The sequence below is a fragment of the Mesorhizobium salmacidum (SeqCode) genome (assembly GCF_037179605.1).
GTDB classification, from domain to species: Bacteria; Pseudomonadota; Alphaproteobacteria; order Rhizobiales; family Rhizobiaceae; genus Mesorhizobium; species Mesorhizobium salmacidum.
The window spans coordinates 56,623-113,426 of sequence record NZ_JAPYKS010000012.1 but is presented as its reverse complement, the minus strand read 5'-3'; the positions used below and the strand labels follow the sequence as shown (position 1 = coordinate 113,426).

Below are 56,804 nucleotides of genomic sequence, written 5' to 3'. Positions count from 1 at the left end.
CGCAGCGCTTCCCGGAGACCCACCAGCGCCAACAATTCGCTGACGCGCACGTCACGCGAGGCGCGGGTGCCGATCTTCTGCGCACGCAGCCCTTCGCCGATGATGCGGCCGACGGTCATGCGCGGGTTGAGTGAGCCGAACGGGTTCTGGAACACCATCTGCATGTCGCGGCGGCGCCGCTTCAGCTCTTCGCCTGTCGCGCCCGCATAGTCCCTGCCTTCGAACACGATGCTGCCGGCGCTTGGGCGCTCCAGGCCGAGCACGGCGCGGCCGGTCGTCGACTTGCCGCAGCCGCTTTCGCCGACCAGCGCCAGAGTCTCGCCGCGCATCACCTCGAAGCTGACGCCGTCGACCGCATGCACCGCGCCGACCTGCCGTCGCAGGACTCCGCGCCGGATCGGGAAATGCACTTTGAGGTCCGTCACGGTGAGCAGCGGTTCCTGCTTCGGTGCGGTCACGGCGGGCTCGCCCGCAGCGGCTGCGCTCATGCGCGGCACTCGCTCCACCTCCCGCCAGCGCCAGCACGCGGCGGTGTGGCCGGCGCCCACAACTTCCAGCGGCGGCTTCTGCTCGCGACAGCGCGCTTCGGCATAGTCGCAGCGCGGCGCGAAGGCACAGAAGGTCGGCGCCAGTGTGACATTGGGCGGCGCGCCCTTGATCGGCACCAGCCTGGTGTTTACCGCCGTCAGCGACGGGATCGAGTTGAGCAGGCCGATCGTATAGGGATGCCTGGTTGCCGAAAACAAATCGTCGACCGGGGCGCTTTCAACGATCGAGCCGGCATACATCACCGCGACGCGATCGACGAAGCCGGCGACCAGGCTGAGGTCGTGGCTGATCCAGATGATCGCCATACCGAGCTGCTTTTGCAGGCGCACGACCAGTTCGACAATCTGCGCCTGGATGGTGACGTCGAGCGCCGTGGTCGGCTCGTCGGCGATCAGCATCGACGGCTTGCACACCAGCGCCATGGCGATGCCGATGCGCTGCAACTGGCCGCCCGAGAACTGATGCGGAAAGGCGCGCATGCGCTGCGGCGCGTTGGCGATGCCGACCAGCGCCAGCATGTCGAGCGCCTGGCGTTCGGCCTCGGCCTCGCTCAGGCCCTGGTGCTCGCGCAGCGCCTCCGTCAGTTGCAGGCCGATGGTCAGCACCGGGTTCAGCGACGACATCGGATCCTGGAAGATCATGGCGATGTCGCGGCCGCGTACCTGGCGCAGGTCGCTGTCGGGCATGGCCAGCAGATCGCGGCCACGAAACAGCGCGCTGCCCGCGGTGACGCGGCCGGGCGGCTTGCGGATCAGGCCCATCAGCGTCTGCACGGTGACCGACTTGCCGGAGCCGCTCTCGCCGACGATCGCCAAAGACTCGCCCTCGGCAAGCTCGAAGGAGACGTCATTGACGGCATAGACGGAGTTGCCGCACGGGCCGAACTCGACGCTCAGCCCCTGCACGGAGAGTACCGCCTGCTGCCCGATCCCCTTCGCGGCCCTGTCGACGGCAAGCTTGTCGGCGCTCATCATTTGCCACCCATTATGTGCTGCGGATCGAGCGCATCGCGCAGGCCATCGCCGACGAAATTGATGCTGAGCACGGCCATGGCGATCATCGCGCCGGGCGGGATCCACATCCAGGGCTGGCTCTCCAGGATCGACAGCGTGCGCGCGTCGCGCAGCATGTTGCCCCAACTGGCGGCCGGCGCCTGCGCGCCAAGACCGAGGAAGGAGAGCGAAGCTTCGAGCAGGATGACGGTCGCGACGTCGAGGGTGATCGCCACCAGGATCGGGCTCAGCACGTTGGGCAGGATGTGTTCGAGGATGATGATCGAGGGCGAGGTGCCAAGCGAGCGCGCGGCCAGGATGAACTCCTGATTGCGCAAGGCCAGAATCTCGCCGCGTGTCAGGCGGGCTATGGAGGGCCAGCTCAGCAGTCCGATCACGACCATGGTGTTGAAGATGCTGGGCCCGACGACCGCGACGAAAGCGATGATGATGACCAGTCGCGGGAAGGTCAGCACCATGTCGACTAGGCCCATCAGCAAGAGGTCGACCTTGCCGCCGAAATAGCCGGCGACGCAGCCGATGAAGATGCCGATCGCGGCCGAGATCGCGACGGCGACGAAGCCGACCGTCAGTGAGATGCGGCCGCCATAGAGGATGCGGGCGAAGATGTCGCGGCCGGTGCCGTCCGTGCCCAGCCAGTGCATGCCGCCGGGCGGCTGGTTGCGCCCCCTGAGGTCGATGTCGTTGGGTCCGTAATGGGCGATCAGCGGCGCCAGCACACAGGCGAGCACGATGATGGCAAGCATGATCAGGCCGAACGTGGCCAGACGGTGGTTGAGGAAGCGGCGCGCCGCCTCGCCCCACAGGCCGCGCGAGGCGCCGGCAGCGATCGTCACATCGGCGGCGGTGGCGTCAGTCATAGCTCACCCTGGGGTCGAGCACGCTGTAGACGAGGTCGGTGGCGAGATTGGCCAGCATGACGATGATGGCGGTCATCAGCACATAGCCCATGATCACGGGGCTATCCCTGTTCACCACGGAATCGATGAACATCAGGCCGATGCCGGGCCACTGGAAGATGGTCTCGATCACCACCGAGCCACCGAACAGTGTCGGCAGTGCGAGGCCGAAGACGGTGATCAGCGGGATCAGCGCGTTGCGCAGGCCGTGACGCAGCGTGATGGTGCGGGGCTTGAGCCCCTTGGCCCTGGCGGTGCGCATATAGCTCTGGTTCAGCACTTCGAGCATGCCGGCGCGGGCATAGCGCATGAAGATCGCGGCGCGGAACAAGGCAAGTGCCGCCGCCGGCAAGATCAGGTGCCTGAGATTGTCGAGGAGCGAGAAGTTTTCACCAGCCGTGGAAATGCCCGACGACGGCAGCCAGCGCAGCTCCAGCGCAAAGACGTAAACGAGCAAAAGTCCCATGAAGAAGTCCGGGATCGAGACGCCGACAAAGCCGGCAAGCGTCAGCGAATAGTCGGTGAGCTTGTATTGCCTGAGTGCCGAGAGCACGCCCAGCGTGGTGCCGATGACGAAAGCGACGAGCAGTGCGACACCCATCAGCTCCAGCGTAATCGGCAACCGCTCGACGATGATGTCGCCGACACCGCGGCCATTGATGAAGGAGCGGCCGAGATTGCCGTGCAGGATCTGGCCGATCCAGTTGAGGTACTGGACATAGACCGGCTGGTCGAGGCCGAGTTCGCCGCGCCGCATGGCGATCAGCTCCTCGCTCGACGGCGCCTCCGCCGTGATCATCGCCAGCACCGCGTCGCCAGGCATGGCATGCGCGATGGCAAAGACGATCACGGTAACGCCGAACAGCACCGGGATGCTGAGCAAGAGTTTTCGCAGGAGATAGCTGAGCACCGGCCTCTCCTAGGGCTGAAGGCGGTTCTGAGACAATCGATCGTGAGGCTCACTCAGAGCCCCACGACCGGCAGGGATATCCGCGGCTATTTCGCCACCTCCCACTTCTCGACTTCGTTGTAGACCGGGTGATTGAAGATCACGAGCGGCTGTTCCTTGAAGTGCTGCGCCAGGCCGACGATCCGGTTGTTGAAGGCGAGCGGCCGCACCTCGTTCCAAAGCCAGGCCTTGGGCAGGTCCTGATTGAGGATCCGCGAGGCCTCCTGATAGCTCGCGGCGCGCGTGGCGCGGTCGTTGGATTCAAGCCCCTTGTTGAAGAGTTCGTCGACCTTGGGGTTGCAGTAGCCCATGGCGAGCGGCTTGGCGCCGCAGACGACCAGAGGCGAGCCGAGCGAGGGATCGAGGCCCATGCCTTGCGCGAAGAAGCCCATCTGGAAGCTGCCGTCGGCATAGATCTGGTTGATCGCCGCCGGATCGAGCAGGCGCGGCTGGATGTTGACGCCGACGGCGGCCAGATAACTCTGGATGGCGGTGACGGTGTCGACGTTCATCTGGTCGGAATAATAGTAGATGAAGTCGACCGGCTGGCTCGCATCCCAGCCCGCGTCGGTGAGCAGCTGCTTGGCCTTATCGGGATTGTAGTCGTAGGGTTCGAGGTCCTTGGCGCGCGCCCAGTCCTGCGGGAACAGCGTGTTCAGGACTTCACCGGCGCCCTGCTTGACGGTCTCGATGATCGCCTTGCGGTCGATGGCATAGAGCATCGCCTGGCGCACGCGCACATCGGCGAAGCGCTTGTTCTCCAGGTTGAATTGCAGATAGGTCGGCAGGCCGGCGGAGAATTTCGGCAGCACGGTCAGATAGTCGAGCTTCTGCAGGCGGGGCAGTTCGGCGATCGGCACGCCGCCGCCCTCATAGGACATGGCGTCGACCTCCTGCGTCTCCAGCGCGGCGATGATCGGCGGCACATCCTTGTAGATCTGGTAGATGATGCGGTCGAGCTTGGGCGCGCCAAGGAAATAGTCGGGATTGCGGTCGACCTCGACATACTGGTCGCTCTCATACTTCTTCCAGATGAATGGGCCGGTGCCGACCCGGTTGACCCAGAAGGCATTGCCCTTAATGTCGGCGGGCGCGACCTTGCCCAGAATGTGCTCGGGAAAGATGCTGATGGCGATCAGCTGCAGCTCGACCCAGAGCGGCTTGGCGCTGTCGAGTTCGATCTGCACGGTCGCGTCGTCCACCGCCTTCACCCCGGCAAGCGAGGTGGCCGAGCCATCCTGGAAGGCCTTGTAGCCGGCCACGGCGGAAAGCTTCTGCGACCAGGGCGAGCCGACCTTCGGGTTGGCGTAGAGGTTGAGGCTGAACACCACGTCCTTGGCGGTGAAGGGGGTGCCGTCATGCCATTTGACGCCATGGCGCAGGCTGAAGACATAGGTCTTGCCGCCGTCGGGCGTCTTCCAGCTTTCGGCCAGCATCGGCTGCACGCCGTCGCCCGTCCACTTTATGTGGACAAGGCCCTGCAGCACGGTCTCGTCGAGCCGATGGCCGCAGGTGGTGTGCAGCGTGCCCATCTCGATGCAGCCGGTGCGCATGGCCGAGCGGAACGTGCCGCCTTCTTCGGCCTTCGCAGCGCCTGCGGCAAGCATGAGCGCCAGGGCCGGCAAAAGGCTGATCAGAAATCGTCTCATGGAATTCTCCTCCCTTCGATTGTGTCGGTCGGTCGCGGCTGACGTCGGAGCGCGCGTTCTCGCGGTCGCCTGGTCGCGGTTTCGCGTCCAGGCGCTCATTGGCAAGTAGCGACCTCCTCCTACCCCTCGGTCGCACCGCGCCTCAGCGATCCACAGCTCCTTGCCTGTGCTCGCTTGCAGCGACTGGTCTAATAGCTTAAAAGGTGGACCATGCACAATATGCCGGTCCGAAAAAAATTATCCGACGAGGTCCGTCTCCGCCTGGAGGCGATGATCAGGGATGAAGTTTATCCGGTCGGCGCTTCGCTGCCGTCCGAGCGCGAACTGATGTCGATGTTCGATGTCGGGCGCCCCTCGGTACGCGAGGCGCTGTTTGCGCTGGAGAAGATGGGCCTTGTGCGCATCAACAGCGGCGAGCGGCCCAAGGTGACGCGGCCGACGCCGAAGAACATGCTGGAGCAGCTGACAGGCACCGCACATCTTTTGATGGACCAGCCCGACGGCATCGGCCATTTCGAACAACTGCGGCTGTTCCTCGAAGTCTCGATCGCGCGCCATGCCGCCGAGATGGCGACGCAAGCGCAGATCGGTGCTCTGGCCGCCGCGCTGGCCGAAAACGAACGCGCCATTTCACGCGCCCGCGCCTTCGCGGTCACCGACGTCGCGTTTCACCGCGTGCTGACCGCGATCCCCGGCAATCCGATTTTTCTCGCCGCGCACGAAGCGCTGGTGGAGTGGCTGATCAACCAGCGCATCCACATGGCCAACACCGAGCTCGAAAACCGCATCAGTTTCGCCGGGCACAAGGCAGTCTTCGAAGCCATCGAGCGGCACGATCCGGAAGCCGCCGGCCAGGCGATGCGCGAGCATCTGGAAAACGCCCGGCGCAAATTCAATCCCCGCCAGGCGAAACCAGATTAGCCCTCTCGTCGAACCTGTACACCGGACGAGATCTAAAGCGATGGTCCCATCTGGATCGGGCTGCCGTCGCTGAACCGGGATTGGCGAAACCTATGAAGGTTATGTCCGGTCTCGTTGCCCTGGATCAAGTCGGACAGGACGCGGCCCATGCCAGGGCCAATGCCAAAGCCGTGGCCGCTCATCCCCGTCGCGATGACGAGACCCGGAACCGCAGCAGTACGATCCACGACAGGCACGACATCCGGCATCGCATCGATCATGCCGGCCCAGCTTGCCCTGAGAGGTACCGCCTCGAATTGTGGGAAAAGCCCCCTGAACTCTCGATCGATGGCGCGAAGCGCCTTGGGCTCCGGGGCAGGATTGAGAACGCGCATCCGTTCGAACGGGCTTTCCTTGTCCGCCTCCCATTTGCGTGGGGTAGACCAGCTGTCCGGATATGCACGAGGCGCCGCCGGCAGGTAGCGCGTGCCGAAAGGATTTGCCTTCAGGGCGGGCAGGTATTTCGGTGCGTGACGCAATGCATCCGGCCCGACATAGAGCAGGTGGCTGCCTCCCGCCGCCAGCGTGTATCCGCCGTCCTTTCTACGCCGGAAGGCGATGCGTTCGTCCGCTGCGGCGCCCGCATGGATTTCCGGCATCGGCGCGGTCGCTGCGACGGTCGTGCGGACACTGAGCTGCGGGATCGAGACGCCGTGCGCGCGCAGGAACAGCGACGTCCAGGCGCCGCTGGCGACAAGCACGTTCGATGTGGCGATGCGGCCTTGTTCGGTCCAGACACCGCTGATGCGCCCCGCGGAGATATCGAGCATGCGTGCCGCACAGTTCTCGATGATGGTGACGCCCTGCCGAGCGGCCAGGCGGGCAAACGCCGGCACCGCGACCCAGGGCTCGGCACGCATGTCCGATGGCGTGGTCATGGCGCCCTTGAAGGGGCGCGACATGGCCGGGATCAGCCTGGCGGTCTCACCCCGGTCGAGGAGACGCGTGTCGACGCCATGGGCCTCGGCGATCTTCAGGAACTTGGCGAAATCGGCCATTTCCTTGTCGGTCCGCGCGAGATAGGTCACGCCGGTCTGCGTCAAGCCTATGTCCTCGCCGCACTCCTGGGCCAGTTGGCGCCAGAGACGCTGCGCTTCGATGACGATGGGCAGTTCGTCCGCGTCGCGGCCCTGCTGGAGGATCCAACCCCAATTGCGCGAGGACTGCTCGGCGGCGACACGTCCCTTCTCCAGCAAGGTCACCGGTATGTTGCGCCGGGCCAGGAACAAGGCCGCGGTCACGCCGATGATGCCACCGCCGACAATGACCACATCCGACGTCTTCGGCAGCGGCGCCTGAAACTGGATCGGGCTGGCTTCGGTGAAAGGGAAGATCGTCAATGGATTGTCCTTTTCCATAAACATGGCCCCGCGCCGATGGCTGGTTCGGGTGGCGCGAGGTCGCGCGCTTGTGTGGGAAACTGGCCAGGCGTGAAGTGCGTCGACGAGCACTACACGACCGGCCTTGAAAATTTGCGTGCCAGCTCAATGAAATTGTTGACCACCCGTCGAGGCCGCTTCTCGGCGCCGCAGCCAGCCCCTGGCCTCATCGACAATCGGGATAATTAGGCTCGCCGATGCCGGACAGGGTCAGCCTCGGTGGGACCTGTCGCGACATTCCAGCGGAAGATCGCAAACGATAGCTTGCCGCCCTAAGACTTCAGGCGAGCCCGAACCGCTCTACGGCACGCATGATGCCGCGCAATTCGGCGAGACCTTTCAGCCGGCCGATGAGGGAATAGCCGGGGTTGATCTTCTTCTTGCCGATGTCGTCGGCGAGCAGATGCCCATGATCCGGCCGCATCGGGATTTGCCAGTCGGCCCTGCCTTCCCCGCGACGGCGCTTCTCTTCCTGCATCAAAGCGAGGATGACATGCGCCATGTCGGTGCCCCCCTCCAGATGCTCCGCCTCATAGAACGAGCCGTCTTCCTCGATGGTGATGTTGCGCAGATGGACGAAATGGATGCGGTCAGCGAATTCCTTGACCATGGCGACGATGTCGTTGTCGGCGCGCGTGCCGTAGGAGCCGGTGCAGAACGTCAAGCCATTGGCCGGGCTGTCGACCGTCGTGAGGATGAAGCGCGCATCCTCCGCCGTGGAAACGACGCGCGGCAGGCCATAGAGCGAGAACGGCGGATCGTCGGGATGGATGCACATGCGCACACCCTCCTCTTCGGCCGCCGGGATGATCTCGCGCAGGAACCAGGCCAGGTTGTCGCGCAGTTCCTTCGGCCCGATCGCTTCGTATTCCGCCAGGGCCTCGCGAAAACTGTCCCTGTTATAGCTGCGCTCCGTCGCCGGCAGGCCGGCGATCAGGTTGCGCTCGATCTGGTCGATCTGCTCCGGCGTCAGCACCTTCAGCCGCTTCTCGGCTTCGGCGATACGCGCCGGCGTGTAGCTCCGCGCGCCATTCTTGCGCTGCAGGACAAAGAGATCATAGGCGGCAAAGTCGATAGCGTCGAAACGCAAGGCATAACCGGTCGTCGGCAGCCGGTAGGCCAGGTCGGTGCGGGTCCAGTCGACCACCGGCATGAAATTGTAGCAGATCGTCCGGATGCCGGCCCTGGCGAGCACGCGGATACTGTCGCGATAATAGCCGGCATAGCGCTCGCGCTCCGGCGTGCCGATCTTGAAGGAATTGTGGACCGGAATGCTCTCGACAACCGACCAGGTCAGCCCAGCCGCCTCGATGATGCGCTTGCGCTCAAGCACATCGGCCTCGGGCCAGTGCCTGCCGTCATAAATCTGGTGAAGCGCTGAAACCACGCCGGTGGCGCCGGCTTGTTTGACATGTTCAAGCGTCACCGGATCATCGGGACCGTACCAGCGCCAACACTGTTCCATTGCCACTTCCTTTTTGCGAGAGACCGGCAACCTATTGTTTGACCATGATGAGTGTCAAACTAAGAGCCGGTATCGATAACGAATGAAGGAGCTTCCGCGATGAAGGATTTTGACGGCAAGGTGGCATTGGTGACAGGGACGACCGGTATCGGCCTGGCAACTGCCAAACGCCTTGCGGCGGGGGGTGCCGCGATCGTCGCCTGCGGCGTCGATCGGGAAGCAAATGCCGCCATGCAGGAGAGCCTCGCCAAGGCCGGAGCGAGCGTTCTGGTGCGGACAGTGGACGTCTCGGTTTCCGACCAGGTGCGCGAGGCGGTCGCGGCCGGCGTGGCGAAATTCGGCGGCATCGATGTCATCGTCAATTCGGCGGCGGTGCATCCCTATGGAACGGCGACGACCACCGACTGGGAAACCTGGAACCGGGCGATGACGGTCAATGTCGGCTCGATCTATCTGACCGCCCATTTCGGCATCCCGGAAATGATCAAGCGGGGCGGCGGCGCCATCGTCAACGTCGCTTCGGTGCAGGGCTTCGCCTGCCAGCAAAACGTCGCCGCCTATGCCACGACCAAGGGCGCCATCCATACACTGACACGTTCGCTGGCGCTCGACTATGCCGCATCGGGCATAAGGGTCAATTCGGTCAGCCCAGGCTCGATCCGCACACCGATTCTCGAAAAGGCCGCGCGTGGCGACGGCGGCAGCGACGCAGATGTCGAAGAAGCCTACAGGCGGTTCGGCGCAGCCCATCCGCTCGGCCGTATCGGCGAGCCGGAGGAGGTGGCGGAGTTCATAGCGTTCCTGTGTTCGTCGAAGGCCGGCTTCTGCACCGGCGCGGACTATAAGATCGACGGCGGCCTCACCGCCGGCATCGGCGTGAAGTAGCGCCATGAAGGCCGGACTTGGGCTCTATCGGGGGTGGTGGCATTAACGCATCCAGTTCGGAACAATCTTTTTTGGCCGAAGTTTTACCCCTTGAAGGGACGAGCTCTCCGAAGGAGATTTCCTATGAAACATGTTCTCATTACCAGCATGCTTGCGATCGGGCTCGGCTGCGGGACGGCGATGGCGCAGTCGCAGCAGCCCGCCGACAGCCAATCAGGAGCGGACACAAATTGCGCTTCCGGCACGACCAACTGCCAGAAGGGCTCGAAGATGAAAGAGCGGGCACAGGGTACCAAGTCCCAGACTGATCAGCAGGCTCAGGGCAAGGCCAAGGTCAAGACCGACGAGCAGGCCCAGGGCAAGGCCGGCGCCACCACGGACCAGCAGGCTCAGGGCAAAGCCAAGGTCCAGACCGATCAGCAGGCCCAGGGCAAGGCCGGTACCAAGACGGACCAGCAGGCCCAGGACAAGACCAAGGTCCAGACCAATCAGCAGGCCCAGGGCAAGGCCGGCACCACGACCGACCAGCAGGCCCAGGACAAGACCAAGGTCCAGACCGATCAGCAGGCCCAGGGCAAGGCCGGCACTACGACGGACCAGCAGGCCCAGGGCAAAGCGTCCACGCAGGACAAGACTTCGACCGCTTCCATTAACAATGTGACGGTTGAACAGAAGACCCAGATCACTCAGGTAATCCGGGAAACCAAGGTCGAGCCGGTAGCCAGCGTCGACTTCGACGTCTCGGTCGGCATCGAAGTTCCGCGGCACAAGATCAGGCTGCATCGTTTGCCGGCCCGCATCGTCAAGCTCGTCCCGGCGTACGAGAGCTACGAGTATTTCGTCCTCGCCGACGGCCGGATCGTCATCGTCGATCCGGATACGTACAAGATCGTGCTGATACTGACCTAGAGCAATTCCCGGAAAGTGCGTAGCGGTTTTCCCGAGAAAAGCACGTAGCGCTTTCCCTAGGGAATTGCGTAAAAACAAAGAGGTAGAGTACGAGATCATTCAACCCGCCCCGCCGTACGCGGGTCGGGTTGAGCGCTATGGGCGAGATGATGCGGAAAGCTTCCTCGTGCGGGCCTCAGCGCATGCTCAGGGATTCCGAGGCCGCAATGTCCGCAAGGTAATCGAGTAGCGATGCTCTGCAAGCGGCGGGATGCTGTGCTCCCATTGCGACCGCGAAGGGCCCGTCATGAGATAGGCCGATCTCGGCTCGACCGTGATGGTCCGGCGGTCCCATCCAGACCCATTCTTGCGTCGAAGGCGAAAATCGCAGGGCGCCAGCAGCGAAACGCCCGCGACGTCTTCGAAATGAGGCTTGTCGCGGTGCCAGCCGATGCCGGCGCCGGGCCGGTATTCATTGATCAAGACCTGCGCGAAGGCTTCGGTGGGCCGGCGCGCAAAGGCCGCGACCTGCTCGCGCAAGGGCAACAGAAAATCAGGTATAGGCGGTGCCTCGACGACCTCGCGCCGGTCATAATCGTAGCGAAGGCCAAAACCGACGACACGCCGGTTTGCCAGATAGCCGTGGAAGTCGAAGGGTCTGAAGGGCAGTCCTTCAAGATGCCGGACGAGGTCGATCTCCTCTTGCGGTGTGATCAGTCCGGGCTGGTAGGCGAAACCCTCCGGTAGATCATCCTGAACGGCACCGAAGAGATCATACTGGGCCACACGGCCGGCTGTTTTCGGTTTGAGCGGCGACATTGTGCCTAGATGGTGAAGGCCAGACCGCAAGGCAATACAGGGAACCGCGCTTGCTTGCCTCGGAGACATCTCAACACCGGCGCAATGGAACGCTGGGACGGCGTGAAAGTTTAGGCAACGGCGGTTCCGTCGGAGGCCGCCGGACATGTTCCAGCCTTGGAGTGCCGGATGCCGCGCGTTGAAACCGGGGCCTGCTTTTGCGGGGCGATTGCCGCCGCCATGGACGGTGAGCCCTTCTGGATATGCTACGATCACGATGACGATTGCCGACGGGCGATCGGCAGTCCGCTCACCGTCTGGGTCGGATATCGGCCGAGCCAGTTCCGCCTTTTGAAGGGAACGCCAAAGGCTTTCTCCAGGACGCCGGGCGTTGTCCGCACTTTCTGTCCCGAATGCGGGAGCTCGATAGGCTATAGCGACGAAGGCCTGCCGGACGAGCTCTACCTGACAATCGGGTTCTTCGACAGACCCGAAGGGCTGCGGCCACAGGCCCATGCCTATTGGAACCTCAGACTGCCGTGGGTTGACTTTGCCGACAAGCTGCCGCGTATCGATCGATATTCGAGGAAGCGCGACAGGAAGTTCGGCAATCCCCGCGACAGGTAGCGAGGTCGGGTGGCGGAACGGAACCGCACCATGCCTGGCGGGTTTATGTGGCTGAGCCGTCAGGTGCCAGCATGCCGTCGACCGCGATCCGAAACACGCAATACGATCCCGCGACCAGGACGCTCTCCGTCTGGTTCGTGCCGAGCGGCAACCGCTATGACTATGAGGACGTCGCACCGGCAACCTACGCCGCGTTCATGAAGGCTTCCTCGAAGGGCCGCTTCTTCAATGAATTCATTCGGGACCGTTACAGATACCGTCGCGTGGCGTGATGCGGCGCCAGCGGCCCGTCATGCCTTCTTGTTCTGCTCGGCGGGCATCTGATCCGGCGCCGGCTCCCAACCAAAGACACTGCGGCCGCCAAGCAGATGCGACTGGTCGAATTCGCCGGCGACAATTTCCTTGAGGCTGGGACCGGTGACGTATCGCTCGACCTGCCGCGACTGATCGTCGAGCCGCCTCAATGCACCGATTTCCTCTTCGCGACCAAGCCTGGCCTTTTGCACAGCGGACTTCAGCACGCCGATCGTCTCGTCATAGACCTTGAGCGGAACAGGGAAGGGATGCCTGTCCTTGCCGCCATGCGCCAGCGAAAAACGGCCCGGGTCCGAAAACCGGCAAGGCGCGCCATGCACCACTTCGGCAACGAGGGCCAGCGCCCGCACCGTGCGGGCGCCCACACCAGGAACAAGGAGAAGCTCGGCGAAATCGGCGGGACCTCGCTCGGCCGCCGCGGCCATGTTGCCGTGAAGGCGATGCATCACGACATCGCTTTCGCGGACATCATGGTGAGCCGGCATGACCAGATGCGGCAACAATGGCTGCGCCGGAGCCGGTGCGGTGCCGGGTTCCAGGGCGGCGAGTTCTCGAAGGATGCGGTCCGGCCCAAGATCCTGGAGCAGGTCAAGCTGTCCCTGGCGCGAGGCCTCGGCGCGCCGGTCGGTCAAATTGACGATCTCGCCCTGGTTGGCGCCTTCGATGGCGGCATGCGGCTGGTCTACGAAACTCTTCAAACCTTCGGACAGCCAATGATAGCGCCGCGCCACCTTGCTGTCGGCGTTCATGCCTTGCTGCACCACCACCCAGTCGCCATCGTCGGTGACGATGAAGCCGTGCAAATAGAGGTCGAAACCATCCTGAACGGCGGCGCTGTCCACCTTGGCGACAAGCCGGCTGGCGGTTGCCAGGCGCGCACCGTCGAAGCCGATACGCTCGCCGATGGCGGCAAGCTCATGCGGGGTTTTGCGCGAATGCGCGCCACGGCCGCCGCAGACGTGAATGCCGAGTTCGCCCGACAGCGGCGTGAGACCGCGTTTCAAGGCGCCGACGACGCTGGTCGTGATGCCGGAAGAATGCCAGTCCATGCCCATGACGGCGCCGAAGGACTGGAACCAGAACGGATGCGCAAGGCGTCGCAGCAATTCATTGCGGCCATAATGATGGATGATCGCCTCGCACATGACGGCGCCGAGACGCGTCATGCGATCGCCCAGCCATTTCGGCACACGCCCGCCGTGAAGGGGAAGATCAGCACTGCCCGATCGTTGCGCCACGTTTGCCTGCTCCTATGTCCGCGAATCTCAGACAAATAGGTATCCTGGACCGGGCAAGGAAGCACTGAATGCTCGCACCCGGGTGGTCGATGAGCCAGACCGGGCTCGGTCCGGTCACGAGAGCAAAGGCGCTCTGCTATCTCACCACGCGCTTCTCGAGCTTGCGGGCAAGAGTGCGCCGGTGCAGGCCAAGCCGGCGAGCCGTTTCGGAGATGTTGAAGCCGGTTTCGACCAGCGTTTCGTGGATGCGCTCCCATTCCAGGTTCTTGATCGAGGTGGGCCGGCTGGAAAGCGGTACGGAAACATCGCCCTCGGCACGGCCGAAGGCGGCTTCGATGTCATCGGTGTTGGCGGGTTTCGCCAGGTAATGGCTCGCGCCGAGCTTGATTGCCTCGACAGCGGTGGCGATGCTGGCAAAGCCCGTCAGCACGACGATCCTGGTCGAAGCATCGCGGGCGCTGAGCAGCTTGACGCACTCCAGCCCGGAGCCGCCAGCCCCAAGCTTGAGATCGACGACGGCGTAAGCCGGAACAGCTGTTTCGAGGGCGCTGAGCAATGCATCCCGGTCGTGGCAGACGACCACGTCGTAGTCGCGCTTTTCGAAGGAGCGCTTCAGCGTTTTCGCGAAGGTCGCGTCGTCCTCGACGATAAACAGCGATCGATCAGGCCTCACGATCATCTCCATCGGTCAGCGCCGCCAGCGGCAGCGAAAGGGTAACACAGGCGCCCTGCTCCATGTTGCGCGCCGAAAAATCGCCGCCCAGGTTCCGGACCACGTTCATGACGAGGAAAAGACCAAGACCGCCGCCTGGCCGTCCCTTGCTCGACATATAGGGTTGACCAAGTGCTGCCAGAATACCCTCGTCGAAGCCCGGCCCGCGATCGCGCACGGAAATCACCAGCTTGTCGCCCTGCCGCTCGGCAGTGACGCCAACCCAATCCTGCGATGCTTCCTGAGCATTGTCGAACAGGTTGAAGATCACCTGCTTCAGCGCCGTGTCGGACACGATCTGCTCGTCCGGGTCGAAATCGTTCTTGTATTCCAGCTTGGATGGCTGGCGACTGGTGCGCCATTCCTCGACCAGATCGTCGAGGAAACCGCGAATCGTCGTGCGTATCGTTCCCTCGCCCCTCGCCTGGCCGGAAGACATCAGGATCCCGGACACGATGCGCTTGCAGCGCTCGATCTGCGCCTGCATTTCGGCCACATCGGCCGCCAGTTCGCGGTTGCGCGCAAGGGTGCGCATCTGGCGCCAGTCGGACAGGATGACGGATATCGTGGCAAGCGGCGTGCCGAGTTCGTGCGCGGCGCCCGAGGCCAGCAGGCCCATGCGCACGATGTGGTCCTCCTCGGCCGAGCGCTGGCGCAGATCGGCGAGATAGGCGTCGCGCTCGCGCAGATTGCGGTCGATGCGCGTCATGAAGATCACGATCAGTCCGGCCGCCAGCACGAAGCAGATGAACATGCCCCTGATATGCAGGGACAGGAGATCGCTGCCGCCATGATGCGGGATCGCGATCGGCTGGAAGAGGAAGATGAGGAAGACGAAGCAGGCCGAGGCAGCCGCCACGAGGATCCAGGTAAACCTTGGCGTCAGCAATGCCGCGCCGAGCGTGATCTGCAAGAGATAGAGCGATACGAACGGATTGGACGCGCCGCCGCTCAGGTAAAGCTGCGTCGTCAGTGCCGCCATGTCGAAGATAAGCGCGACGAAGAGTTGGGTGTTGCTGATAGGCCTGATACCGCGCAGGACCAGCAGGCTGAAGATGTTGAGGCCCACCAGGAAAAGCACCACGCCGGCCATCTCCGCCAGCGGCAGTGGGATATCGAACCAGTATTCCGTCGCCAGAACGGTGAGCACCTGACCCGCCACCGCCAGCCAACGCAGCTGGATAAGCAGGAACAGGTTCTTCCTGTTTGTCGCATCGGTATGCGATACTGCCCCGTTCTTGCCGGCAAGGGATGCCGCCACCAGGGATTTGTCATGGCGATGCGCTTGCGTGGGAACGCTCATCTCGCGGGTCCTTGCCGCCGGCGGCGGCCGATCATCGGCCTGGCCAGGGCAATGGCGAGCATCGCAGCGAGCGTGAACCAGGTCAAAGCATAGACCAGGTGGCTGTTGCGGAAAGTCACGACGGTCAGCCCGCCGCGCGGCCAGCCCTCTATGCCGGATGCTTCCGCATCGACGAAATAGGGAGCGACATTGGTCGTCAGGCTGCGCGCGGTTGCGATGGCTGCGACGTCTCGCGAATACCAGCGATTGCCCGTGGCGTCGTTCTTGCGCAGAAAGCCGCCGCCGGGTTCGCTCATGCGCAACAGCCCGTCAATGACGACCGGCGCGGTTAGGCGGCGCCTCTCCCGCTCGAACTGAGCCTTGCGCTCCTGGGGAATGAAGCCGCGGTTGACCAGCACCACGAAGCCACGGTCGGTTCGCATCGGCGTCAGGACCCAATAACCGCCGCCAAGCTCCGTCACCGCCTGCACCAGCGTGTTGGCGTCGCCCAGATAACGTCCCGCCAATCGCACATGACCATACTCGAAACCGGCAGCGGTGATGCCGTTCCAGTTCTCCGGGCCAGGCGCATCGACAATCGGGGCATGAATGCGTTTGTCGACACGGGCAATCAAGTCGAGCTTCCAGATCCGCCTTTCCAGCTGCCATATGCCGAGCCCGACAAACACCAGCACGCCGAGAAGTCCGAGCAGCACAAGGACAAGGCGCGACGCGGACGATCCGCCGGCGTCCTCTAGCGGGACGGGACGTCCGATCGCCTCGATAGTTGTCCTCCCAGGGCCCGCCGCCAGGCTCATGGCATCTCACGCATGTCGTGTAGCCCCGGCATCATGTTGGCGTTGAGATGGTACATCACCCAGAGCGAGCCGGTCAGCACGATGACGACCAGGATCAGTGTGAAGATCAGCGCCAGCATCGACCATCCGCCTTCCGAGCCGGTGTTCATATGCAGGAAGAAGATCATATGGACCACGATCTGCACGACCGCGAAGGCCATGATGACGATGGCCGTGGCCTGCTTGTTGTCGATGGCGCCCGTCATGACCAGCCAGAATGGAATGGCGGTCAGGATCGCCGACAGGACGAAGCCGGTCAGATAGCCCCGGAACGATCCGTGTGCTGCTCCACCGTGGGCGTGGCCGTGGCCCTCGGCATGATTATGAGCGCTCATCGCAACATCCCCATCAGGTACACGAAGGTGAAGACGCCGATCCAGACGACGTCGAGGAAGTGCCAGAACATGCTGAGGCACATCAGCCGGCGGCGGTTCGCCTCGATGAGGCCAAATCTCGCGACCTGTACCATCAGCGTCACCAGCCAGATGGTTCCGAAGGTGACGTGCAGGCCGTGCGTGCCGACCAGCGTGAAGAAGGACGACAGGAAGGCGCTGCGCTGCGGCGTGGCGCCTTCATGGATCATATGCGCGAATTCGTAGAGCTCGATCGACAGGAACGCCAGGCCGAACAGGCCGGTCACCGCAAGCCAGGCTTGCGTCGCCGCGACACGGCCCTTGTCCATGGTCAGCATGGCGAAGCCGTAGGTGATCGAGGAGAAGAGCAGCATGGCGGTGTTGACCGCCACCAGATCGAGGTCGAACAGGTCCTTGGGCGCCGGCCCGGCCGCGTAATTGCCGCCAAGCACGCCATAGGCGGCGAACAGCATCGCGAAGATCAGGCAGTCGCTCATCAGATAGAGCCAGAAGCCGAGCATGGTGGAGCCGCCTTCGGCGTGCGCATGCTCTTCTTCCAGGTGGAAGACCGGTTCGGTGCCGGCCGTGATTGCCGTCAATGTCATGCTCAAACCCTTAGCCTTGAGCGGCGAGGAGCGTCGTCCTCGCCTCTTCCGTCTGCGTGACTTCGGCCGCCGGAATGTGGAAGTCGCGGTGATAGTTGAAGGTGTGGCCGATCGCGGTGGCGATGAGGCAGACGAAGCTCAGCGCCGCCAGCCACCAGATGTACCAGATCAGGCCGAAGCCGAGCGCGACGCTGAAGGCGGCCAGGATGATGCCGGTGCCGATGTTGCTGGGCATATGGATCGGCTTGAAGCCGGCGAGCGGCCTGATGTAGCCGGCCTGCTTCATGTCATACCAGGCATCGTTGTCGCGAATGACCGGCGTGAAGGCGAAATTGTAGGCAGGCGGCGGCGAGGAGGTCGACCATTCGAGCGTGCGGCCGTCCCAGGGATCGCCGGTCGTATCGGCAAGCGCCTCGCGCCTGCGGATGGAGACGAATATCTGGATCAGGAAGGCGGCGATGCCGCAGGCGATCAGCACCGCGCCGAACGCGGCGATGACGAACCATATCTGCAGCGAGGGATCGTCGAACACGCGCATACGGCGCGTCACGCCCATCAGGCCGAGGATGTAGAGCGGCATGAAGGCGAACCAGAAGCCGACCACCCAGCACCAGAACGAGACTTTGCCCCAGAACGGATCGAGCTTGAACCCGAAGGCCTTGGGCCACCAGTAGGCAATGCCGGCGAACAGGCCGAACAGCACGCCGCCGATGATGACATTGTGGAAGTGCGCGATCAGGAACAGGCTGTTGTGCAGCACGAAATCCGCCGGCGGCACGGCAAGCAGCACGCCGGTCATGCCGCCGACGGTGAATGTGAGCATGAAGGCCACCGTCCACATCATCGGCAGTTCGAAGCGGATGCGGCCCCGGTACATTGTGAACAGCCAGTTGAAGATCTTCGCGCCGGTCGGAATCGAGATAATCATCGTCGTGATGCCGAAGAAGGAATTGACGCTGGCGCCGGAGCCCATGGTGAAGAAGTGGTGCAGCCAGACGAGGTACGACAGGATGGTGATGACCACCGTGGCGTAGACCATCGAGGTGTAGCCGAACAGGCGCTTGCCGGAGAAGGTCGAGGTGACCTCGGAAAAGACGCCGAACAGCGGCAGGATGAGGATGTAGACTTCCGGGTGACCCCATATCCAGATGAGGTTCACATACATCATCGGGTTGCCGCCGAAATCATTGGTGAAGAAGTTGGTGCCGACATAGCGGTCGAGCGCCAGCAGCGAGAGCACCGCCGTCAGTACCGGGAAGGAGGCGACGATCAGCACGTTGGTGCAGAGCGACGTCCAGGTGAAGACCGGCATGCGCATCATCGTCATGCCGGGCGCGCGCATCTTGATGATCGTGCAGATCAGGTTGATGCCCGACAGCGTCGTGCCGACGCCGGCCACCTGCAGCGCCCAAATATAGTAGTCGACGCCGACATCGGGACTGTAGCCGATGCCGGAGAGCGGCGGATAGGCAAGCCAGCCGGTTCGGGCGAATTCGCCGACGAACAGCGAGGCCATGACCAGAATGGCGCCGCCGACTGTCATCCAGAACGAGAAATTGTTGAGAAACGGAAAGGAGACGTCGCGCGCGCCGATCTGCAGCGGCACGACGAAGTTCATCAGTCCGGTGACGAAGGGCATCGCCACGAAGAAGATCATGATGACGCCGTGGGCGGTGAAGATCTGGTCGTAGTGATGTGAGTTCAGGTAGCCCTCGGAGCCATTGAAGGCGATGGCCTGCTGGAGGCGCATCATGATTGCGTCCGAGAAGCCGCGCAGCAGCATGATCAGGCCCAGCACCATGTACATGATGCCGATCTTCTTGTGGTCGACGCTGGTGAACCATTCGCGCCAGAGGTAGCCCCATAGCTTGAAATAGGTGATCACGCCGAGAAGCGCGATGCCGCCGAGCGCCACCGCGACGAAGGTGGCGACGACGATGGGTTCGTGCAGCGGCAGCGAGTCCCAGGTGAGGCGGCCGAAGATGAATTTGGTCAGCGTATCGGGCATCGGCGGTCTCTCACAATTCACGCCGCAGCAGGCCGACGGTCGGCGTATCCGCCCCGGCGCTGCGGCTGTCTGTCCCTGGCCGGAGCAGTCCCGCCCCGCGAAGCGGGGACAGGTTCTTCGCCGGCCAATAGGTCGGCCAGGCATCGCGGGAGGCGCGCGAGACGGCAGCGGCCTCTTCCTCCGTGCAGATGCTGGCGACATAGGAGGGATCGTTTCCGAACACCGCGCCGCGCCGGGCGAGCTTGTCATATTGCAGCGGCAAGGTGTTGCGCACACCCGCAAGACCGAGACCACCCTTGGCGTCGATCGACATCATCTCGTTCATGCACATCTTGCCGCGCTCGACGCACAGATTGAGGATCGCGCCATAAAGGGCGGGATCGACGGAGGCGTAGTGGCGGACCGGTTCGTTCTCGCTCGGCTTTTCGAGCTCGAGGTAACTGTCGCGGTTAAGCGCCGCCGACGCGGTCCTGGTCTGTGCCACCCACTGGTCGAAGGCCTGGTCGGACAGGCCGTGGAAGGCAAAGCGCATACCCGAAAAGCCGGCGCCGCTGTAGTTGGCGGAGAAACCGCTATAGGTACCCTGTCGATTGATGACGGCGTGCAGCTTCGTCTCCATGCCCGGCATGGCATAGATCTGACCGGCAAGGGCTGGAATGTAGAAGGAATTCATCACCGCCGACGAGGTGATGCGGAAATCGATCGGCTGGTTGACCGGCGCCGCCAGCTCGTTGACGGCGGCGATGCCGTAATCCGGATAGATGAACAGCCATTTCCAGTCGAGCGCCACGACCTCGACCCTGAGCGGCTTGTGAAGCTGGGTAACGGGCTGGCCGGCTTCGATCCGGTCGATCCGGCGGTATGGGTCGAGCAGGTGGGCGCCGAGCCAGGTCAGCGCGCCAAGGCATATAATGATCAGCAGAGGGGCTGCCCAGATCACCAGTTCCAGTTTCGTCGAATGATCCCAGTCGGGCGCATAGGTCGCCGAGGTGTTGGATTGCCGGTAGCGCCAGGCGAAAAAGACAGTCAGCGCCATGACCGGCACGATGATGATCAGCATCAGCAGGGTCGAGACCACCAGCAGGTCGCGCTGCTGGGCCGCGACATCGCCCGCCGGCGCGAGCACGACCATATCGCAGCCGCTCAACAGCCCGGCCAGGGGAAGCAGAAGCAAGGCTCCAAATCGTTTCATCAGACGCTGCCCTCGATGGACCGCCGCAACGCGTTGGGATGTTGCAGTGCGGTATCGATCAAGGGCTACTGCCGGCGGCGGCGTGGTGACATTGGACAATTTGTCCAATGCCCAGCCTGGGTGGGTCTGGCACAGTGTGCAGCGCACAATGGGATTGCCGCAGTTGGGCCCCAAATATTTCATTCCACGCGGTGACGACGGACAAGATGGCTCATACTTCGACTGGCGAAACAGACAGCGGGCTGATCGGCTCGGACCACGGCCAGGTCAGCGCGGGCGATATCGCGGTCGGCGTGATCGTCGGCAGGACGTCGGAATTCTTCGACTTTTTCGTCTATGCGATCGCGTCCGTCATCGTGTTCCCCAAGCTGGTGTTTCCAACGCATGATCCGCTCGTCGGGACGCTGTACTCCTTCGCCATCTTCGCGCTGGCCTTCATCGCCCGTCCATTCGGTTCCGTTCTGTTCATGGCCGTCGACCGCGCCTACGGTCGCGGTGCGAAACTGACGATCGCGCTGTTCCTGCTCGGCACCTCGACCGTCGCCATCGCGTTCCTTCCCGCCTATGGCGATATCGGCGTGCTTGCGATCTGGCTTCTGGCGCTGGCCCGCATCGGGCAAGGCGTGGCGCTTGGCGGGACGTGGGACGGCCTGCCCTCGCTGCTGGCGCTGAACGCGCCGCGGAACCGGCGCGGCTTCTACGCCATGATCCCGCAACTGGGCGCGCCGATCGGCCTCATCGTGGCCAGCGCCCTCTTCGCCTTCTTCGTCGCCAATCTGTCGGCCGACGACTTCCTTGCCTGGGGCTGGCGCTATCCCTTCTTCGTCGCCTTCGCCATCAATGTCGTAGCCCTGTTCGCTAGGCTGCGCATTGTGGTGACGCCCGAATTCTCGAAACTATACGAGAGCGGCGACCTGCAGCCGACGCGCATAAGGGACACGATCAGGGCCGAAGGCCGCAACGTCATCGTCGGCGCATTCGCGCCGCTGGCGAGCTTCGCCCTGTTCCACATGGTGACGGTGTTTCCACTCTCCTGGGTATTCCTGTTCACCAATGAGGGACCGGCACGCTTCCTGGCGATCGAGGCGGTGAGCGCGCTGTTCGGCATCGTGGCCATCGTCGCGTCGGGCCCACTTGCCGATCGTGTCGGACGCCGTGCGCTGCTCGGCGGTTCGGCGATCGCCATCGCGACGTTCAGCGGCTTTGCCCCGCAGCTTCTGGATGGCGGTACCGTTGGCGAGATCCTGTTCATGGTGCTGGGCTTCATCCTGCTGGGGTTGAGCTTTGGGCAGTCGTCAGGCGTGGTCGCATCGAGCTTTTCGCGACACCATCGCTATACCGGCTCGGCGATAACCTCGGATCTCGCGTGGATGTTCGGCGCCGGCTTCGCGCCGCTCGCAGCTCTGCTGCTGGCCGGCAATTTCGGCCTCATTGCGGCGGGTGCCTACCTGCTCTCGGGCGCGGCCTGCACCTTGCTTGCCTTGTGGATTGATAGACGGCGTTCGGCTGTGGACCGCCCGGTAGACTGAACACTATAAATGGCGGGAAGGGTCAGCGAGCGTCGCCGGAGCCGCAGCCCTTGCCGGTCAGCGGAACATCGAACCGCCATCGACGTCGTGCGCCGCGCCATAGACGAAGCTCTCGGCGTCGGAGCACAGGAACAGGATCGCGGCGGCCATGTCGTCGGGCCGGCCCATGCGGCGTATGGGCAGATTGGCCGGCCCTTGCCGCGGTCGCGATCATCACTTTCTTGCATTCTTGGAACCTGTTCCTCGAACCATTGATCTTCCTCAGTTCGCTGGAGAAGTTCACGCTGCCGCTGGCGCTGTCAAATTTCAACGACAGCTACGGCCTGCCCTGTGGAACCTGCAACTGGCGGCGACGAGTCTGGCCGTGGTTCCCATCCTCGTCATCTATCTGATCGCCCAGCGCCAGATCATCGAGAGCTTCGCCCTCTCCGGCGTCAAGGGATAAGGGAAGTCATGACAAAGGTTCTGCTCAAGGACATCCGCAAGAATTTCGGCACGGTCGACACGCTCCTCCATGTCGAGCTGGACGGGGGCCAGACCTGCCTCGTCATCCACAGTCAAGGACCGGCGCCGGAAGCCGGCGCCGAGGTCGACCTGCGGGCCGAACCCGGGCATCTGCATTTCTTCGATCAGGAAGGGCGGGCGGTCTGATCTGCCGCGCCCCGGCGGTTACAGCATGTCGCGGCGAATAGGATTCGCCCGACCTGCTGTAAGCTTCTGATTTTATGCATGTCGTTGTCCCGGAACCGAGGACACTTCCGGGCGACATGCATTATTCCGCCGCCAGTGCGGCGACTTCTCGCCGAAACGGCAAGGCGTCGCCGATGTCGGGTTCGTCCAGTTCGCGGGCGAAGCGATGGCCGGCATAGGTTGCCCAGGCGATGGGTCCCGGTGCTTCGGCATCGCCGATGACCTTGACTGAACGGATGCCGGCGTCGGCCCACTCGCTTTCCCGGGCCTTGAGATTGCGCCAAACGGCGTCGTCCTGATTGCGCGACGTGACCAGTACGACGGCATCGGCCGCCAGATCCTGTTTCGCGCCGGTGTAGACGCAAGCCGTCACGACACCGCCCGAAGCGATACTCGTGACGGTCCTGTTGAGCACGATATCGACCCCGAGTTCAGCCAGGCGGCGGTGAATGGCCCCTTGCTCCAGCGTGTTGCGGGTCCAGTCCGAGACATAGGCCGCTGGCGTCACCAAGGTCACCTTCGTTCCCTGACGCGCCATCAGCTCGGCGAGAACGCCGCCCATGTAATAGTGGTCGTCGTCGAACAGCACGACGTTGCCATCTGGAACCTTGCCGGCCATCAGATCGTCGGGTGTAAGGACCGGCATCGCGGCGTCGATCGGCATCGGCACGACGTGGGCACGCGCGACGCCATCACGGCGCCAGGTCGATCCGGTGGCGATGGCGATGTTCTGGAAGCCGAAGGACAGGATGTCATCCGCCGCCAGCCGGCTTTCGAAATAGATGTCGACATCAGGCATCTGGCCGAGCTGATACCGCCGATAGTCGCGCACCCTGCCCCAGGCCGACAGGCCTGGAAGTTTGCTTTCGCGCGCCACACGGCCGCCGAGCTCGGTGCCGGCTTCCGCGATGGCCACTTTATAGCCGCGTAGGCCAAGCGCACGGGCAGCCTCCAGTCCGGCAGGCCCGGCGCCGACGATCAGCACGCTGTCGCTGTCGCCCTTGGCCTGCATGCGCTCCGGATGCCAGCCCTTGCGCCATTCCTCCATGAAGGTCGGGTTCTGCGTGCAGCGCGAGATCGACATAGTCATGTCGCCGGTGATGCAGATGTTGCAGCCGATACATTCGCGGATGTCCTCGATGCGGCCCTCCTCGACCTTCCTCGGCAGGAAGGGATCGGCGATCGACGGACGGGCGCAGCCGATGAAGTCGAGCGTTCCCGACCTGATCATCCTGACCATCACGTCGGGTGAAGTGAAGCGGCCGACGCCGACGACCGGTTTCGAGGTGAGCTTCTTGATGCCCGACACCAGGCTTTCCTGCGCCGCCTCGTCCTTGAAGCGCGACGGGCCCGAGCAATCCTCCCAGGCGCCGTGCGCGAGATCCCACAGGTCGGGCAGTTCGGCATGCATCTCGATCATGTCGCGGACTTCCGAATTGGCGAAGCCGAGCTCGCCGATCATCTCGTCCAGCGACAGCCTGAGCGTCAGGCCGCACGTGTCGCCGATCGCGTCGCGCCCTTCCTCGATCAGCTCGCGCATCAGCCGCGAACGGTTTTCCAGCGAGCCGCCATATTCGTCGACGCGCTGGTTGGTGGCGGTCGACAGGAAATGCTGGATGATGCCGAAGCCGTGCGCGCCATAGAGGCATACCAGGTCGAAACCCGCCTGCTTCGCACGTTTGAAGGCATTGCGGTGCCAGCGGCGCAAATCGCGAATGTCCTGCTTGTCCATGGCGCGCGCCTGAACCGGATCGTTGGTGAAGGTGCGGATCGGCAAGGCCGATGGCCCGCGCGGCACCTCCTTGCTGTAGAGGTTGGGACCGTTGATCCCGGAATAGGCGAGCTGGATGCCAGCCAACGCGCCGTGCTCGTGCATGGCCCGGGCCATCTTGGCCAAAGCCGGAATGTCGGCGTCATCCCATAGCCGCAGTTCGATGAAGGGCGTGATCTCGGAAGTGTGGTGCATTTCCGTCTGCTCGGTGAAGATGACGCCCCAGCCCCCTTCGGACTTGACGCGGCGCATCTCTGCCGCGGCGGACGGATCGCGATAGCCGCCGCCATTGCAATGCGGAACCTGATAGAAGCGGTTCTTGGCCGTCACCGGGCCTATCTTCATCGGCTCGAACAGGATGTCGTAGCGTGGGTCGCGCATGGTGCTTCCTCCGGGCCGGCTCGGCACTCCCGGTGCTGCCTAAACTACTCATAAATTGGAGCCGGCGCGGGAAAACTACGGATTTCTTCTGTGCCGATTAGGACGCGCCTAATCGCGGCACTGGGGCGGATTAGTCTGTGTTGAACCGGGGCTGAGCGAAATGCGACTTCAGAGCATCGGCGGCATGATGCTAGACAGCCAGGACCCTACCGAGAGACAGAAAATGGACACTATCAGGATATTCGAACGGCTGATCACTTTCCCGACGGTGAGCCGCGACTCCAACCTCGACCTGATCGGCTATGCGGCCGACTTGCTCGAGGCGAGCGGCGTTGCCTGCCAGATCGTCAACAGCGCGGACGGGCACAAGGCCAACCTCTTTGCCACCATCGGCCCGGCCGGCAGGCCCGGTGTCATGCTGTCCGGCCACACCGATGTCGTCCCCATCGACGGCCAGAACTGGACGCTGCCGCCTTTCGAAATGACCGAGCGCGACGGCAAGCTTTACGGACGCGGCGCGGCGGACATGAAGGGTTTTGTGGCCTCCGCGCTCGCCGCCTGCATCAGGGCTTCCAAGATGGCGCTTCGCACGCCGTTGCATCTGGCGCTCTCCTATGACGAGGAGGTCGGCTGCCTGGGCGTGCGCGACCTGATCGAAATGCTGAGCGCGGCGCCGCAACGCCCGCGGCTGTGCATCGTCGGCGAGCCGACCAACATGCAGGTGTCGACCGGGCACAAGGGCAAGCTTGCCGCTCGCGCCGTCTGCAGGGGACGCGAAGGCCATTCGGCGCTCGCCCCACTGGCGCTCAATGCCATCCACCTCGGCTGCGATTTCGTGCGTGCCTTGCGTGACGAACAGGAACGATTGGCCCGCGACGGCGCCCGCGACGGGGACTACGACATCCCCTACACGACGGTTCATGTCGGCAAGATCGATGCCGGCGTCGCGCTCAACATCGTGCCCAACCTCTGCCAGGTCGATTTCGAGATCCGCAACATTGCCGCCGACGATGCCGCCGGCATTCTGGACAGGCTGCGCGACGCCGCGGCACGCATAGCTGAGGACGCCGTTTCGATCGCGGCCGAGGCCGCAATCGAAATCGAGATCACCAACACTTATCCGGGCCTCGACACGCCGGCCGCATCGGAGGCGGTGGCCTTCGTCAAATCGTTGACCGGCGCCAATGACACGATGAAAGTCGCGTTCGGCACGGAAGGCGGATTGTTCAGCCGCGATCTCGGCACGCCTGCCGTCGTCTGCGGACCTGGCTCGATGGCGCAGGGACACAAGCCGGATGAATTTGTCAGCGTCGAACAGCTGCGGCGTTGCGACGGGATGCTGGACAGATTGCTCGAACGGCTCACGGACGGCTGGCCGTCGTGATCCGCGCGGCAGCCCTCACTTCACGATGCGTTCGGTTCCGAAGACGCCCTGCTCGACGACGAAGCGGCGACAGTGGTCGATGAACGCCTGTACCGTCAGCGTGCGATGCTCTGCGTTCGGCAAGGCAATTCCTATCGTGAGCGGCCTGAGGTCCCCCAGCAGAGGCACGAAGACAAGCAATTTGCCGTCCGGCGACATGGTGTTGAGCGGCCGCATATTGGCGATGCCGTAGCCGAAGCCATTGGCGACCATCGAGCGCATCACGGCGATGTCGCCGGTGCGCTCGACGATCTTGGGCCGCAGGCCCCTGGGCTGGAAAGCCGACAGGAAATATTCCCTGCTGTAGGGCAGATCAAGCAGCACCATCGGCTCATCGACCAGCTCCTCGGGCGTGATGCCTGCCCTCGCCGCCAGGCGATGCGCGGCCGGTAGCATCACATAGGCCGGCAACTGCATCAGCGGCTCGAAGGTCATGTCCTGCGACAGCTCCAGATCGTAGGTCAGCGCGGCATCTATCTCGCCACGCTGCAGCATCTCGAACAATTGCCCCTGGTTGCGCTCGAATTGCCGGACGCGCACATCGGGATAGGCATCCTCGAATTTCTTGCGCAGCGCCGGCAGTACGATCTGCGCGAAAGTGAGCAGGCAGCCGATCGCCAGCGGTCCGCGCACCTTTTCGGCGATATCGCCGGCAATGTCGTGCAGCGCGTCCGCGTCGTTGAGCAGGCGCGCGGCTTCCTTGAGGAACAGGCGCCCGCCTGCGGTCAGCGCCAGCGCATGCGAATGCTTGCGCACGAAAAGCTGGACACCGAACTCGGCTTCGAGCTGAGCGATCGACGCCGAGATCGACGGCGGCGAGACATTCACCTGCTCGGCCGCCTTGGCGATCGAACCCGCTTCGCCAACGGCGACGAAATATTCAAGTTGTCTGAGCGTGAAGCGGAGCGGCATGGTGGCTATGTTGCCGGTTTGCAGCCGGTGATCAAGTCGCGGCCGCTTCTCAATACTTGATCCAGGTGGTCTTCAGCGCAGTGTATTTGTCGAGCGCATGCAGCGACAGGTCGCGTCCGAAGCCGGACTGCTTGAAACCGCCAAAGGGAGTCATCGGGCTCAACGCATCGACCGTATTCACGGAAACCGTGCCCACGCGCAGTCTTTCCGCGAGGCGATGCGCCCGCGACAGGCTGTCGGTCCACAGCGATGCGGCCAGGCCGTAGACGCTGTCGTTGGCGATGCGAAGCGCTTCGTCTTCGGTGTCGAAGGCGATCACCGACAGGACCGGACCGAATATGTCGTCGCGGGCAAGCGGGTCGTCGGGCGAGACGTCATCGAAGATCGTGGGCTGCACAAAACTGCCGCGCCCGTCGACGGCGACCCGGTCGCCACCAGTCACCAGCCGTGCCGACTTCTTGCCGCCATCGATGAAACGCATGACGGTCGCGGCGTGGCGCGCGTCCACCATCGCACCCATCCTGGATGCTGGGTCGAGCGGATCGCCGGGCTGGGTCGCCGCTGCCCGCCGCACCAGTTTCTCGACCAGCGCATCCTTGATGCCGCGCTCCACCAGAAGCCGGGAATTGGCCGAGCATACCTGCCCCTGGTTGAAGAAGATGCCGAAGGCGGCCATGTCGGCGGCCGCATCCAGATCGCCGCAATCGGCGAACACCAGATTGGGGCTCTTGCCACCGGTCTCCAGCCAGACCTGCTTCATGTTCGACTGGCCGGAATATTGCAGGAACATCTTGCCGACAGCGGTGGATCCGGTGAAGGCAAGGCAATCCACGTCCGTATGGCGGCCAAGTGCCTGGCCGGCCGTCTCGCCGAGGCCGGGCACCACATTCAAGACGCCCGCCGGCAAGCCCGCCTCCATGGCGAGCTCGGCCAGCCTGAGTGCCGAGAAAGGCGACTGCTCGGCGGGCTTCAGCACCACCGAATTGCCCGCGGCCAGCGCGGGCGCGCATTTCCAGGTCGCCATGTCGAGCGGAAAATTCCATGGCACGACGGCGCCCACGACCCCAAGCGGCTCCCGCCGTACCAAAGCGAGGTCACCCCGGCCCGTCGGCGCCACCTCGCCATAGATCTTGTCTATCGCTTCTGCATACCACTGGAAGATCGCCGCCGATCCCGGCACGTCGATGGTCGCGGCGTCCTTGACAAGCTTGCCCATATCCAGCGATTCCAGCAGCGCCAGTTCCTGCAGGTGCTCGCGCAGCAATTCCGCCAGCCGCAGCAGCACTTGCTTGCGATGCTGGGGGCTCGCTCGCGACCAGACGCCGGCTTCGAAGCTGCGGCGCGCGGCAGCGACGGCAAGGTCGATGTCCTCTTCGCCGCAGGAGGCCACCTCGGCGAGCGTTGCTCCCGTAGCCGGATTGATGCTGGTGAATGTTCGGCCTGAGCGCGCGGGCATCGTCTTGCCGTCGATGAAAGCTCCGTCGCGAAAACGGATCGCCGACGCCTTGGCGATCCAATCCTTATGACTGAGTTCGCTCATGCTGGCTCCAGTTTGTCGGGACTACTCGTCACCGGGAACGCCGTAGCTCGGCGCGCCAGACGGATTGAGGGCGCGCGTGACATAGGCATCAAGCTGGGGCTTGTAGATATCCCACAGCATCGCCAGCTGCTCGATCGGACACTCCTCGCTCCAGTCGCAACGCAGGTCGGCGACGGGCCATGAGACATCGCGCACCAGTTTCATGCCGGCGGAGCGGACAGGTCCCGCCTCGCCGCCGGCCTCGAGCGCCGCTCGCATGGTGGCGATCAGCCGGTCACCGATGTCGCCTTCGGAGGCGAGAAAGGCATCCACCATGGCTTGCGGAACCCTATCGCTGGCAAGCAGGTTGCCGCCGCAGGCGACGTCCTCGCCGCGCGCCTCGGCCCAGATGCCGAGCGCTTTCGGCCCCGAATGGATTGCGCTGCCGCCGGCCGCGTCGACCGCCAGAACCTGCCGGTATTCGCTGAAAGCGGCCGTACGCTTCAGGATCGCGACGGCCTCAGTGGCGGAGGCGCCCCGCGCCATCAGCTCCAGCGCTCGTGGCCCGAGCGCCGGGTCCGTGACGTTCTGGCTGGCAACCGCCCCGACGCCCGCCTGCGCATAGGCGCAGCGGGCCGCCACCGCCGGAGATGACGAGGATACCGCCACTCCGAACATGCCGGTGCGCCGGCACCGTGCGACGATGGAGAAGGTCATGGCGCTCAGTCCGGGATGATGGTTGCGCCATCACCCCGGATGATGGCTGTGTCATCATCCGGAATAACTGCGGTGCCGTCGATCTCGACCAGCCATTCCGGTCGCGCCAGGGCCGACACGACGAGGCCGGTCGAAACCGGATGCACGCCTTTGATGTATTCGCCCATCGTCCGGTAGACGGCTTCGCGATGGCGCACATCAGTCAGGTAGATCACCACCTTCACCAGATGCTCCATCGTCCCGCCGCATTCCTCGATGAGCTGCTTGATGTTCTGCATGACCTTGTGGGTCTGATCGACCGGATCGTGGCTCTCGATGGTGTTGGCGGTGTCGAGATCCTGCGGACACTGGCCGCGCAGATAGATCGTGCGGCCGCCCCGCGTGACGACCGCCTGGCACAGATCGTTGTCGAGCTTCTGCTCGGGATAGGTATCCTTGGTATTGAAGGTGCGAATTCGCGTATGCGCCATGTTGGTCTCCATCAGGTCGGGCTCGCAGCTGTCGTCGGCTTTGGTCAGGCGTCCACGGCCTCGCGCTTCGCGGCGGCATGGTAGGCCAGATATTTGCGCTGCGTCGAAATGCGGTCGGCCACGTGCTTGGCGTCGTGCCATACGCCCCAGATGAAGCTGGAACCTCTTCGCGACTGCCAGGGCAGCCCCAGGAAATAGATTCCTGGCTCGATCGAGACGCCGCGGTGGTGCCTGGGCCGGCCCTTCTCGTCAAAGGCGTCGACCTTCAGCCAGCTGTAGTCGGCGGCAAAGCCCGTCGCCCAGATGATCGCCGCTATCCCGGCCTTGGCCAGGTGCAGTTCGCCGATCGGATTGGTCATGCATTCCGGATCCGGTTCGATCCGGCGGGCAGCGGGCTCTTCCGGAAGGTCGAGACCGTTGCGCGCGACATAGGCGTCGGCTTCATCCAGCAGCGACATCAGGCTGGCGTCGCCGCGAGCAATGTTTTTCGCAAGATCAGGCGCGAAGCTCATCAGCCCGTCCTGGTATGTCCTTGTCATGCCGACCAGGGTAAGCCCCTGCGCCGCCAGCCGGCGGAAATCGATCGTTTCACCGCCGCGCGCGCCGCTCACCGCGATCGTGACATGTTCCGTGCCGGGTCCTGGGGTTTCGAGATCCCATTTGCCGAGAACGCCCAGCCACCAACAGAAGTCGCGCCCGCGATAGGCACGCGGCGGGCGGTCATGCGGGCCGACCGAAAGATAGACGCGCCTTCCCGCGCGCTGGAGCTCGTCCGCGATCTGCACGCCCGATGATCCCGCTCCGACCACCAGCACACCGCCCTTTGGCAATTTCGCGGGATTGCGGTACGCGCTGGAATGGATTTGCAGGATGCCAGCCTCCTCAGGGACAACAGGCGGAATGACGGGGGTCTGGAACGGTCCGGTGGCGGCAACGACGCTGTTGGCGTCGATCACGCCATCGGACGTCTCGACGCGGAAGCCGGGCCTACCGACATTTCTTTGCACGAGTTTGACTTCCACGCCGCTGCGGATCGGCGCATCGATCTGCTTGGCGTAAGCGACAAAATAGTCGGCGACCTCGTCCTTGGAGGGAAAGCCGTCGGGAGCCGTCCGCGGAAACTCCATGCCCGGGAAGCGATCGTGCCAGGCCGGGCCGTTGGCAACCAGGGAGTCCCATCGCTGCGTGCGCCAGCGCTCGGCGATGCGGCCACGTTCGAGGACGAGATGAGGCACTCCGCACTTGCTCAGGTGCTCGCTCATGGCCACCCCCGCCTGGCCGCCGCCAACGACAAGCGTGTCTATCGTCTCAACCGACATGCCCAGTCCTCTTCTGACCATTCGACAGCTCCCGCCGCACGGATGAAACCGATTTCCGGCGGCTGGCGGATGCAGCCCCGGGTGATCCATTTCACCGTATTCCAGACAGGCCGCGCGTCATCCGGTCGTCTCGTTATTGGCGCTCACAAGTAGCAGCACGTGCCGGTGGGCGCCCATAACGAATCTCCGAAGTCACGCGTAACCATTTCCGAATTTCTCACGCCGATAGACGCATCTACAGTTTCAGCGGTCGGACCCGCAGCGCCGCACGATGTGGCGGGCGAAGCCGGGCATGTGTCGGCACGGAACTGGTTGCGGAACAGGATGCGCTACCGCAGCGGCCCGTTCCGCAATGCCTCGAGCGCCGGCATCCTCGAGGGGCTGGCATGAAGACCGAGAGCTATGATTACATCGTCGTCGGCGCGGGGTCGGCGGGCTGCGTGGTGGCCAACCGGCTGAGCGCCGATCCGTCGGTCAGGGTGTGCCTGATAGAGGCCGGCGGCAGTGCTAACAGCCTGCGGGTAAGGGTGCCGGCAGGCATTCTGTCGCTCTATGGCAACCCAAATTACGACTATTGTTTCGTCGGCGTGCCACAGCCCCATCTCAACAACCGCAGCATTCCGGTCAACCGGGGCAAGACGCTGGGCGGATCGAGTTCGATCAACTCGATGGTCTATATTCGCGGCGCCGCGGAGGACTATGACGAATGGGCAGCGCTCGGCTGCGCCGGCTGGGCCTACAGCGACGTGCTGCCTGTGTTCAGGAAGCTGGAGCGCAACCTGATCGCCCAGGACCCGCGCTATCACGGCACGGACGGCGAGCTTATGGTCGACAATCCGCGTGATCCGAACGTGCTCTCCGGGATGTTCGTCAGGGCTGGCGAACGTGCCGGCCTGCCCGCCAACGAAGACTTCAATGCAGAGAGCCAGTTCGGCGTCGGGATCTACAACGTCACGCAGAATCGGGGCGAGCGCTTCAGCAGCTTCACCGCTTTCATGCGTCCGGTCCTCGATCGCAGGAACCTGACGCTGCTCAGCGCATGCGAGGTGATCGACCTTGTCATCGCCGAAGGGCGCGCGACTGGACTGCGCGTGCGCCATGATGGCCAGCAGAAAATATTCGCGGCCTGCCGCGAGATCGTACTCTGCGCCGGCGCCATCAACTCGCCCAAGATCCTGATGGCGTCCGGCATCGGCCCCGCGGACGAGCTGCGGCAAATCGGCATCACGCCGGTTCTCAACCTGCCGGGTGTCGGCAAGAACCTGCAGGACCATGTCGACGGCATGATCACCGTGCGCTCCAGGAGCACCAGGACGCTCGGCCTGTCGCTTGCCAACCTGCCCCGCATCACGGCAGCGCCCTTCCAGTATTTCGCGCGGCGAAAGGGGATGCTCACCACCAATTATGTCGAGGCCGGTGGCTTTGCGAGAACCAGGCATGCGAACGGCCTGCCCGACATTCAGTTCCACTTCGTGCCGGGCTATCGCAGCCATCGCGGCAGGCTCATCGAATATGGCCACGGCTACGCCATTCATACCTGCGTGCTCAGACCGAAAAGCGTGGGTGAGATCAGATTGTCACGGGACAGTTCTCGCCGCGATGTTCTCATCGATCACCGCTTCCTCGCCGATGAAGACGACGCCATGGTGCTGGTCGAAGGCATCAAGATCGCGCGCAAGATCCTCGCCGCATCCGAGTTCGATCCGGTGCGTGGCAAGGAAATGCTTCCGGGCAAGAATATCCGCAGCGACGACGAGATCCTCGCTTATCTGCGCGCCGAAGCGTTGACCGTCTACCACCCTGTCGGGACCTGCAAGATGGGGACGGACGCGATGGCGGTCGTCGATCCGGCGACGCTGAAAGTGCGAGGCGTGGCTGGGCTCCGGGTCGCGGATGCGTCAGTCATGCCGAAGCTTATCGGCGGCAACACGAATGCGCCAAGCATGATGATCGGACAGAAGGCTTCGGAGATGATCCTGGGCTCGGCGCATCACGGCGAAAGGTAGGGATCCGCCCCGCCTTTCGAATGGGTCCGCTCGACGTTTGGTAGCACGCTGTTTTCCCAAAAACCGCCGCAGACCCTCGGGTCGAGCCCGTGGGCATGCGTTTGGGCGACGTGCATCAATGATCCTCGTCGATCTCGTCGTGTAAAAGGCCGAGGATGCGGCGCTTGAGCGCGATGAACTCGGGTTCGAGGATCACGTCCATCGAGCGCGGCCTGGGGATGTCGACCTTGATCTCGGCCTTGATCTTGCCGGGCCTGGCCGTCATCACCAGGACGCGATCGCCCAGGACGAGCGCCTCGTCAATATCGTGGGTAACGAACAGCACCGTCTTTTGCTGCCGCTCCCAGACGCGCAAAAGCAGTTTCTGCATGGTGCCGCGCGTCTGGCTGTCGAGAGCGCCGAAGGGCTCGTCCATCAACAGAACGGCCGGATCGTTGGCAAGGGCGCGTGCAATCGCGACGCGTTGCTTCATGCCGCCGGAAAGCTGGGCGGGGTAGTGGTCGGCAAAGGGCGCGAGGCCGACTTCGTCTAGATACTGGTCGACGATCTGCTTGCGCCGCCCCGCCGGCAGGCCCTTGCGCTTGGGCCCATACTCGATGTTGGCACGCACCGTGAGCCAGGGAAACAAGGTGTAGCTCTGGAACACCATGCCTCTGTCGGGACCGGGTTCGATCACTTCGCGGCCATCGACCTTGATGCTGCCCGAAGTCGCGTCATTGAGGCCGGCCGCAAGGTAGAGCAGGCTGGATTTGCCGCATCCCGAAGGGCCGACGATCACACAGAATTCGTTCTTGGCCACCTTCAGCGACACATCGTCCAGTGCCAGCACGCCGTTGGCGTCGCCGTAACGCAATGTCACGTCCTCGATTGACATCGTCGTGCCGGTCGAGCGCGTATCGCCGGTCGTCGCGGCCGAGCCGGCCAGATCATTCGCCTTGATGGTCTCGCTCATTGTTACCCTTGATCCGACCGCGGTTTGCGAGGTTGCGTTCAACATCAGGATGCCCATGGCGCGACCCTCGCCCGGATAATGCGGAACGCCGTGTCGGTGACAAGGCCCAGAAGCCCAATCGCGGCGATCGCCATGAAAATCACATCGACCTGGAAGCCTCGCATCGCCTTCAGGCTGATATAGCCGAGACCGCTGGACGCGGCGACGAGCTCGGCCACGACCAGATAGGTCCAGGCCCAGCCCATGGTGACGCGAAGCGTGTCGAGGATGGCTGGAAGCGCGGCCGGGAAAATGACGTGCCACACGGCTTCGCTGCGCTTGGTGCCCAGAGTGTAGGAGGCGTTGACCAGGTCCCTGGACACACTGCGCGCACAGTCGGAAATCATCACCAGCTGCTGGAAAAAGGTGCCGAAGAAGATGACCGCTATGCGCTGTTCGATCCCGATGCCGATCCAAAGGATGAACAGGGGCACAAAGGAGGTCACGGGCAGGTAGCGGATGAAATTGACCAACGGCTCCAGCGGCGCCTGCACCACCCGGTATGTCCCCATCCACAATCCCAGCGGCACCGAGATCAGCGAGGAGACGATGAAGCCCAGGATCACCACCTTGGCGCTGGTCAAAGTGTGGTAAAAAAGGCTGCCGTCCAGAGACATGCGATAGGTCGTCTGCAGCACGGTTCCAGGCGTCGGGAGGAACATGTTCGGAACGACGCGGCCATAGGACAGCAGGGCCCAGCCGCCGATCACGACCACCCACATCGCCAGCGCGAGTGTTGTTGCCGTGCTGGCTGGAATGTTGGCGAATGGGGTCGTCAGGCGTGTCCACGCCGTCCGCCTTTGTGCCATGGGATGGCCTCCGTTGATGTTCTGAAGCGCGAAGCTCGGGCCTGCCGGGAATCGGGGGCGGCCCAGGCGGACCGACCCCGGTTTCTCGAAGGCTCACTGTTCCCTGATGAAATCGGTGTCGAGGATGGTTTTCGCGTCGATCGTCATCTTGAGCTTGCCGGCCTTGCCCCAGATGTCCTGCGCGAAGTTCACCAGCTCGGACGCCTCGCTCTTCTGCGGCGTGCCGAAGAACTCCAGGTTACGATCGCGGTCATAATAGCGCACACCCTTGGCGCCGGCCGCGAAATCCTCGGGCTTTTCGAGATAGCCGCCAATGCCCTTGGCCATGATCTCATAGGCTTTTTCCGGATTGGTCTTGATGTACTCGACCGCCTTGTAATAGCCCTTGACGAGGGCCTTTACGTCCTCGGGATGCTTTTCGATGAGATCGCATTTGAGGGCGATCACATCCACGATCAGGCCAGGGGTGGTCGTCGAATCGATCAGCACCTTTCCCTTGCCGCCCTTGCGGACTTCGGTGAGATGCGGCTCCCAGGTCACGGCGGCGGGAACCTGGCCGGCGATGAAGGCGGTCGCCGCGTCATCAGCGGTCATGTTGGTGATGGTGACGTCGTCCTCGGTCATGCCTTCCTTTTTCAGGAGCACGTTGAACCAGAACTCGGAAACGGAGCCCTCGTTCAAGGCCACCTGCTGACCCTTCAGATCCTTGAGCGACTTGATGTCGGGCTGCGTGACGACACCGTCACCACCGTGGCTGTCGTCGAGCGCCAGGACGTATTTGAAACAGAGATCGTTCGAGCGGTACTTCATCAGCTCGTCGACCGTGGAGGCGGCGCCATCGAGATCGCCACCGGCGACCGCCGCCATGTAAAGCGCTGATTCTTCTATGACCTTCAGGTCGACATCGACGCCGGCCTCCTTGAAGTAACCAAGGTCGCGGGCAAGAAACAGCGGGCCGTAGCCCACCCAGGTCGTCATGCCAAGACGGATGGCGCCGGCGCTGGCAGGAGCGGCAAGCCCCAGGCCCAGCAGGCCTGCGCCGACCGCGCTCATCAGGCAGTTTCGAAATGTCTTCATTGTCGTGGTTCCCCTATGGCTGTTGCCGGCATCGGCCTGATTCTAGCGGCGTATGCCGGCTCTTGTTTTGGCAGCCGCTCTTGTTTGGGCGTCGCCTCCCAAGCGAGCCTTGCGTGTTCTAAGGTCCGCAAGAGAGCATTCGGGCCGGATCGCAAAAAGAAGTCTTTTTCTGCCCATTGCTTCGTCGAAACCGAAGCGCGGTCGATACCCAATCGGCTGCCTGGTTCTGGCCCTCTTGCCGGTCCATTTCCGCCGGCTCCGTCAACGGAAGCGGCCTCGATGCCATGGCGCTCGGAACCGACGAGCGTCCCGTGCGGGAACTCGCTCCTGCAAAAGGACAGGAACCGACGCCGGCGGCCGGCGTTTTGCTGCCGCGTGGACTTGCCGCACCGCGAAACCAGGGAACGGTGTTAGTGCCTGAAGGCCGCGGCTCGCGGGGGCAAGGCGGAGATGGATGCGATGAGTATTTTCTATCGGGCGGCCAAGATTGCGGAGCAGGCCCATGCATCGCAGCACGACAAGACAGGAGGCCCCTATATCGATCATTGCCGTCGGGTGGTCGACGCTGTCGAGACGATGGACCAGAAAGTCGTCGCCTATCTGCACGACGTTCTGGAAAAAGGCGAAGGCTGGAGCCGGACCAGGCTTGAAGAGGCGGGCTTTGGACCGACGATCGCCGCCGCGGTCGACGCCATGACGCGCAGAGACGGCGAGGACTATTTTGCATTCGTGCGGCGGGCTGCATCGAACCCATTGGCGCTGCCGGTAAAACGGGCGGATCTGACCGATAATATCTGGCAATCGCGGCAGATCGGAGCACCCACGGCCAAATACGAAGAGGCGTTGCGCATTCTTGATGACGAGTTCACCAGGTGACAGGCGCCCGGATGCTGACGGCAATTGAGCCATGGTGTGCGGCATGCGCCGATGCCGTAGCCCGCGATTTTGGGCAAGACGTATGGATTACGGGAGCCAGCCGGTTCGGTTATTTTCGTACAAATGTTTTATCGTGACACGCCGGGCGGGTGGTTTTATGAATCTGGCGATCGATCCCCGTCCGGCATGCCTTCTGGCGCAATGCCTGATCGCCTTCGGGGCGCTTCGAGACCAAGGTGACGCCCATGCGGGAATTGCCGAAAGACATTGACGCCGATGTGGTGATCGAAATCAGCAGATTGCTGGACGACAGCGCACTTTTCGTGCCTGTCCGGGTTCATGAACTCACAGCAAGGGTAAGGCAGAAAGTGAAGACGGGTTTGCCGGATCGTTCGATCGAAGAGCTGATCGTGGAAATGGCCTCCTTGCGTCGGTTGGCCATGGCCTTTGAGCTGCCCGGATCGGAGAATGTGGTGGAAATTCCACAGCGGCTCCTACGCTGACCGATCAAGGTCACGCGCTTCAGTCGGCAGTCAGGATAAGCGATGCCCGAAACACCTGGGCGCCCGCGTCATTGCGCACCTTCGGTGATTTTGACCAGATCGCGATCGGGCATTTCGTCGCGAGCGCCATCCATCAATAACGAACCTAGATGCGCAGCCTTGGGCTCAATTTGCGGTGCTGCCCTCGTCAAAAAGCTGAATGCCCCGCACAGCAGCTTTCTTGGTGATCAAGCCTTTTAGATCGGCATCCGATCGCTCTGTGCCGGTCCGCTCCCGCAGCATGGCTATGGCGGCTTGCATCGACGGGAAAGGGCTGTCCTGCAACTCATCGAGAATGGCGTCCACCGACGCGGCGACATTGGTCGGTTCGGGATTTGTCGACATGGCCGTTCGTCCGTCCGACTCGCCGCCCATATCGGCGTGGCAGGTATTTAAAAGCGCTTGATTTGATGGCTTTTCACTGTACGATTTTTACCAGATCGTGCCAAGATCATCATGCGCCTTGCCTGCGCATACAATCCGAAACGGCTACCGAGGTGCGGCAGTCACGCGCCAGACGGTGTTTCCAACATCGTCCGCAATCAACAAAGCACCGGCCTTATCGACAGCAACGCCCACGGGCCGCCCATGTGCCTTGTTGTCATTGTCAAGGAAACCGGTGACGACGTCCTGAGGCTTGCCGTCGGGACGACCTCCATTGAACGGTATGAAAACGACCTTGTAGCCGTTGAAGCGCTTTCGGTTCCAGCTGCCATGTTCGCCGACAAACGCGCCGTTGCGATAGGATTCGGGCAGATTGGTGCCGGTGTAAAATGCCAGGCCCAGGGGCGCGACATGGGAACTCAGTGCATAGTCCGGGGGGATCGCCTTGGCGACCAGGTCCGGCCGCCGCGGCATCACCCGCGGATCGACATGCTGACCATAGTAGCTGTATGGCCAGCCATAAAACGCGCCGTCCTTGACCGAAGTCATGTAGTCGGGAACCAGATTGGGACCGAGTTCGTCGCGCTCGTTGATAACGGCCCAAAGCGCTCCGCTCTGCGGCTCCCAGCTCAAACCGTTGGGATTGCGCAGCCCGCTTGCGAAAATGCGCGAACGGCCTGTCGCCCTGTCGACCTCCCAGATGGCGGCGCGGTCCTTCTCCGCCTGGATGCCGTTCTCCGTGATGTTGCTGTTGGAGCCGACCCCGACATAAAGCAGCGATCCGTCCGGGCTGGCGACGAGAGACTTGGTCCAGTGGTGATCGATCGGACCGCCGGGCAGCGGCGTAAGCACGGTCCCAGGGGCGGTGATCTTGGTATCGCCTGGCGTGTAGGGATAGCGCACGATGGCATCCGTGTTGGCCACATAGAGGTCGTTGCCGACCAGAGCCACGCCGAAGGGCGAATTGAGATGGTCGAGGAAGACGTTCTGGAGATCGGGCACACCATCGCCGTTCGTATCGCGCAGCAAGGTTATGCGGTTGCTTCCCTCGGTGCCGCCGCCCGATGTCGCCATGGACTCGATCCAGCCCATGATCAGGTCCTTCGGACGTTTGATCGCGGCGCCGGGCGGCGCCACGGACTCGACCACGAGAACGTCACCGTTCGGCAAGGTGTAGAGGGAGCGCGGATGCTTCAATCCCTTGGCGAATGCCTGGATCTGCAACCCCTTCGCAACCGTGGGTTTCTCGTCCTGTTTCCAGCCGATGATCGAAGCGACATGCATCGGCGGAACAAGATATTGCGTCGGTTCAGGCAGTGTCGGGTTCGGCCCGACCTGGCCGCTTGGGTCTGGGTCGTCGTCGCTGCAGGCCGGCAATGCCAGAAGCGATCCGCACAGCAGGACTAACCCCACGGCACGCCGGATGTGTCTGCCGGAAACCTGCATGGCGCTCATTCGACCACCTCCACGGGAGCGCGGCCCGTGCTCCATCGCAGCAGCCACACGAGAAGCAAGACGATCACGGCCGCTGCGGAGAGGATGAGCCCCGTCGGCACAACCGACGTCCAGGCATCACGGCTGTGCACCAGCGCGTTGAAGAGCGAAAGGACAAGAACCACCAGGCTGCCGAACAGATAGACCCAGCGCACTGGGAACATTCGACCGGTGAAGAGATCAACAAGGGCCGCAATTACCGCAAGCGCTCCCATCACCAGACCGCCTAACAACAGCCATGCGGAAAAATCGGTCCACATCATCTCGGCGGTCCGCCAATAGGCGAGGTCGGTCAGCAGCGTGCCGATGAAACAGGCATTGGCGATCGCCATTGGCGCCCGATAGATCGGACGCCTGGTGACCACCGGCATCGATCGCGAATTGACCATGGATTTCTCCGCCCTGCTCCAGATAGCATCTGGGGCTCCAAACAAACCTGGAGTTGAGATGTTCCGGGAACAGTTTGCGTTCAAGGACTTGTGATTGCCTGACCGGTGCCGGCCATGAGCGGCGCCGGCGAGGTGCCGGCATTGCAAAGGGATCTATGGCCAACATCCGCAACGTGAGCGGGGTGACGGTGCCCGGCCAGCGGCGGGAAGTCATGTTCTATTCCGAGAGTGCGATGCGCCAGGCTTGCATGGCACCCCATCGGTGCAAGACAAAGTTCAGCTTCGTACGGTTCTTACCAATCAATTGACCTTTATTGTCGGCCATCGCTAGATCACTAGATTGGCTAGGCGGCATCCACAAACATGCCGCAATGGCCGACGCGAGCTTAGGCAATGTGCCGTCAAACCGGCATTATCGCGCCGGCCATTCCCGCACTTCCGGCCCACAATCCGGGCTACCAACCCCGGCAATGGTGGCGGTCAGGTGGGCGGACGATCCTGCCTGGAAGGGTTCTTTGAACCGAGATCTCCGACCAGCCGACGGTATTGCAGTTCGGGAGCGCCGTAAGAGTCCCGTGCCAGCGTCATAAGACCTTTCCGATCCCGGATCGTGATTTCGCCGCGGCGGGCTCGGATGTAGCCATGGCTCTCGATTGTCTGAAGCCCCACAGTGACCCCAGGGCGCCTGACGCCCAGCATGACGGACAGGAATTCGTGGGTTATCATAAGCCTGTCGCCGATGGTCCGGTCGCTGCACATCAGAAGCCATCTCGCCAGCCGGACCTCAAGGCTGTGCCGCGCGTTGATCGATGCCGTGTAGCTCGTCTGGATGTGGAGATACTGGACGTAGCGCAACAGGAACGGCCGCAAGGTAGGGCTGTCTTCCAAGGCTTCGAGGAATGGCGCGGCGCTCATCCGCAGCGCTTCGCTCGTCGACTGGACGTAACAATCGAAGCTTGCCAGCTCGTCGCCCATGATCAGCGCCGAACCGGTCATGCCTTCAAAGCCGATTATTCCCACCTCTGCTTCCGCCGTCGCCGAAGCCTTGGCCACAACCGATGCGATGCCACTCTCCAGATGCGATGCCACTCTCCAAGAAATAGACGGCCTCGATCTTTTGGCCTTCGTTCTCCAACGGTGATCGCAATTCCAGAAAAACGCTCTTGAGATGTGGCCGCAGCCGCTCGAAATCGCCCGCGCCCATCCGGCGCAACAACTCGCTCCTGGCCTGCAGAACCTTGTGATCCACGAAACGCTCTCCACTTGGGCAAGAGCACTAGGATCTCTCGGCCGGCCGCGCCCCTCGAACGACGGTGGCAAAACATAGACTGTCCCACCCGGCCAGCACTAGGCGGGCGGCCGTGTCGGTATGAAACCGACAGTAGCTGCTGTGGACAAATCGCAGGTTTCGTCGGCTATCGATCCTTCGCCAGAAGGCGAGCTTCCCTGAGGATAGAGGAGCGGTCGAAGCCTATCAGGAACACTATGTCGCGTATCTGCTGTTCCGTAGCGCCCGATTCGCGGGCAAGTGCACGCACGGCTTCGGCCGCTAGACCGGGGCGCTCAGGGTCTTTCGCCATGACATCCTAGCCTCACGCTGGGCAGGAGTGCGATGGTCGCTCCCAAGCGTCAACGCCCGCATCGTGCTGCTGACGACCCCTTTTTGTACGCCTTCGGACTGAACTTGGCGAATCAATTCGAACCGAGCCCGTTCGGGCGCCTAAACCGTGCCCGGTTGTCTTCGCCCAGAAGCTCTTTGCAGATGACATCCGCCGATTTTCAATCGGTATCAGCTCGGTGTGCAGCTCTGCTCCGAGATGATGCGAATTTCGGACTGCAATGTCAGGCGGTCCCGGCGATATTCAGCACGGCGTCGATCTCGGCCATCACCGCTGCCGGCAGCGGCCCTTTTTCCAGCGCACCGAGATTGTCCTCGACCTGCTCGGGCCGCGTGAAGCCGGGAACCGGCAAGGCGATTGCCGACTTGGCGAGGATCCAGCCGAGCGCGCCCTGAGCAAGCGTGCGCCCGCCCGAGGTGAGCAGGTCGCGGATTGCCGCGAGCCTTGACAGATAGTGCGGATTGGCGGCGCCATCCCTGAAAAACACCATCCATTCGGCATTCCCGCCGCGCACGTCATCGGCGGGCAGCTTCATGGCCGGCGTGTATTTGCCGGTGAGCAGCCCCATTGCCAGGGGCAGCCGGCTGAACGAGACGAGGTCCTCGCGCGCCGCAACGGCCATCAGCTCGTTTGCCGGGGTAAACACATTGAAGTCATTCTCCACGGCCACGAAACCCTCGCGCGGCGCGTAGGCGGCAAGCCGCTCGCGGTGATCGGTGCTCCAGCCGAAGCCGCCGATCTTGCCCTCCTGATGCAGCAGGCCGAGCGTATCGAACACCTCGCCGGCGCGCTCGATCGGGTACTCGTTGATATGCAGCAGCGCGACGTCGATACAATCGCGCTGCAGTCGCTGCCGCGAATTGTCGATCGAAGTCCGGATCGCCGCGGCAGAGGCATCCTCGGGAGCGATCTTGCGCGTTTCGGGATCGCCGAAATAGCCGACCTTGGTGACGATGACCGCTTCGTCCTTGCCCCTCAACGCCCGCCCAAGGATCAGCTCGGCATTGCCGGCGCCATAGGCGGCAGCCGTGTCGAACACCCGCGCGCCGATATCATAGGCCATCGCCAATGCGGCTTGCGACCTGACGTCGTCGACCTCGCCATAGATGGTCGCCGTGTCATGCCAGCGCGCCGCGCCACCCGCCGCCCAGGTGCCGATGCCGATGCGCGGTACCGAGCGGCCATCCCAAAGCTTCATCATCTGCATGCCCGCCTCCATTGGCTCAACGACGCAGGCCGGCGTAGCGGGCACGCTCGCGGATTTCTTCGCGAGAAATGCCGGCATCCGCCAGCGTGCTGTCCGGGACATGCCGCAAGCTCGCAAGCGTCTGGCGATAGGCAAGCCAGCGGGCGAAGCGGCGTCGAAATTCATGCAACATGACCGTCTCCTTTGGCGCGCGGAATACCCCTCGTGGTTGATCGAAAGCGCAAAGCATCCGCGCCAAGCGCCTGCGCGATCGAAAGGGTTGCGCTGGCTTCTTGGCCAGCCGAGGCGCTTCTCACTGTTCCGCCAGGCAGGATTGTCCAACACCTCCAATGCCCGCATACTTGCGTGCGATGCCCGCTTCGCGCTACAGCCACGGTCGCAAGGAGTTTTTCATTTCTGCAAAATGGATATCGGCTGGGACGATCTGAGGTTGTTTCTAGACGTTGCGCGGCTGGGTGGCTTGAGCGCGGCGACGGCCACCACGCGCCTCAGCGCGGCCACCCTTGGACGACGCGTCACCGCGCTCGAAAAGCAGATCGGCGAACCGCTGTTCGTGCGTCAGCAGACCGGCTACCGGCTGACCCCGGTCGGTGAAGAACTGCTGCGGCGCGCCGAAGATGTCGAGGCAGCGATGCAGTCGCTGACCCGCTGGCGCGAGGGAAGCCTGCCCGACCGCATTGTCCGCGTCTCGGCCGGGCCATGGACCTCGGCCTTCGTTTGCGCCCATATCGGCGATATCTGGACGGTCGATGACGGCATAAGGGTGGAGTTCGTCACCACCACCGACAGGGTCGACATCGGACGTCGTGCCGCCGACATCGGCATCCGCAGCGAGCGCCCGAACGAACAGTGGCTGGCCGGTCGCCAGAGCGGCAAGGTTGCCCACGCCATTTATGCCGGACGCCAGCTGATCAACGGCATCGCCGCCGGCTTGTTCGTCGGCGTGACCGGCGAAGGGGCAAACGTTGCCTCGGCGCGCTGGCTGCAAGCCCATCATGGCGACCGCATCGCCGTGCGCGGCAACAACAGCCACTCGGTACGCGAACTGGTGGCCGCCGGCGCCGGCCTTTCGATTTTTCCGTGCTTCGTGGGTGACAGCGATCCGCGGCTGGTTCGCGTCGCTCAGCCTATCGCCGAACTCGAAACCGACCAATGGATCGTTACCCATCACGAGGAACGTCACTCCCCGCTGGTCCGAAAAGTCGCCGACCGGATTACCGCCTTGATGCGGGCGCACCAGCCGCTGTTTCGCGGCAAGACGCCGATCCGGTAAGGCCAGCACGATGCCTCAGCCGCAGGAAGCCGTCAGGGTCTTGCGCTTTGCGATGTCTTCCCAGGCGTCATTTGCAGCACAATAGACAGCACAAAATGCGCCATCGCGTGGGATTTCGACGTGCGCGGCCGGATTAGACAGTAAATTCAATTAATTAACGGAAAGCCAATGGTACCGTTGGCTGGGATCGAACCAGCGACCTCCGGATCCACAATCCGGCGCTCTAACCATCTGAGCTACAACGGCACGTCTTAACGTTGGTAGCGGGATCGAGGTGGAAGGTTCATCCTCCGCGATCCGCTCTGTCGTTCGGCGATGCGTCCTTACGGGCTTATGAATTCTAATTCAAGGCTTTTGCAAAGCAAAGGCCACTTCCCCACAGCGGTGCACCTTTCGCCGGGCAAAGAAAAAGGCCGGCGGGAGGAGGTGCCGGCCTTTTCCTGTTACGAGCCAGCGGGAGGAGGTGCTGGCTGGTCACCCCGGAGGTGAAGGGAGGAGGTTCCACCCGCCGGGTATTCGCTTGACCGCCACTATCTCACATCTATTTGTCCGACAAAATGCGACCTTTTGTTGCATCCGCGGACGATGCGCAATTATTAGGCGGCCTTGATTTCCTTGATCGCCTTCTCGAAGGCGGTCTTGATCGGCTTCGAGACATCCTCGGCCGCCTTGGAGGCAACAGCCTGGAAGTCCTTGGCCTGCTCGACGGTCAGCTCGACGCGCTTGCGCAGGAAGGCGGTCTGCAGCTCGACGACTTCCGACAGCGACTTGGCGCCGATCAGGGCTTCGAGATGCGAGAAGCCGGCCTCGGCGTTGGCGCGCAGCGCCGCGATGGTCTTGAGCGACAGATCGCTGGAAACAGTCTTGGCGGTTTCATAGGTCGACTCCAGGGCCTTCTGGGTCTCCTCGGCGCCGGTCTTGAGCTTGGCGTAGGCCTCTTTCGACTGCTCAACGCCCTTTTCGGCGAAAGCGCGCATCTGGTCGGTGGCCTTGGAAGCGTCGAAGCTCGGGAATTCAACGTTTTCGATGGTCTCGGCAGTCTTGGTCCTGGACATTTTCCATCCTTTTCAGCGGCAGCGGCTTTGACAGAAAGCCGTCTCGTTCATGTATGATGGCAATATAAAGGCAATTTTTGTGCATTGCAATATCCTTGTTGCAGTGCACAAAAAAATGTTTTCGGCCGTTAACCAAACAGCCAAAATTCAGCCTTTGCACGTTCTGGCTTGTGGACCTTCGTGGCTGCGGCTTTTATTAACAAAGCGTTAACTGCAAATTCGCCGCTCCGTGAGGGTTCGCCAAGCGCATGCCGTCCGAATATTCCTTCCTTGACGTCGCCGTACTCGACGCGGTCCGCCAGCGGTTTGCCGCCGGCGACGCGATCGCGATCCTGTCGGTGGACCTCGAGCAGGTGATCTGGGCCAATGGGCCGGGCGCCGCCATGTTCGGTTATCCCGATATCGAAGCGATCATCGGCGCCTCGGCGCGGCTGCCGCTGATCGCGCGCCGACAGATCATGGCGACCAGCGGTTTCCCGCAGATCGGCAGCGATCGCTCGATCACGGTGCGCCTGGCGACCGGCATGACCAGCCGCGCCGTCGGCTTTCTTGCCAGTGCCGTGACGCTGCCCGATGGCGAGAATGCCATCATGCTGGCCGTGCCGGCGGCGCAGACCGGCTCGCGCAGTGCGGCCGAGATCGCCAGCCGGGCGATCAGTGGCTTGACCGAAGACGGCCATTTCATTGCCTTCATCGATGCCAAGGGCAATATCGAGTCCGCCTCGGAGGGATTTTTGGCACTCAGCATCCAGCCCGCGACACTGGCGGCCCTGGTGGCCGACGTCGCGGCCGAGGGCGAGCGCATCGTCAAGCGCCTCGTTCCGGGCGGCAGGACCTCCTACCCGGCGGGCCTCGCCCGGCTGACGCCGGAGCGGCATCTACTGGTGGTGATCGACGAGGATCAACTGGAGGACAGCGCATCCGGCGCGGCGGCTTCGGCGGACGGCTCGCCCGCGGCAACGGAAAACCCTGCCAAGGAGATTGGCAGCACAATGGAGGCGGCGGAAACCGCCGCTGTAGAATCCGGGTCTCGGCGGGACAAGCAGCCGACAGCCGATGTTTCGCGGACAGAGGCGGTCGAACAGCCGACGGCGGCCAAAATGGAACAGGAGCCCGCCCCTTTCGAGCCCGTCGCTGGCGATATGCCGAAACGAGCAACGCGAGAAATCGAGGAGCCGGCCGCGCCGGCACTGGTCGCCGCCGACAATGACCAACCGGCGGCGGGCACGCCGGCACAGCACGATCATTGGTATTTCAATGCCGGAGAAGACAACGCGCCGGAACCGAAAAGCGTGGCCGAGGCGGCCGGCACCGAGGCTTCGGCGGACAGCGTGAAGCAGGACGAGGTCGCCTCCCCGGCAGCTCCGACTACAGCTTCGGCCACCCGGACGATAGGCCGCTCGGCGGCACCGATACGTTTTGTCTGGCGTACCGATGCCGAGGGCAAGTTCAGCGCGCTGTCACCGGAATTTGCCGATGTCGTCGGTCATCCGGCCGCCGACGTGATCGGCCGACGCTTCAGGGATGTCGCGGCGGCTTTCGGCCTTGATGCGTCCGGCGAGATCGCCGGCCTGCTGGAGCGGCGCGACACCTGGTCCGGCCGCTCGGTGCTGTGGCCCGTCGTCGGCACCGACCTGAAGGTCCCGGTCGACCTGGCGGCATTGCCCGTCTATGGCCGCAGCCGCGCCTTCGAAGGCTTCCGCGGCTTCGGCGTCGCGCGAACCGGGGACGCGGTCCTCGATCCGGAAGCGATAGGCATGGCATTGGTGCCCAATGGCGAGGTGCCGGCGGCACAGAAACCGGAGGCCGTGGAGACGGCGCCTGAAGGGCCAGAGGCCGACGGACCCAAGGCATCGGATCCGTTCAAGGGCGAAGTGCCGGCGCTGACGATAGTACCTAAACCGGAGCGGCGCTTCGCCGACAAGGTCATCCGGCTGGCCGAACACCGGCAGCCGGCCAACGACAAGGGGCTGTCGACGCTGGAACGCAGCGCGTTCCGCGAGATCGGCGAGCGTCTGAAGAAAGAAAGTTCCACGGCAGAGCCGCCGGCGGCCGAACCAGCCGAGCCGGCAAGGCAAGCGGAACCAGGTGCCGGAACAGGCTCTTTGCCGGAGCCGCACGACGCGACCAAACCCGCGACCGATACGAAACCGCCGGTGGACATCGCCACCCCGGATGCCGAACCAACAAATTCGACCCAGGAACCAGTGACCGGCCCGGCGCATGAGATGGCAGCGCCCGGTGCCGAAGACGAGCCGGGTGCGGGCGAACCTTCCCCGGGCGATGCCGAGGATCAGAGGGATCTGGCGCGGCTCGACGGTGCGCAGCCGGACCAGGTCGAACAACAGGCGCCGAGCTCCGAATCCCCGCCGCCGAGGGCTTCGGGCTCCCTGCTCGACTATGCCGATAAGGAGGACGAGCCTGCCCATGCCGCCGACGGCAGCGACGAGGCGTCAGCGCCCGAGGCACAGGAGATAATCGGCGAGGCGGCAGCGCAGGCAGGACCTGCCAAGGCACCGCCGGCCGATGACGACAGCATGACGTCAGACGATTTTCGCGACGCCGAGGACGATGAGGACTGGGCCGGCGAGCAAGCGACTGCATCCGGCGAGGAAACGATTGCGACCACCGGCGGAACCGGCGGCAGGCATGAGGCGACCGAGACATTTGCCGAGCGGCCGCGCCTGCAAGTGCCGCCGCTCAAAACCGAAGGGTTCATGCCGTCAGCATTTTCCGTCGGTGCCGAAAACAAGACGCCGGATACATCACTGCTCGGCAAGCTGCCGGTGCCGCTCATCATCCATTCGGGCGACCAATTGCACTATGCAAACGAGGAATTCCTCGACCTGACCGGGTACGCGACACTGGAGGACCTGGAGGATGCGGGCGGCCTCGGCGCTCTGTTTGCCGACCCTTATGCCGATGACGACGCCTCCGACGGCAGCGACCGGGCGCTGCGGCTGAAGACGCGCGACGGACAGGAATTCCCTATCGATGCCATCTTGCGCTCCGTGCCCTGGCGCGACGGCAAGGCCCTGATGCTGGTCGTGCGCCGCTCCGGCGAGGATGATGCGCCTGTGGCCCTGCACGTGATCGGCGAGGAGCCAACGCAGCCCGATATTTCCGAGCTCAAGGCACGCATCGCCGAGATGCGCACCATCATCGACACCGCCACAGACGGGGTCGTGCTGATCGGCAGCGACGGTACCATCCGTTCGATCAGCCGCCCGGCCGAAGCGCTGTTCGGTTTCGACAGCGACGAGGTGACCGGCAAGCCGTTCGCCTCGCTGTTTGCGATCGAGAGCCAGCGCGCGGCGCGCGACTATCTCACCGGCCTGTTGGAGCCTGGCGTGGCGAGCGTCTTGAATGATGGCCGCGAGGTGATCGGCCGCGAAGCACAGGGGCGCTTCATCCCGCTGTTCATGACCATCGGCCGGCTGCCCAACGACAGCGGCTTCTGCGCCGTGGTGCGCGACATCACGCAGTGGAAGCGAGCCGAGGAGGACCTCACCCAGGCGCGTGCGGTGGCCGAACGCGCTTCCTCGCAGAAGACCGATTTCCTCGCCCGCATCAGCCACGAGATTCGCACGCCGCTCAACGCCATCATCGGTTTTTCCGAACTGATGGTCGACGAGAAGTTCGGGCCGGTCGCCAATGACCGCTACCGCGACTATCTGCGCGATATCAACCGCTCGGGCAACCACGTGCTCGATCTGGTCAATGACCTCCTGGACATCTCGAAGATCGAGGCCGGCCAGCAGGAAATGGCTTATGAGGCGGTGTCGCTCAACGATACGCTGGCCGAAACCGTGGCGATGATGCAGCCGCAGGCCAACCGCGAACGGGTCATCATCCGCTCCAGCTTCGCCTCGCGGCTGCCGGAAGTGGTGGCCGACCTGCGCAGCGTGCGCCAGATCGCGCTCAACATCCTGTCCAACGCCGTCCGCTATACCCAGGCCGGCGGCCAGGTGATCGTCTCGACCGCCTACGAGACCTCGGGCGATGTCGTCATGCGGGTGCGTGACACCGGCATCGGCATGAGCCAGTCCGAGATCGAGCAGGCGCTGAAGCCATTCAAGCAAATCAACGCCCTGAAGCGCGGACGCGGCGACGGCACCGGCCTTGGCCTGCCGTTGACCAAGGCGATGGTGGAAGCCAACCGCGCCCGCTTCACCATCAATTCGACGCCCGGCGAAGGCACGCTGGTGGAGGTTGCGTTCCCCTCGACCCGAGTGCTGGCGGAATAACAAGCCCAAAAGAAAAGGCGTCCAAAGGACGCCTTAAGAGATGAGATTGCTGTCACAACGGGGGCTTGAGCTGAATTCAGATCCTCGGGGGCTGAGGAACGGGATTTCTCCCTCAAGTTACATCCGACTATCGACGCCGGGCCTTAACAAGTCCTTACCGGGTCGCCAAAAAATTTACGAATGTGTACCACTCGTGAAATCTAGGTAAATTCGCGTGCCATATTTCGTTAACCATGCCGGTCACTCGGCGAGTTGCGGCAGGTTCCTGAACAGTTCCAGCGCTTCCGGGTTGGCGAGCGCTTCCCTATTTTTGATGGCACGGCCGTGCACGACGTCGCGCACGGCGAGTTCGGTGATCTTGCCCGACTTGGTGCGGGGGATATCCGATACGGCGACGATCCTGGCCGGAACGTGGCGAGGGCTGGCGCCGCTGCGTATCTTGGCGCGGATGCGTTTTTCCAGGTCCTCGTCCAATTGGACACCCGCGGCCAGCCGCACGAACAGCACGACGCGCATGTCATTGTCGAAATCCTGGCCGATGCACAGCGCCTCCAGGATTTCCGGCATCTGCTCGACCTGGTTGTAGATTTCCGCCGTGCCGATGCGCACGCCACCTGGATTGAGCGTCGCGTCCGAGCGGCCGTGGATGATCATGCCACCATGATCGGTCCATTCGGCGAAATCGCCATGACACCAGACATTGTCGAAACGCTCGAAATAGGCCGCCTGGTATTTCTTGCCGTCGGGATCGTTCCAGAAGCCGATCGGCATGGACGGGAAAGCCCTGGTGCAAACCAGTTCTCCCTTCTCCTGCCTGACCGGCTTGCCGTCATCGTCCCAGACATCGACGGCGAGGCCGAGGCCCGGCCCCTGGATCTCCCCGGTCCAGACCGGCTCGATCGGCACGCCGAGGACGAAGCAGGAGACGATGTCCGTGCCTCCGGAAACCGAGGCCAGATGCACGTCCTTCTTGATGCCGTCATAGACGAAGCGGAAATCCTCGGGCGAAAGCGGCGACCCGGTGGAGGAGATGGCGCGCACCGTCGACAGATCATGGCTGCGGATCGGCTTGAGGCCGGCCTTGCGCACGGAATCGATGAACTTGGCCGAGGTGCCGAAGAAGGTCATCTTCTCGGCATCGGCGAAATCGAACAGCACGTTGCCGTCGGGATGGAAGGGAGAGCCGTCATAAAGCAGCAGCGTGGCGCCGGAGGCCAGACCCGATACCAGCCAGTTCCACATCATCCAGCCGCAGGTGGTGAAATAGAAGAAGCGGTCGCCGTCGCCGAGGCCGGCATGCAGCCGGTGTTCCTTGACATGCTGGATCAGCGTGCCGCCGGCCGAATGGACGATGCATTTGGGAATGCCGGTGGTGCCGGACGAAAACAGAATGTAGAGCGGATGCGAAAATGGCAGCCGCTCGAAGATGACGGGTTTGACGGCGAAGGGCGACAGCGCCTCCTCCATCGCCACCGCCTTGTCGATGGTATCAGCAACATCGGCGGAGGTGCCGAGATAGTCGACGAGCAGGACCTTGCGGACGCTGCCGAGCCTGGCCGCGACCGCCTTGACCTTGTCGGCGACCTCGATCGCCTTGCCATTGTACCAATAGCCGTCCGGCGCGATGAAGATGACAGGTTCGATCTGGCCGAACCGGTCGAGCACGCCCTGCTCGCCGAAATCGGGAGAACAGGATGACCACACCGCACCGATCGAGGCGGTGGCCAGCATGGCGGCGACGGCTTCGGGCATGTTGGGTATCATCGCCGCGATACGGTCACCCTCCTTCACCTTGAGCGACAGGAAGAGCTGCTGCAGGCGCGAGACCAGGCCATGCAGTTCGTTCCACGACAGCCGCCTCTCGACCTTGTCCTCGCCGCGGAAGACGATTGCCTCGCCGGCACCGGTTTTTTTCAGGAGGTTCTCGGCGAAATTCAGCGACGCATCGGGGAAGAAAGAAGCGCCGGGCATCCTCTCGCCATCGAGCAGCAGTCGTTCGCCTTTGTCGCCTTCAAGACCGCAGAAATCCCAGACAAGATCCCAGAAAGATTCCCGGTTCTCGACCGACCAGCGGTGAAGATCGGCGTAGGATGAAAATGGACTGCCGGTATTCGCTGCCGCAACCTTCATGAAGGCGGTCAAGGGCGAGGCATCAATCTGGTCTTGCGTCGGGGTCCAGAGCGGTACTTCGCCAGCCATGATCGATCCTCCCACGGTCGTCATCGCTTATGCATATCGCAGCGCAGCAGAGCAAGATTTTGTTGGGCTGAAGCGGTCAGGTGTGCGCAAATGCCATCGCCGGGCCATAAAGACTTGAAATGCGTCAGCCCTAAGTCGTAGTGACGACAGGGGTTACACCCGTCGGACGATCGTTTTTGTCGGAATGTAAGCATACGGGGCTATATGCCATCATCCTTGATCCGCCGCGGAGTATGGGCGATCGGCGCTGCCGCGATCGTCATCGCTCTGGTGGTCGCGGCCCTGCCGCTGATTGCCTCGACGCGGATCGTGCGTGACCGCATCGCCTGGGAATTGAGCGCCTGGAGCGGCTTTCGGGTTGCCATCGAGGGGTCCCCGCGCATCGAGGTCTGGCCGAAATTCCGCGCGATCCTGACCGATGTGACGCTGTCGAAGTGGACGGATGCCGATGCGCCGCCGGTCGTCGAAGCCGAACGGGTCGAGGTCGACCTCTCGGCCATGGCGGCATTGCAGGGCGATGTGGTGTTTTCCACGGCACGGCTGGTGCGGCCGACGATCCGGGTCCAACGCACGGCGGACGGGCTATTCCTGCCCACGGCGCCGACCGGCGGGCGCATCGCGCGCTCCATCGACGCGGCCCGTGGCCTGGTCAACGCGGATCCCGCCAAGCCCGACCTGGACAAGCTGCCGGACGACACTTTCGGAACCGTGGAGTTCAGGGATGGCCGCATGGTTGCGTCCGTCAAAGGCAAGGATGTGGAGATCCTGAGCAGTCTTAGCGGCCAGGCTACTTGGGCGGCGATGAACAGCAACGCGACACTGTCCGCGACCGGTATCTGGCGTGGCGAAAGCGTGACCGTGGATGCCGCCTCGCCGAGACCCCTGGTGCTGTTTGCCGGGGGCATGGCACCGCTCACTCTGTCCTTCAAGGCAGCGCCCGCCACTTTCTCCTTCGACGGCACGGCCAACATGTCCGAAAAAGCCTATTTCGATGGCCAGGTGAAATTCGCGGCGCCCTCGCTGCGCCGCGTGCTGGAATGGTCGCAAGCCGGCATCGCGCCGAGCGCGGCGATCGGTTCGGTCAGCATTTCGAGCAAGGTCACGGCGTCGACCGGTCGCGTTAAATTTGAAAACACGGCGCTGGCGCTGGACAACAACCCGGGCATGGGCGCGCTGGACCTGTCGCTTGGCGAGGCGCAGCCGGTGATCTCGGGCACACTTGCCTTCGACACGCTCGACCTCAAGTCGTTTCTATCTGCCTTCACCTCGCTGGGACCAGCGAACAGCAGCGAGCCGGGTCAGATCGACACGAGTTTCGCCGATCGGGTCAATCTCGATCTCAGGCTGTCGGCGGCCCGTGCCACGGCGGGGAGTATCCAGCTTGCCGATGTCGCGGCCACCGCCCAGGTCAAGGATGGTCTTTCCGTCTTCGACATCTCCGACGCCTCGGCTTTTGGCGGCAACATCCAGACCAGCCTTCGTTTCGACCGTAAACCCGAGGGCACCCAGGTCGAGATCCGGCTGCTGGCCTCCGACGTCGATGGTGGCGCGTTCGGTACCGCGGCGGGGATGACCCGGCTGGTGCCGGTCGGCACCGGCACCGTTTCGGTCATCCTCAAGGGACCGGGAAGGACCTGGGATTCGATTTTTGAAAACGCCGACGGCTCGGTCTCGGCGACCTTCGGCCCTGGCGCGCTCAGCAAGTTCAACCTGCCGGCCTTTCTCAAGCGTACCGAACAGGGCGGCTTCTTCGCGCTCGATGATGTCTCGGACGGGACGCTGCCCATCGATGGCGCCGAAGTGAAGGCAACCATTTCAAGAGGCGTGGCCAGACTCGACAAGGCCGAGGCCAATTCGGCGAAATACAAGATCTGGCTTTCCGGCATCGCATCCTACGCAGGACGCGGACTGGCGCTGTCGGGCGGCGTCATCCAGCCGGATCAGCCAGCAACGCAAAAGAACGGCCAGCAGGGGCCTAACCAGTCGTCGTTTTTCGTCGGCGGAACGTGGAGCACGCCGTTCATTTCACCCATCAGCCGTGGCGTTTCGGGCGAATAACGCCTTGCGCCCGAAGCGCCGCTCCTAGCTAACCGCGTTGCGCGGCCCGCTCATCAAGCTGCCGCTGCACCTCGCGACGCTTGTTGGCGACCGAAGCGATGATGACGCCAACCGTGACGATCGCGATCAGGAGGGTGCAGGCGGCATTGATCTCCGGCGTCACGCCAAGGCGGACCTGGCTGTAGATCTTCATCGGCAGCGTGGTGGCGCCAGGGCCCGAAGCAAAGCTGGCGATGACCAGGTCGTCCAGTGACAGCGTGAAGGCCAGCATCCAGCCGGACACGATCGCCGGCAGAATGACTGGCAGCGTGATCTGGAAGAAGGTCTTTACAGGCGGCGCGCCAAGATCCATGGCGGCTTCTTCCAGCGAGCGATCGAAGCTGACAAGCCGCGACTGCACGACGACCGCGACAAAGCACATTGTGAAGGTGATATGCGCGAGGATCACGGTCGTCATGCCGCGATCCATGCCGATGGCGACAAACAGCAGGAGCAGCGACAGGCCGGTAATGACATCAGGCATGACCAATGGTGCGAAGATCATGCCGGAGAACAGGACCCTGCCCCGGAAGCGTGTGTAGCGGGTCAGCGCCAGGGCCCCCATGGTGCCGAGAACCGTGGCTACGGTCGCTGAAATCAGACCGACTCGGATGGTCACCCACGCGGCGTCCATCAGGCCCTGATTGTGGAACAGCGATACGTACCATTTGGTGGAAAAGCCGCCCCAGACGGTGACGAGCTTGGACTCGTTGAAGGAGAAGACGACGAGCAGCACGATCGGCAAATAGAGAAAGGCAAAACCGAGCGTGATCGACGTGATGTTGAAACGGCTCCAGGTGGTGTTCATTTGTCCTGCTCCTGCGCGCGGGCCTGGGCATGCTGGAACAAGACGATCGGTACGATCAGCAGCAACAGCAGGATGACGGCAACGGCCGACGACACCGGCCAGTCACGATTGGCGAAGAACTCGTTCCACAGCGTCTTGCCGATCATCAGCGTCTGCGAGCCGCCGAGCAGGTCGGGGATGACGAATTCGCCGACGGCCGGGATGAACACCAGCAGGCAGCCGGCAATGACGCCGGGCAGCGACAGCGGAAAGGTGATCTTCCAGAAGGCAGCGGTCGGCGGACAGCCGAGATCCTTGGCCGCCTCGATCAGGGAGTAGTCCATCTTTTCCAGCGACGAATAAAGCGGTAGCACCATGAACGGCAGGTAGGAATAGACGATGCCGATGAAGATGGCCGTGTAGGTGTTGAGGATCACCAGCGGCTGATTGATGATGTGCAGCGACAAGAGCAACTGGTTGAGCAGGCCCTCGGGCTTCAGGATACCGATCCAGGCATAGACGCGGATCAGGAACGACGTCCAGAACGGCAGGATGACCAGCATCAGCAATGTCGGGCGGATCGTGGCCGGAGCGCGCGCCATGCCATAGGCGATGGGATAGCCAACCAGCAAGGTCAGCCCCGTGGAGATGGCAGCGATGACGACGCTGGTGAGGTAGGCCTTGAAATAGAGTGCGTCCTGCGTCAGCCAGACATAATTGTCGAAGTTGAGGTCGCGAAAGCCGGCGAAGAAACCGGAAACGCCGTCCCTGAAATCGAGCACCGGCGTATAGGGCGGCATGGCGATAGCCGTCTGCGACAGCGAGATCTTGAAGACGATGACGAAGGGGACGAGAAAAAAGAACAGCAGCCAGAGATAGGGAACGATGATGACGAGCCGGCTGACGAAGCCGGCACCCAAACGCGTCAGGAACGGATTGGCGGCAGTCGATGGCGCGGCGGCATCGGCGACGGCGGTATTGGACATGCCCGCCCCTACCGTGCCAGCACGACGCCGGCGTCGGGCCGGAAGGACACCCAGGCACGGTCGTTCCAGGTCAGCGGATCCTCGGTCACACGAGCCGCGTTCAGGGCGCTTGCCCGCACGATCTGCCCGTCATCCAGCCTGACGTGATAGACGGTCATGTCGCCGAGATAGGCGATGTCGTAAACCTCGCCCTCCAGCGCGTTGACGGCATCGGCCGGCTTCTTCGATGAAACCCTGATCTTTTCCGGCCTGACGGCGAAGATGATGTCGGCGCCTGTTGCGGCGGCGCCATTCTCGACGACGATCTGGGCTCCGGTCGCGCCGGTGATGCGTGTTGTCTTGTCGGTGCGCTCGGCAACCTTGCCCTCGAACATATTCACGTTGCCGACGAAATGAGCGACGAAGCGCGACGTCGGAGCCTCGTAAACCTCCGCCGGTGTCGCAACCTGCATCACCTCGCCCTTGTCCATGATGGCGATGCGATCGGCCATCGTCATCGCCTCTTCCTGGTCATGGGTGACGACGACGAAGGTGAGACCAAGCTCCTGCTGCAGATCCATCAGTTCGAACTGGGTTTCCTCGCGCAGTTTCTTGTCGAGCGCGCCGAGCGGCTCGTCGAGCAGCAGCACCTTCGGTCGCTTGGCGACCGAGCGGGCAAGCGCGACGCGCTGGCGTTGGCCGCCGGAGAGCTGGTGCGGCTTGCGCTTGGCGAACTGCTCGAGCTTGACCAGCTTCAGCATGTCGGCGACGCGCTTTTCGATATCGAGCTTCGGCATGCCTTCCTGCTTGAGGCCGAAGGCGATGTTGTTCTCGACCGTCATATGCGGGAACAGGGCATAGGACTGGAACATCATGTTGACCGGCCGGCGATAGGGCGGAATGCCGCGCAAATCCTGACCATCGAGCAGGATGCGACCGGCTGTCGGTTCCTCGAAGCCGGCAAGCATTCTGAGCAGCGTCGACTTTCCGCAACCCGAGGCGCCGAGCAGGGCGAAGAATTCACGCTCGAAAATGGTCAGCGACAGACTGTTGACGGCGGTGAAGTCGCCGAACCTCTTGGTGACGCCGTCGAACTGAATATATGGCTTGGCCTTCGGGTCGTTCCATGGCGCGAAGTCCCTGCGGATGCTGCCAAGCGATTTCATATCCCCACTCCGTACTTTTTATTCCCCAAAAGAAATCGACCCCGGCAGTTGGCTGCCGGGGTCGCGTCGGATTGCCTACTGGCCGGTGACGATCTTCGTCCAGCTGCGCGTGATGATGCGCTGCGTCTTGGGATCGTAAGGCTGGACGGTATAGAGCTTCTGCAAGGTCGCGGCGTCCGGATAGACCGAGGGATCGTCGAGCAGCGCCTTGTCGACGAACTGCTGCGATGCCTTGTTGCCGTTGGCATAAAGGACATAGTTCGACGA

The 56,804-nt window shown here is 63.1% G+C and carries 52 protein-coding genes, 1 tRNA gene and 2 pseudogenes (2 of these 55 only partly in view); 15 read left to right on the top strand and 40 right to left on the bottom strand.

Features of this window, described 5'->3' with window-relative positions; all coding sequences use genetic code 11:
• The 4 genes from O7A60_RS17720 to O7A60_RS17705 all read right to left on the bottom strand — a co-directional run.
• Nucleotides 1-1,520: the 5' portion of an ABC transporter ATP-binding protein gene (locus tag O7A60_RS17720; protein ID WP_337107332.1), read on the bottom strand. The gene continues 553 nt to the left of window position 1, outside the view; 1,520 of the gene's 2,073 nt are visible here — the first part of the coding sequence; its start codon is at nt 1,518-1,520; its stop codon lies off the left edge, out of view.
• Nucleotides 1,520-2,422 (bottom strand): oligopeptide ABC transporter permease, encoded by a 903-nt coding sequence (opp4C, locus tag O7A60_RS17715; protein WP_337107331.1) that lies wholly within the window; start codon nt 2,420-2,422, stop codon nt 1,520-1,522. The genes O7A60_RS17720 and opp4C overlap by 1 nt, the downstream gene beginning before the upstream one ends.
• A complete protein-coding gene (locus O7A60_RS17710; protein WP_337107330.1) occupies nt 2,415-3,371 on the bottom strand; it encodes an ABC transporter permease in 957 nt (318 codons plus the stop codon). The genes opp4C and O7A60_RS17710 overlap by 8 nt, the downstream gene beginning before the upstream one ends.
• An 86-nt stretch (nt 3,372-3,457) precedes the next feature.
• A complete protein-coding gene (locus O7A60_RS17705) occupies nt 3,458-5,059 on the bottom strand; it encodes an ABC transporter substrate-binding protein (protein WP_337107329.1) in 1,602 nt (533 codons plus the stop codon).
• 210 nt (nt 5,060-5,269) lie between these two features.
• On the opposite strand from O7A60_RS17705, the gene nanR reads away from it, so the two are divergent.
• The gene (nanR, locus tag O7A60_RS17700; RefSeq protein ID WP_337107328.1) at nt 5,270-5,980 is read left to right on the top strand and encodes a transcriptional regulator NanR; all 711 of its coding nucleotides are present in this window, start codon (nt 5,270-5,272) and stop codon (nt 5,978-5,980) included.
• A gap of 32 nt (nt 5,981-6,012) precedes the next feature.
• On the opposite strand, the gene O7A60_RS17695 is transcribed toward nanR, so the two are convergent.
• The gene (locus O7A60_RS17695) at nt 6,013-7,359 is read right to left on the bottom strand and encodes an NAD(P)/FAD-dependent oxidoreductase (RefSeq protein ID WP_337107327.1); all 1,347 of its coding nucleotides are present in this window, start codon (nt 7,357-7,359) and stop codon (nt 6,013-6,015) included.
• A gap of 319 nt (nt 7,360-7,678) precedes the next feature.
• The gene (uxuA, locus tag O7A60_RS17690) at nt 7,679-8,863 is read right to left on the bottom strand and encodes a mannonate dehydratase (RefSeq protein ID WP_337107326.1); all 1,185 of its coding nucleotides are present in this window, start codon (nt 8,861-8,863) and stop codon (nt 7,679-7,681) included.
• Between the two features lie 99 nt (nt 8,864-8,962).
• Here uxuA and O7A60_RS17685 point away from each other — a divergent pair, with 99 nt between their 5' ends.
• Entirely contained in the window at nt 8,963-9,748 is a 786-nt protein-coding gene (locus O7A60_RS17685; protein ID WP_140504628.1) for an SDR family NAD(P)-dependent oxidoreductase, read from the top strand.
• 123 nt (nt 9,749-9,871) lie between these two features.
• Nucleotides 9,872-10,657: a DUF1236 domain-containing protein gene (locus tag O7A60_RS17680; protein ID WP_337107325.1), complete on the top strand. Its 786-nt coding sequence runs from the start codon at nt 9,872-9,874 to the stop codon at nt 10,655-10,657.
• Between the two features lie 186 nt (nt 10,658-10,843).
• Here O7A60_RS17680 and O7A60_RS17675 read toward each other — a convergent pair whose 3' ends face one another.
• Nucleotides 10,844-11,455, bottom strand: a complete 612-nt coding sequence (locus tag O7A60_RS17675) for an alpha-ketoglutarate-dependent dioxygenase AlkB (RefSeq protein ID WP_337107392.1) — start codon at nt 11,453-11,455, stop codon at nt 10,844-10,846.
• A gap of 168 nt (nt 11,456-11,623) precedes the next feature.
• Here O7A60_RS17675 and O7A60_RS17670 point away from each other — a divergent pair, with 168 nt between their 5' ends.
• A complete protein-coding gene (locus O7A60_RS17670) occupies nt 11,624-12,061 on the top strand; it encodes a GFA family protein (RefSeq protein WP_337107324.1) in 438 nt (145 codons plus the stop codon).
• A 71-nt stretch (nt 12,062-12,132) separates the two neighbouring features.
• Complete coding sequence (locus tag O7A60_RS17665; RefSeq protein ID WP_027144841.1) at nt 12,133-12,333, top strand: KTSC domain-containing protein; 201 nt, start codon at nt 12,133-12,135, stop codon at nt 12,331-12,333.
• 18 nt (nt 12,334-12,351) lie between these two features.
• Here the strand turns inward: O7A60_RS17665 and O7A60_RS17660 are convergent, their stop codons facing one another.
• From O7A60_RS17660 to cyoA, 8 genes are all read right to left on the bottom strand, one after another.
• Nucleotides 12,352-13,614, bottom strand: coding sequence for a DUF763 domain-containing protein (locus O7A60_RS17660; protein ID WP_337107323.1), 1,263 nt, complete (start codon nt 13,612-13,614; stop codon nt 12,352-12,354).
• Nucleotides 13,615-13,750: 136 nt separating this feature from the next.
• A complete protein-coding gene (locus tag O7A60_RS17655; RefSeq protein WP_337107322.1) occupies nt 13,751-14,287 on the bottom strand; it encodes a response regulator transcription factor in 537 nt (178 codons plus the stop codon).
• On the bottom strand, nt 14,277-15,629 hold the full coding sequence (locus O7A60_RS17650) for an ATP-binding protein (protein ID WP_337107321.1): 1,353 nt from the start codon (nt 15,627-15,629) through the stop codon (nt 14,277-14,279). The genes O7A60_RS17655 and O7A60_RS17650 overlap by 11 nt, the downstream gene beginning before the upstream one ends.
• Complete coding sequence (locus O7A60_RS17645; protein WP_337107320.1) at nt 15,626-16,426, bottom strand: SURF1 family protein; 801 nt, start codon at nt 16,424-16,426, stop codon at nt 15,626-15,628. Before O7A60_RS17645 ends, O7A60_RS17650 begins: the two co-directional genes overlap by 4 nt.
• Nucleotides 16,423-16,800, bottom strand: a complete 378-nt coding sequence (gene cyoD, locus O7A60_RS17640; protein ID WP_027144837.1) for a cytochrome o ubiquinol oxidase subunit IV — start codon at nt 16,798-16,800, stop codon at nt 16,423-16,425. Before cyoD ends, O7A60_RS17645 begins: the two co-directional genes overlap by 4 nt.
• Nucleotides 16,797-17,423: a cytochrome o ubiquinol oxidase subunit III gene (cyoC, locus tag O7A60_RS17635; RefSeq protein WP_415926830.1), complete on the bottom strand. Its 627-nt coding sequence runs from the start codon at nt 17,421-17,423 to the stop codon at nt 16,797-16,799. The genes cyoD and cyoC overlap by 4 nt, the downstream gene beginning before the upstream one ends.
• A gap of 10 nt (nt 17,424-17,433) precedes the next feature.
• On the bottom strand, nt 17,434-19,431 hold the full coding sequence (gene cyoB / locus O7A60_RS17630; RefSeq protein WP_337107318.1) for a cytochrome o ubiquinol oxidase subunit I: 1,998 nt from the start codon (nt 19,429-19,431) through the stop codon (nt 17,434-17,436).
• 10 nt (nt 19,432-19,441) lie between these two features.
• Nucleotides 19,442-20,623, bottom strand: a complete 1,182-nt coding sequence (cyoA, locus tag O7A60_RS17625) for a ubiquinol oxidase subunit II (protein WP_337107317.1) — start codon at nt 20,621-20,623, stop codon at nt 19,442-19,444.
• A gap of 206 nt (nt 20,624-20,829) precedes the next feature.
• Here cyoA and O7A60_RS17620 point away from each other — a divergent pair, with 206 nt between their 5' ends.
• Nucleotides 20,830-22,152 carry an MFS transporter gene (locus O7A60_RS17620; RefSeq protein WP_337107316.1) on the top strand — a complete coding sequence of 441 codons (1,323 nt, stop codon included), beginning with the start codon at nt 20,830-20,832 and terminating at the stop codon, nt 22,150-22,152.
• A gap of 57 nt (nt 22,153-22,209) precedes the next feature.
• Here O7A60_RS17620 and O7A60_RS17615 read toward each other — a convergent pair.
• Nucleotides 22,210-22,338, bottom strand: a pseudogene (locus O7A60_RS17615) (SDR family oxidoreductase); the annotation flags it as partial.
• Nucleotides 22,339-22,340: 2 nt separating this feature from the next.
• Here O7A60_RS17615 and O7A60_RS17610 point away from each other — a divergent pair.
• Together O7A60_RS17610 and O7A60_RS17605 are read left to right on the top strand one after the other, a co-directional pair.
• Nucleotides 22,341-22,597: pseudogene (locus O7A60_RS17610) on the top strand (carbohydrate ABC transporter permease); the annotation flags it as partial.
• A gap of 8 nt (nt 22,598-22,605) precedes the next feature.
• Nucleotides 22,606-22,803 (top strand): TOBE domain-containing protein, encoded by a 198-nt coding sequence (locus O7A60_RS17605; protein ID WP_337107315.1) that lies wholly within the window; start codon nt 22,606-22,608, stop codon nt 22,801-22,803.
• A 121-nt stretch (nt 22,804-22,924) separates the two neighbouring features.
• Here O7A60_RS17605 and O7A60_RS17600 read toward each other — a convergent pair whose 3' ends face one another.
• The gene (locus O7A60_RS17600; RefSeq protein WP_337107314.1) at nt 22,925-24,994 is read right to left on the bottom strand and encodes an oxidoreductase; all 2,070 of its coding nucleotides are present in this window, start codon (nt 24,992-24,994) and stop codon (nt 22,925-22,927) included.
• Between the two features lie 223 nt (nt 24,995-25,217).
• Here O7A60_RS17600 and argE point away from each other — a divergent pair, with 223 nt between their 5' ends.
• Nucleotides 25,218-26,378: an acetylornithine deacetylase gene (gene argE / locus O7A60_RS17595; protein WP_337107313.1), complete on the top strand. Its 1,161-nt coding sequence runs from the start codon at nt 25,218-25,220 to the stop codon at nt 26,376-26,378.
• 15 nt (nt 26,379-26,393) lie between these two features.
• Here the strand turns inward: argE and O7A60_RS17590 are convergent, their stop codons facing one another.
• The 5 genes from O7A60_RS17590 to O7A60_RS17570 are packed head-to-tail and all read right to left on the bottom strand — an operon-like array spanning nt 26,394 to nt 31,354.
• A complete protein-coding gene (locus tag O7A60_RS17590; RefSeq protein ID WP_027144830.1) occupies nt 26,394-27,329 on the bottom strand; it encodes a LysR family transcriptional regulator in 936 nt (311 codons plus the stop codon).
• Nucleotides 27,330-27,378: 49 nt separating this feature from the next.
• On the bottom strand, nt 27,379-28,869 hold the full coding sequence (locus O7A60_RS17585) for an aldehyde dehydrogenase (RefSeq protein ID WP_337107312.1): 1,491 nt from the start codon (nt 28,867-28,869) through the stop codon (nt 27,379-27,381).
• Nucleotides 28,870-28,890: 21 nt separating this feature from the next.
• A complete protein-coding gene (locus O7A60_RS17580) occupies nt 28,891-29,565 on the bottom strand; it encodes a DUF1028 domain-containing protein (protein WP_337107311.1) in 675 nt (224 codons plus the stop codon).
• 5 nt (nt 29,566-29,570) lie between these two features.
• Complete coding sequence (locus O7A60_RS17575; protein ID WP_337107310.1) at nt 29,571-30,035, bottom strand: RidA family protein; 465 nt, start codon at nt 30,033-30,035, stop codon at nt 29,571-29,573.
• A 44-nt stretch (nt 30,036-30,079) separates the two neighbouring features.
• Complete coding sequence (locus O7A60_RS17570) at nt 30,080-31,354, bottom strand: flavin-containing monooxygenase (protein WP_337107391.1); 1,275 nt, start codon at nt 31,352-31,354, stop codon at nt 30,080-30,082.
• Between the two features lie 386 nt (nt 31,355-31,740).
• On the opposite strand from O7A60_RS17570, the gene O7A60_RS17565 reads away from it, so the two are divergent.
• Complete coding sequence (locus O7A60_RS17565; protein WP_337107309.1) at nt 31,741-33,360, top strand: GMC family oxidoreductase; 1,620 nt, start codon at nt 31,741-31,743, stop codon at nt 33,358-33,360.
• Nucleotides 33,361-33,475: 115 nt separating this feature from the next.
• Here the strand turns inward: O7A60_RS17565 and O7A60_RS17560 are convergent, their stop codons facing one another.
• From O7A60_RS17560 to O7A60_RS17550, 3 genes are all read right to left on the bottom strand, one after another.
• Nucleotides 33,476-34,234: an ABC transporter ATP-binding protein gene (locus O7A60_RS17560; protein WP_210241538.1), complete on the bottom strand. Its 759-nt coding sequence runs from the start codon at nt 34,232-34,234 to the stop codon at nt 33,476-33,478.
• A gap of 122 nt (nt 34,235-34,356) precedes the next feature.
• Nucleotides 34,357-35,160: an ABC transporter permease gene (locus O7A60_RS17555; RefSeq protein WP_140748272.1), complete on the bottom strand. Its 804-nt coding sequence runs from the start codon at nt 35,158-35,160 to the stop codon at nt 34,357-34,359.
• Nucleotides 35,161-35,253: 93 nt separating this feature from the next.
• A complete protein-coding gene (locus O7A60_RS17550) occupies nt 35,254-36,237 on the bottom strand; it encodes an ABC transporter substrate-binding protein (RefSeq protein ID WP_337107308.1) in 984 nt (327 codons plus the stop codon).
• A gap of 459 nt (nt 36,238-36,696) precedes the next feature.
• Here O7A60_RS17550 and O7A60_RS17545 point away from each other — a divergent pair, with 459 nt between their 5' ends.
• Entirely contained in the window at nt 36,697-37,113 is a 417-nt protein-coding gene (locus tag O7A60_RS17545; protein ID WP_027144822.1) for an HD domain-containing protein, read from the top strand.
• A 245-nt stretch (nt 37,114-37,358) separates the two neighbouring features.
• Entirely contained in the window at nt 37,359-37,616 is a 258-nt protein-coding gene (locus tag O7A60_RS17540) for a hypothetical protein (protein ID WP_140504669.1), read from the top strand.
• A 165-nt stretch (nt 37,617-37,781) separates the two neighbouring features.
• Here the strand turns inward: O7A60_RS17540 and O7A60_RS17535 are convergent, their stop codons facing one another.
• From O7A60_RS17535 to O7A60_RS17505, 8 genes are all read right to left on the bottom strand, one after another.
• Entirely contained in the window at nt 37,782-38,000 is a 219-nt protein-coding gene (locus tag O7A60_RS17535; RefSeq protein ID WP_337107307.1) for a hypothetical protein, read from the bottom strand.
• 144 nt (nt 38,001-38,144) lie between these two features.
• The gene (locus tag O7A60_RS17530) at nt 38,145-39,485 is read right to left on the bottom strand and encodes a PQQ-dependent sugar dehydrogenase (protein ID WP_415926831.1); all 1,341 of its coding nucleotides are present in this window, start codon (nt 39,483-39,485) and stop codon (nt 38,145-38,147) included.
• A 5-nt stretch (nt 39,486-39,490) separates the two neighbouring features.
• Nucleotides 39,491-39,904 (bottom strand): DUF2231 domain-containing protein, encoded by a 414-nt coding sequence (locus tag O7A60_RS17525; protein ID WP_337107305.1) that lies wholly within the window; start codon nt 39,902-39,904, stop codon nt 39,491-39,493.
• Nucleotides 39,905-40,402: 498 nt separating this feature from the next.
• Entirely contained in the window at nt 40,403-40,942 is a 540-nt protein-coding gene (locus tag O7A60_RS17520) for a Crp/Fnr family transcriptional regulator (protein ID WP_415926829.1), read from the bottom strand.
• Nucleotides 40,923-41,171, bottom strand: a complete 249-nt coding sequence (locus O7A60_RS31970; protein WP_415926828.1) for a hypothetical protein — start codon at nt 41,169-41,171, stop codon at nt 40,923-40,925. The genes O7A60_RS17520 and O7A60_RS31970 overlap by 20 nt, the downstream gene beginning before the upstream one ends.
• 166 nt (nt 41,172-41,337) lie before the next feature.
• Complete coding sequence (locus O7A60_RS17515) at nt 41,338-41,502, bottom strand: hypothetical protein (protein WP_337107304.1); 165 nt, start codon at nt 41,500-41,502, stop codon at nt 41,338-41,340.
• A gap of 262 nt (nt 41,503-41,764) precedes the next feature.
• Entirely contained in the window at nt 41,765-42,748 is a 984-nt protein-coding gene (locus O7A60_RS17510; RefSeq protein WP_337107303.1) for an aldo/keto reductase, read from the bottom strand.
• Nucleotides 42,749-42,764: 16 nt separating this feature from the next.
• On the bottom strand, nt 42,765-42,920 hold the full coding sequence (locus O7A60_RS17505) for a DUF1127 domain-containing protein (RefSeq protein WP_337107302.1): 156 nt from the start codon (nt 42,918-42,920) through the stop codon (nt 42,765-42,767).
• On the opposite strand from O7A60_RS17505, the gene O7A60_RS17500 reads away from it, so the two are divergent.
• Nucleotides 42,849-44,021 (top strand): LysR family transcriptional regulator, encoded by a 1,173-nt coding sequence (locus O7A60_RS17500; protein ID WP_337107301.1) that lies wholly within the window; start codon nt 42,849-42,851, stop codon nt 44,019-44,021. The two genes, O7A60_RS17505 and O7A60_RS17500, sit on opposite strands and share 72 nt — an antisense overlap.
• Before the next feature lie 169 nt (nt 44,022-44,190).
• On the opposite strand, the gene O7A60_RS17495 is transcribed toward O7A60_RS17500, so the two are convergent.
• Both O7A60_RS17495 and O7A60_RS17490 read right to left on the bottom strand, forming a co-directional pair.
• Nucleotides 44,191-44,267: transfer RNA gene (locus tag O7A60_RS17495), tRNA-His, on the bottom strand.
• 350 nt (nt 44,268-44,617) lie between these two features.
• Nucleotides 44,618-45,076 (bottom strand): phasin, encoded by a 459-nt coding sequence (locus O7A60_RS17490; protein ID WP_027144815.1) that lies wholly within the window; start codon nt 45,074-45,076, stop codon nt 44,618-44,620.
• Between the two features lie 248 nt (nt 45,077-45,324).
• Between O7A60_RS17490 and O7A60_RS17485 the strand changes: the two genes are divergently transcribed.
• Nucleotides 45,325-49,323 (top strand): PAS domain S-box protein, encoded by a 3,999-nt coding sequence (locus O7A60_RS17485; RefSeq protein ID WP_337107299.1) that lies wholly within the window; start codon nt 45,325-45,327, stop codon nt 49,321-49,323.
• A 240-nt stretch (nt 49,324-49,563) separates the two neighbouring features.
• On the opposite strand, the gene O7A60_RS17480 is transcribed toward O7A60_RS17485, so the two are convergent.
• Nucleotides 49,564-51,522, bottom strand: coding sequence for an acetoacetate--CoA ligase (locus O7A60_RS17480; RefSeq protein ID WP_337107298.1), 1,959 nt, complete (start codon nt 51,520-51,522; stop codon nt 49,564-49,566).
• A gap of 204 nt (nt 51,523-51,726) precedes the next feature.
• Between O7A60_RS17480 and O7A60_RS17475 the strand changes: the two genes are divergently transcribed.
• On the top strand, nt 51,727-53,580 hold the full coding sequence (locus O7A60_RS17475; RefSeq protein WP_337107297.1) for an AsmA family protein: 1,854 nt from the start codon (nt 51,727-51,729) through the stop codon (nt 53,578-53,580).
• A gap of 28 nt (nt 53,581-53,608) precedes the next feature.
• On the opposite strand, the gene O7A60_RS17470 is transcribed toward O7A60_RS17475, so the two are convergent.
• The 4 genes from O7A60_RS17470 to O7A60_RS17455 form a co-directional block, all read right to left on the bottom strand.
• Nucleotides 53,609-54,427 carry an ABC transporter permease gene (locus O7A60_RS17470; protein WP_015316315.1) on the bottom strand — a complete coding sequence of 273 codons (819 nt, stop codon included), beginning with the start codon at nt 54,425-54,427 and terminating at the stop codon, nt 53,609-53,611.
• Nucleotides 54,424-55,392, bottom strand: coding sequence for an ABC transporter permease subunit (locus O7A60_RS17465; protein ID WP_027144810.1), 969 nt, complete (start codon nt 55,390-55,392; stop codon nt 54,424-54,426). The genes O7A60_RS17470 and O7A60_RS17465 overlap by 4 nt, the downstream gene beginning before the upstream one ends.
• Before the next feature lie 8 nt (nt 55,393-55,400).
• Nucleotides 55,401-56,537 (bottom strand): ABC transporter ATP-binding protein, encoded by a 1,137-nt coding sequence (locus O7A60_RS17460; protein ID WP_337107296.1) that lies wholly within the window; start codon nt 56,535-56,537, stop codon nt 55,401-55,403.
• 75 nt (nt 56,538-56,612) lie between these two features.
• Nucleotides 56,613-56,804 carry the 3' portion of a polyamine ABC transporter substrate-binding protein gene (locus tag O7A60_RS17455; protein ID WP_337107295.1) on the bottom strand. Its footprint extends 906 nt past the window's final position, so the window shows 192 of its 1,098 coding nt (coding positions 907-1,098); the start codon falls outside the window, past its right edge — the gene reads right to left on this strand; its stop codon occupies nt 56,613-56,615.

Coding starts and splice junctions, on each gene's coding strand:
- O7A60_RS17485 (WP_337107299.1), top strand. CDS start 45,325: ATGCCGTCCGAATATTCCTTCCTTGACGTCGCCGTACTCGACGCGGTC.
- O7A60_RS17530 (WP_415926831.1), bottom strand. CDS start 39,485: ATGCAGGTTTCCGGCAGACACATCCGGCGTGCCGTGGGGTTAGTCCTG.
- O7A60_RS17515 (WP_337107304.1), bottom strand. CDS start 41,502: ATGGCGAAAGACCCTGAGCGCCCCGGTCTAGCGGCCGAAGCCGTGCGT.
- O7A60_RS17685 (WP_140504628.1), top strand. CDS start 8,963: ATGAAGGATTTTGACGGCAAGGTGGCATTGGTGACAGGGACGACCGGT.
- O7A60_RS17475 (WP_337107297.1), top strand. CDS start 51,727: ATGCCATCATCCTTGATCCGCCGCGGAGTATGGGCGATCGGCGCTGCC.
- O7A60_RS17590 (WP_027144830.1), bottom strand. CDS start 27,329: ATGCCGCTCCGCTTCACGCTCAGACAACTTGAATATTTCGTCGCCGTT.
- O7A60_RS17490 (WP_027144815.1), bottom strand. CDS start 45,076: ATGTCCAGGACCAAGACTGCCGAGACCATCGAAAACGTTGAATTCCCG.
- O7A60_RS17670 (WP_337107324.1), top strand. CDS start 11,624: ATGCCGCGCGTTGAAACCGGGGCCTGCTTTTGCGGGGCGATTGCCGCC.
- O7A60_RS17665 (WP_027144841.1), top strand. CDS start 12,133: ATGCCGTCGACCGCGATCCGAAACACGCAATACGATCCCGCGACCAGG.
- argE (WP_337107313.1), top strand. CDS start 25,218: ATGGACACTATCAGGATATTCGAACGGCTGATCACTTTCCCGACGGTG.
- cyoA (WP_337107317.1), bottom strand. CDS start 20,623: ATGAAACGATTTGGAGCCTTGCTTCTGCTTCCCCTGGCCGGGCTGTTG.
- O7A60_RS17575 (WP_337107310.1), bottom strand. CDS start 30,035: ATGGCGCATACGCGAATTCGCACCTTCAATACCAAGGATACCTATCCC.
- O7A60_RS17460 (WP_337107296.1), bottom strand. CDS start 56,537: ATGAAATCGCTTGGCAGCATCCGCAGGGACTTCGCGCCATGGAACGAC.
- cyoC (WP_415926830.1), bottom strand. CDS start 17,423: ATGACATTGACGGCAATCACGGCCGGCACCGAACCGGTCTTCCACCTG.
- O7A60_RS17555 (WP_140748272.1), bottom strand. CDS start 35,160: ATGGCACAAAGGCGGACGGCGTGGACACGCCTGACGACCCCATTCGCC.
- O7A60_RS17535 (WP_337107307.1), bottom strand. CDS start 38,000: ATGTCGACAAATCCCGAACCGACCAATGTCGCCGCGTCGGTGGACGCC.
- O7A60_RS17545 (WP_027144822.1), top strand. CDS start 36,697: ATGAGTATTTTCTATCGGGCGGCCAAGATTGCGGAGCAGGCCCATGCA.
- uxuA (WP_337107326.1), bottom strand. CDS start 8,863: ATGGAACAGTGTTGGCGCTGGTACGGTCCCGATGATCCGGTGACGCTT.
- nanR (WP_337107328.1), top strand. CDS start 5,270: ATGCACAATATGCCGGTCCGAAAAAAATTATCCGACGAGGTCCGTCTC.
- O7A60_RS17565 (WP_337107309.1), top strand. CDS start 31,741: ATGAAGACCGAGAGCTATGATTACATCGTCGTCGGCGCGGGGTCGGCG.
- cyoB (WP_337107318.1), bottom strand. CDS start 19,431: ATGCCCGATACGCTGACCAAATTCATCTTCGGCCGCCTCACCTGGGAC.
- O7A60_RS17580 (WP_337107311.1), bottom strand. CDS start 29,565: ATGACCTTCTCCATCGTCGCACGGTGCCGGCGCACCGGCATGTTCGGA.
- O7A60_RS17705 (WP_337107329.1), bottom strand. CDS start 5,059: ATGAGACGATTTCTGATCAGCCTTTTGCCGGCCCTGGCGCTCATGCTT.
- O7A60_RS17680 (WP_337107325.1), top strand. CDS start 9,872: ATGAAACATGTTCTCATTACCAGCATGCTTGCGATCGGGCTCGGCTGC.
- O7A60_RS17675 (WP_337107392.1), bottom strand. CDS start 11,455: ATGTCGCCGCTCAAACCGAAAACAGCCGGCCGTGTGGCCCAGTATGAT.
- O7A60_RS17480 (WP_337107298.1), bottom strand. CDS start 51,522: ATGGCTGGCGAAGTACCGCTCTGGACCCCGACGCAAGACCAGATTGAT.
- opp4C (WP_337107331.1), bottom strand. CDS start 2,422: ATGACTGACGCCACCGCCGCCGATGTGACGATCGCTGCCGGCGCCTCG.
- O7A60_RS17510 (WP_337107303.1), bottom strand. CDS start 42,748: ATGCAGATGATGAAGCTTTGGGATGGCCGCTCGGTACCGCGCATCGGC.
- O7A60_RS17645 (WP_337107320.1), bottom strand. CDS start 16,426: ATGAGCCTGGCGGCGGGCCCTGGGAGGACAACTATCGAGGCGATCGGA.
- O7A60_RS17550 (WP_337107308.1), bottom strand. CDS start 36,237: ATGAAGACATTTCGAAACTGCCTGATGAGCGCGGTCGGCGCAGGCCTG.
- O7A60_RS17470 (WP_015316315.1), bottom strand. CDS start 54,427: ATGAACACCACCTGGAGCCGTTTCAACATCACGTCGATCACGCTCGGT.
- cyoD (WP_027144837.1), bottom strand. CDS start 16,800: ATGAGCGCTCATAATCATGCCGAGGGCCACGGCCACGCCCACGGTGGA.
- O7A60_RS17620 (WP_337107316.1), top strand. CDS start 20,830: ATGGCTCATACTTCGACTGGCGAAACAGACAGCGGGCTGATCGGCTCG.
- O7A60_RS17600 (WP_337107314.1), bottom strand. CDS start 24,994: ATGCGCGACCCACGCTACGACATCCTGTTCGAGCCGATGAAGATAGGC.
- O7A60_RS17465 (WP_027144810.1), bottom strand. CDS start 55,392: ATGTCCAATACCGCCGTCGCCGATGCCGCCGCGCCATCGACTGCCGCC.
- O7A60_RS17585 (WP_337107312.1), bottom strand. CDS start 28,869: ATGAGCGAACTCAGTCATAAGGATTGGATCGCCAAGGCGTCGGCGATC.
- O7A60_RS17505 (WP_337107302.1), bottom strand. CDS start 42,920: ATGTTGCATGAATTTCGACGCCGCTTCGCCCGCTGGCTTGCCTATCGC.
- O7A60_RS17560 (WP_210241538.1), bottom strand. CDS start 34,234: ATGTCAATCGAGGACGTGACATTGCGTTACGGCGACGCCAACGGCGTG.
- O7A60_RS17605 (WP_337107315.1), top strand. CDS start 22,606: ATGACAAAGGTTCTGCTCAAGGACATCCGCAAGAATTTCGGCACGGTC.
- O7A60_RS17525 (WP_337107305.1), bottom strand. CDS start 39,904: ATGCCGGTGGTCACCAGGCGTCCGATCTATCGGGCGCCAATGGCGATC.
- O7A60_RS17500 (WP_337107301.1), top strand. CDS start 42,849: ATGCCGCAAGCTCGCAAGCGTCTGGCGATAGGCAAGCCAGCGGGCGAA.
- O7A60_RS17570 (WP_337107391.1), bottom strand. CDS start 31,354: ATGTCGGTTGAGACGATAGACACGCTTGTCGTTGGCGGCGGCCAGGCG.
- O7A60_RS17650 (WP_337107321.1), bottom strand. CDS start 15,629: ATGAGCGTTCCCACGCAAGCGCATCGCCATGACAAATCCCTGGTGGCG.
- O7A60_RS17540 (WP_140504669.1), top strand. CDS start 37,359: ATGCGGGAATTGCCGAAAGACATTGACGCCGATGTGGTGATCGAAATC.